Annotated in this window: 51 protein-coding genes (1 of these 51 cut by a window edge); 17 read left to right on the plus strand and 34 right to left on the minus strand. The window is 41.6% G+C overall.

The features are described 5' to 3' along the window. On the minus strand, positions 1–107 hold the 5' end (the start) of the coding sequence (locus RL70_RS12615) for a hypothetical protein (protein ID WP_039043755.1). 160 nt of this gene lie to the left of the window's left edge; the window shows 107 of its 267 coding nt (coding positions 1–107); it begins with the start codon at positions 105–107; its stop codon lies off the left edge, out of view. Between the two features lie 339 nt (positions 108–446). Here RL70_RS12615 and arr point away from each other — a divergent pair, with 339 nt between their 5' ends. From arr to RL70_RS12630, 3 genes are all read left to right on the plus strand, one after another. After that, positions 447–863, plus strand: a complete 417-nt coding sequence (arr, locus tag RL70_RS12620; RefSeq protein ID WP_039043756.1) for an NAD(+)--rifampin ADP-ribosyltransferase — start codon at positions 447–449, stop codon at positions 861–863. Positions 864–959: 96 nt separating this feature from the next. Then, entirely contained in the window at positions 960–1,514 is a 555-nt protein-coding gene (locus RL70_RS12625; RefSeq protein ID WP_039043757.1) for a dihydrofolate reductase family protein, read from the plus strand. Positions 1,515–1,646: 132 nt separating this feature from the next. Continuing rightward, complete coding sequence (locus RL70_RS12630; protein WP_039043758.1) at positions 1,647–2,417, plus strand: sulfite exporter TauE/SafE family protein; 771 nt, start codon at positions 1,647–1,649, stop codon at positions 2,415–2,417. Positions 2,418–2,742: 325 nt separating this feature from the next. Here the strand turns inward: RL70_RS12630 and RL70_RS12640 are convergent, their stop codons facing one another. The 16 genes from RL70_RS12640 to RL70_RS12715 form a co-directional block, all read right to left on the minus strand. Next, positions 2,743–3,561 carry a hypothetical protein gene (locus RL70_RS12640; protein ID WP_039043760.1) on the minus strand — a complete coding sequence of 273 codons (819 nt, stop codon included), beginning with the start codon at positions 3,559–3,561 and terminating at the stop codon, positions 2,743–2,745. A gap of 63 nt (positions 3,562–3,624) precedes the next feature. Then, the gene (locus tag RL70_RS12645) at positions 3,625–4,071 is read right to left on the minus strand and encodes an N-acetyltransferase (RefSeq protein ID WP_039043761.1); all 447 of its coding nucleotides are present in this window, start codon (positions 4,069–4,071) and stop codon (positions 3,625–3,627) included. Positions 4,072–4,392: 321 nt separating this feature from the next. Next, positions 4,393–5,442: a nicotinate-nucleotide--dimethylbenzimidazole phosphoribosyltransferase gene (gene cobT / locus RL70_RS12650; protein WP_039043762.1), complete on the minus strand. Its 1,050-nt coding sequence runs from the start codon at positions 5,440–5,442 to the stop codon at positions 4,393–4,395. A 313-nt stretch (positions 5,443–5,755) separates the two neighbouring features. Next, positions 5,756–6,280 (minus strand): GrpB family protein, encoded by a 525-nt coding sequence (locus RL70_RS12655; RefSeq protein ID WP_039043763.1) that lies wholly within the window; start codon positions 6,278–6,280, stop codon positions 5,756–5,758. A 450-nt stretch (positions 6,281–6,730) separates the two neighbouring features. Then, positions 6,731–7,027 carry a putative quinol monooxygenase gene (locus RL70_RS12660; protein ID WP_039043764.1) on the minus strand — a complete coding sequence of 99 codons (297 nt, stop codon included), beginning with the start codon at positions 7,025–7,027 and terminating at the stop codon, positions 6,731–6,733. Between the two features lie 76 nt (positions 7,028–7,103). Continuing rightward, positions 7,104–7,532 carry a MarR family winged helix-turn-helix transcriptional regulator gene (locus RL70_RS12665; RefSeq protein WP_039043765.1) on the minus strand — a complete coding sequence of 143 codons (429 nt, stop codon included), beginning with the start codon at positions 7,530–7,532 and terminating at the stop codon, positions 7,104–7,106. Positions 7,533–7,722: 190 nt separating this feature from the next. Next, complete coding sequence (locus RL70_RS12670) at positions 7,723–8,361, minus strand: nitroreductase family protein (protein ID WP_039043766.1); 639 nt, start codon at positions 8,359–8,361, stop codon at positions 7,723–7,725. A 323-nt stretch (positions 8,362–8,684) separates the two neighbouring features. Then, on the minus strand, positions 8,685–8,903 hold the full coding sequence (locus tag RL70_RS12675) for a small, acid-soluble spore protein tlp (RefSeq protein ID WP_039043767.1): 219 nt from the start codon (positions 8,901–8,903) through the stop codon (positions 8,685–8,687). A gap of 198 nt (positions 8,904–9,101) precedes the next feature. After that, positions 9,102–9,578 (minus strand): YbaK/EbsC family protein, encoded by a 477-nt coding sequence (locus tag RL70_RS12680; RefSeq protein WP_039043768.1) that lies wholly within the window; start codon positions 9,576–9,578, stop codon positions 9,102–9,104. Positions 9,579–9,742: 164 nt separating this feature from the next. Continuing rightward, positions 9,743–10,096 carry a DUF2200 domain-containing protein gene (locus RL70_RS12685; protein ID WP_039043769.1) on the minus strand — a complete coding sequence of 118 codons (354 nt, stop codon included), beginning with the start codon at positions 10,094–10,096 and terminating at the stop codon, positions 9,743–9,745. A 63-nt stretch (positions 10,097–10,159) separates the two neighbouring features. Next, positions 10,160–11,218 (minus strand): DUF4236 domain-containing protein, encoded by a 1,059-nt coding sequence (locus RL70_RS12690; protein ID WP_039043770.1) that lies wholly within the window; start codon positions 11,216–11,218, stop codon positions 10,160–10,162. Positions 11,219–11,392: 174 nt separating this feature from the next. Further along, entirely contained in the window at positions 11,393–12,064 is a 672-nt protein-coding gene (locus RL70_RS12695) for a DUF3885 domain-containing protein (protein ID WP_039043771.1), read from the minus strand. 628 nt (positions 12,065–12,692) lie between these two features. Next, a complete protein-coding gene (locus RL70_RS12700; protein WP_039043772.1) occupies positions 12,693–13,727 on the minus strand; it encodes a DUF4179 domain-containing protein in 1,035 nt (344 codons plus the stop codon). Beyond that, the gene (locus tag RL70_RS12705) at positions 13,724–14,281 is read right to left on the minus strand and encodes a sigma-70 family RNA polymerase sigma factor (RefSeq protein ID WP_039043773.1); all 558 of its coding nucleotides are present in this window, start codon (positions 14,279–14,281) and stop codon (positions 13,724–13,726) included. The genes RL70_RS12700 and RL70_RS12705 overlap by 4 nt, the downstream gene beginning before the upstream one ends. Positions 14,282–14,448: 167 nt before the next feature. Further along, positions 14,449–17,586: a DEAD/DEAH box helicase gene (locus RL70_RS12710; RefSeq protein WP_039043774.1), complete on the minus strand. Its 3,138-nt coding sequence runs from the start codon at positions 17,584–17,586 to the stop codon at positions 14,449–14,451. Beyond that, positions 17,559–17,975, minus strand: coding sequence for a (deoxy)nucleoside triphosphate pyrophosphohydrolase (locus RL70_RS12715; protein WP_039043775.1), 417 nt, complete (start codon positions 17,973–17,975; stop codon positions 17,559–17,561). Before RL70_RS12715 ends, RL70_RS12710 begins: the two co-directional genes overlap by 28 nt. A gap of 370 nt (positions 17,976–18,345) precedes the next feature. Between RL70_RS12715 and RL70_RS12720 the strand changes: the two genes are divergently transcribed. Next, positions 18,346–18,672 carry a nucleoside triphosphate pyrophosphohydrolase gene (locus RL70_RS12720; protein WP_039043776.1) on the plus strand — a complete coding sequence of 109 codons (327 nt, stop codon included), beginning with the start codon at positions 18,346–18,348 and terminating at the stop codon, positions 18,670–18,672. Positions 18,673–18,989: 317 nt separating this feature from the next. Then, complete coding sequence (locus RL70_RS12725) at positions 18,990–19,976, plus strand: bile acid:sodium symporter family protein (protein ID WP_052245951.1); 987 nt, start codon at positions 18,990–18,992, stop codon at positions 19,974–19,976. Positions 19,977–20,315: 339 nt separating this feature from the next. Here RL70_RS12725 and RL70_RS12730 read toward each other — a convergent pair whose 3' ends face one another. Both RL70_RS12730 and RL70_RS12735 read right to left on the minus strand, forming a co-directional pair. Beyond that, positions 20,316–21,119, minus strand: a complete 804-nt coding sequence (locus tag RL70_RS12730) for an SDR family NAD(P)-dependent oxidoreductase (RefSeq protein ID WP_039043777.1) — start codon at positions 21,117–21,119, stop codon at positions 20,316–20,318. A 484-nt stretch (positions 21,120–21,603) separates the two neighbouring features. Continuing rightward, on the minus strand, positions 21,604–22,098 hold the full coding sequence (locus RL70_RS12735) for an LURP-one-related/scramblase family protein (protein WP_039043778.1): 495 nt from the start codon (positions 22,096–22,098) through the stop codon (positions 21,604–21,606). A gap of 326 nt (positions 22,099–22,424) precedes the next feature. Here RL70_RS12735 and RL70_RS12740 point away from each other — a divergent pair, with 326 nt between their 5' ends. Further along, positions 22,425–23,333, plus strand: coding sequence for a D-alanyl-D-alanine carboxypeptidase family protein (locus tag RL70_RS12740; RefSeq protein ID WP_039043779.1), 909 nt, complete (start codon positions 22,425–22,427; stop codon positions 23,331–23,333). An 87-nt stretch (positions 23,334–23,420) separates the two neighbouring features. Here the strand turns inward: RL70_RS12740 and RL70_RS12745 are convergent, their stop codons facing one another. Continuing rightward, entirely contained in the window at positions 23,421–24,614 is a 1,194-nt protein-coding gene (locus RL70_RS12745; RefSeq protein ID WP_039043780.1) for a chromate transporter, read from the minus strand. Between the two features lie 375 nt (positions 24,615–24,989). Here RL70_RS12745 and RL70_RS12750 point away from each other — a divergent pair, with 375 nt between their 5' ends. Beyond that, entirely contained in the window at positions 24,990–25,385 is a 396-nt protein-coding gene (locus RL70_RS12750; RefSeq protein ID WP_039043781.1) for a VOC family protein, read from the plus strand. A 92-nt stretch (positions 25,386–25,477) separates the two neighbouring features. On the opposite strand, the gene RL70_RS12755 is transcribed toward RL70_RS12750, so the two are convergent. Continuing rightward, positions 25,478–25,855: a MaoC family dehydratase N-terminal domain-containing protein gene (locus RL70_RS12755; protein ID WP_039043782.1), complete on the minus strand. Its 378-nt coding sequence runs from the start codon at positions 25,853–25,855 to the stop codon at positions 25,478–25,480. Beyond that, the gene (locus tag RL70_RS12760) at positions 25,846–26,490 is read right to left on the minus strand and encodes an NUDIX domain-containing protein (protein WP_039043783.1); all 645 of its coding nucleotides are present in this window, start codon (positions 26,488–26,490) and stop codon (positions 25,846–25,848) included. The genes RL70_RS12755 and RL70_RS12760 overlap by 10 nt, the downstream gene beginning before the upstream one ends. 150 nt (positions 26,491–26,640) lie before the next feature. On the opposite strand from RL70_RS12760, the gene RL70_RS12765 reads away from it, so the two are divergent. Continuing rightward, positions 26,641–27,147 carry a MepB family protein gene (locus RL70_RS12765; RefSeq protein WP_039043784.1) on the plus strand — a complete coding sequence of 169 codons (507 nt, stop codon included), beginning with the start codon at positions 26,641–26,643 and terminating at the stop codon, positions 27,145–27,147. Between the two features lie 113 nt (positions 27,148–27,260). On the opposite strand, the gene RL70_RS12770 is transcribed toward RL70_RS12765, so the two are convergent. Then, positions 27,261–27,842: a DJ-1/PfpI family protein gene (locus tag RL70_RS12770; RefSeq protein ID WP_039043785.1), complete on the minus strand. Its 582-nt coding sequence runs from the start codon at positions 27,840–27,842 to the stop codon at positions 27,261–27,263. Between the two features lie 141 nt (positions 27,843–27,983). Between RL70_RS12770 and RL70_RS12775 the strand changes: the two genes are divergently transcribed. Continuing rightward, positions 27,984–28,412 carry an Lrp/AsnC family transcriptional regulator gene (locus RL70_RS12775; protein WP_039043786.1) on the plus strand — a complete coding sequence of 143 codons (429 nt, stop codon included), beginning with the start codon at positions 27,984–27,986 and terminating at the stop codon, positions 28,410–28,412. A gap of 55 nt (positions 28,413–28,467) precedes the next feature. Here the strand turns inward: RL70_RS12775 and RL70_RS12780 are convergent, their stop codons facing one another. Both RL70_RS12780 and RL70_RS12785 read right to left on the minus strand, forming a co-directional pair. Further along, the gene (locus RL70_RS12780; protein ID WP_039043787.1) at positions 28,468–29,121 is read right to left on the minus strand and encodes a M48 family metallopeptidase; all 654 of its coding nucleotides are present in this window, start codon (positions 29,119–29,121) and stop codon (positions 28,468–28,470) included. Positions 29,122–29,280: 159 nt separating this feature from the next. Continuing rightward, positions 29,281–29,841 (minus strand): YdhK family protein, encoded by a 561-nt coding sequence (locus RL70_RS12785; protein ID WP_039043788.1) that lies wholly within the window; start codon positions 29,839–29,841, stop codon positions 29,281–29,283. Positions 29,842–30,035: 194 nt separating this feature from the next. Between RL70_RS12785 and RL70_RS12790 the strand changes: the two genes are divergently transcribed. The 5 genes from RL70_RS12790 (at position 30,036) to RL70_RS12810 (ending at position 36,734) form a co-directional block, all read left to right on the plus strand. Further along, the gene (locus tag RL70_RS12790; protein WP_039043789.1) at positions 30,036–32,072 is read left to right on the plus strand and encodes a heavy metal translocating P-type ATPase; all 2,037 of its coding nucleotides are present in this window, start codon (positions 30,036–30,038) and stop codon (positions 32,070–32,072) included. Between the two features lie 148 nt (positions 32,073–32,220). Then, positions 32,221–33,579, plus strand: coding sequence for a cell wall metabolism sensor histidine kinase WalK (locus RL70_RS12795; RefSeq protein WP_039043790.1), 1,359 nt, complete (start codon positions 32,221–32,223; stop codon positions 33,577–33,579). A 12-nt stretch (positions 33,580–33,591) separates the two neighbouring features. Next, positions 33,592–34,272, plus strand: coding sequence for a response regulator transcription factor (locus RL70_RS12800; RefSeq protein ID WP_369795231.1), 681 nt, complete (start codon positions 33,592–33,594; stop codon positions 34,270–34,272). A gap of 12 nt (positions 34,273–34,284) precedes the next feature. Further along, positions 34,285–35,214, plus strand: coding sequence for a F510_1955 family glycosylhydrolase (locus RL70_RS12805; RefSeq protein ID WP_039043791.1), 930 nt, complete (start codon positions 34,285–34,287; stop codon positions 35,212–35,214). A 26-nt stretch (positions 35,215–35,240) separates the two neighbouring features. After that, positions 35,241–36,734, plus strand: a complete 1,494-nt coding sequence (locus tag RL70_RS12810; protein WP_039043792.1) for a multicopper oxidase family protein — start codon at positions 35,241–35,243, stop codon at positions 36,732–36,734. 123 nt (positions 36,735–36,857) lie between these two features. Here the strand turns inward: RL70_RS12810 and RL70_RS12815 are convergent, their stop codons facing one another. Together RL70_RS12815 and RL70_RS12820 are read right to left on the minus strand one after the other, a co-directional pair. Then, a complete protein-coding gene (locus RL70_RS12815; RefSeq protein ID WP_231567275.1) occupies positions 36,858–37,685 on the minus strand; it encodes an MBL fold metallo-hydrolase in 828 nt (275 codons plus the stop codon). 342 nt (positions 37,686–38,027) lie between these two features. Further along, a complete protein-coding gene (locus RL70_RS12820) occupies positions 38,028–38,609 on the minus strand; it encodes a DUF4256 domain-containing protein (RefSeq protein WP_039043794.1) in 582 nt (193 codons plus the stop codon). A 277-nt stretch (positions 38,610–38,886) separates the two neighbouring features. Between RL70_RS12820 and RL70_RS12825 the strand changes: the two genes are divergently transcribed. Continuing rightward, positions 38,887–39,771 (plus strand): AraC family transcriptional regulator, encoded by an 885-nt coding sequence (locus tag RL70_RS12825; protein ID WP_231567272.1) that lies wholly within the window; start codon positions 38,887–38,889, stop codon positions 39,769–39,771. Between the two features lies 1 nt (position 39,772). On the opposite strand, the gene RL70_RS12830 is transcribed toward RL70_RS12825, so the two are convergent. The 3 genes from RL70_RS12830 to RL70_RS12840 form a co-directional block, all read right to left on the minus strand. After that, positions 39,773–41,023, minus strand: coding sequence for an MFS transporter (locus tag RL70_RS12830; protein ID WP_039043795.1), 1,251 nt, complete (start codon positions 41,021–41,023; stop codon positions 39,773–39,775). A gap of 197 nt (positions 41,024–41,220) precedes the next feature. After that, complete coding sequence (gene nagZ / locus RL70_RS12835; RefSeq protein WP_052245952.1) at positions 41,221–42,498, minus strand: beta-N-acetylhexosaminidase; 1,278 nt, start codon at positions 42,496–42,498, stop codon at positions 41,221–41,223. Positions 42,499–42,779: 281 nt separating this feature from the next. Then, on the minus strand, positions 42,780–43,331 hold the full coding sequence (locus tag RL70_RS12840; RefSeq protein WP_039043796.1) for a hypothetical protein: 552 nt from the start codon (positions 43,329–43,331) through the stop codon (positions 42,780–42,782). Between the two features lie 183 nt (positions 43,332–43,514). Between RL70_RS12840 and RL70_RS12845 the strand changes: the two genes are divergently transcribed. Continuing rightward, positions 43,515–44,102: an aminoglycoside 6-adenylyltransferase gene (locus tag RL70_RS12845; protein WP_039043797.1), complete on the plus strand. Its 588-nt coding sequence runs from the start codon at positions 43,515–43,517 to the stop codon at positions 44,100–44,102. Positions 44,103–44,420: 318 nt separating this feature from the next. Here RL70_RS12845 and RL70_RS12850 read toward each other — a convergent pair whose 3' ends face one another. The 4 genes from RL70_RS12850 to RL70_RS12865 all read right to left on the minus strand — a co-directional run bounded on the left by RL70_RS12850 (position 44,421) and on the right by RL70_RS12865 (position 46,532). Further along, the gene (locus RL70_RS12850) at positions 44,421–45,149 is read right to left on the minus strand and encodes a VCBS repeat-containing protein (RefSeq protein WP_039043798.1); all 729 of its coding nucleotides are present in this window, start codon (positions 45,147–45,149) and stop codon (positions 44,421–44,423) included. 319 nt (positions 45,150–45,468) lie between these two features. Next, positions 45,469–45,756 (minus strand): hypothetical protein, encoded by a 288-nt coding sequence (locus RL70_RS12855; protein ID WP_039043799.1) that lies wholly within the window; start codon positions 45,754–45,756, stop codon positions 45,469–45,471. Positions 45,757–45,761: 5 nt separating this feature from the next. After that, positions 45,762–46,154 (minus strand): hypothetical protein, encoded by a 393-nt coding sequence (locus RL70_RS12860; protein WP_039043812.1) that lies wholly within the window; start codon positions 46,152–46,154, stop codon positions 45,762–45,764. A gap of 15 nt (positions 46,155–46,169) precedes the next feature. Continuing rightward, positions 46,170–46,532 carry a DUF2089 domain-containing protein gene (locus RL70_RS12865; RefSeq protein ID WP_039043800.1) on the minus strand — a complete coding sequence of 121 codons (363 nt, stop codon included), beginning with the start codon at positions 46,530–46,532 and terminating at the stop codon, positions 46,170–46,172. A 614-nt stretch (positions 46,533–47,146) separates the two neighbouring features. Between RL70_RS12865 and RL70_RS12870 the strand changes: the two genes are divergently transcribed. Then, positions 47,147–48,439 (plus strand): Na+/H+ antiporter NhaC family protein, encoded by a 1,293-nt coding sequence (locus RL70_RS12870; protein WP_039043813.1) that lies wholly within the window; start codon positions 47,147–47,149, stop codon positions 48,437–48,439. Positions 48,440–48,468: the final 29 nt, after the last annotated feature.

Consider the following 48,468-nt stretch of genomic DNA (forward strand, 5'->3'; position numbering starts at 1 on the left):
TCTACAGCTTGATAGAGCTTATTTGGAACTACCAATAACACTGGAATTGCAACCAATTCCAGAACACTGAAAATGATCACAGCTCCCCATAAACTTCTTATTGTCATGCTACATCCCCGATCTCTGATAGTTTCTCAAAACGTTTTTCTTCACTTGTTATGCTACTGTCCAATCAACCTGAATAAAATCTTTGTTTGAGAACTATTTCCTTCTTAATCTTATCATCTGATTTCGAATAATGCAGTACCATAAAAAAACACTTTCCAATAAATCGGAAAGTGTCTTAATCATACACGAATATTGCATAGGGAAAGCTCCTTTGCAGTCAGAGAGCCCCCCTTTGCTTCCATTATACCACAACCGAAAAATCACTTATAGACTGTTATTCTAATACCTGCTGCCCTATACTGATACATACAAATCTGCAAGAAAAGGAGTGTAATTGAATGGACAACAAAAATACGTTACAGGAGAGTGGCCCTTTCTTTCATGGTACGAAAGCGGAATTGCAAATAGGAGACTTCCTGGAGCCACAGTACCGCTCGAACTATCAGGACAAAAAATCCAACCATATCTACTTCACCGCAACATTGGATGCCGCCAAATGGGGTGCTGAACTGGCCACGTCCGGATCCCAGGAACGAATTTACATTGTTGAACCAACAGGTGCCTTTGAAGATGACCCAAACGTGACGGACAAACGATTCCCCGGCAATCCAACACGTTCATACCGCTCTAAATCCCCGTTGAAAATAATAGCAGTGCTGGGCAAATGGGAACGCCATTCCGATGAAGAGATCAGCCGGATGCTGACAGCCTTGAACACATTGCGTGAACAAGGGAAAGCAATCATTTATGATTAATCGTAACTAGTCCTACTCTATGTACCATGCGCAGGGAGCGAGCCAAATTTCCTAAGCAAACCACTATTTACGATTATCTTCAAAGGAGAATACACCATGCAAAATTTAAAAAGGCAACGAAAAGTCATTTTGGACTTAGCCGTCACACTAGATGGATTTATTGAAGGAAAGAATGGTGAAACCGATTGGTGCATCATGGATGCTGAAATGGAGTTCAATGATTTTTTGAATCAGATCGACACGATTCTTTACGGCAGGAAAAGCTATGATTTGTGGGGACACTATCAACCTCAAAATCAGGAAGAAAGCGAACTATGGGATTTGATACACGCTAAGAAAAAGTATGTATTTTCCACAACAAAAAACGAAATCGAACAGGGAGTTATTCTTATAAACGACAACATCTCTGAAATAATCACCGATTTAAAAGCACAGCCGGGTAAAGACATCTGGCTGTATGGCGGAGCAGGTCTAATTTCAACATTCATCGACCTGGGGCTCGTTGACGAATTCAGATTATCTATACACCCGATTGCGCTGGGAGAAGGAAAACCATTGTTCGAAGATCTTAAGCAACGATTACCTTTACAACTAATGGATACAAATGTTTTTTCTTCAGGCGTTGTGCAGCTCATATATCGTACTAAGTAGTCTTTATTTTTTAGAGTAGACATTACCTGTGCACCACAAAGATTGAAAATAATTCCCATAAGTGTCTGAGTTGTGCGGTGCACAGGTGCTTTCAGTCCTTCACTAAGGGTAAGAATAATCGAGGTTTAACTTATGTCCATTTTTCTTTTTTGTATCGTCTTACTGGCCAACTTGGTGATTGGCATCTTTTTAGGGATATCCGGGATTGCCGGTTTCCTATTGCCACTAATTTACGTTGGTTTTTTACACATGCCTGTACATGACTCCCTTGCGCTAAGTTTTTTGGCGTTTGCCGTTTCGGGTGTACTCGGAGCCTACTCTTATTGGAAGATGAAACAAATGGATTTGAAACTTGCCCTATTTTTAAGTATCGGTAGCCTTCCTGGAGCTTTTTTAGGTGTTCAAATCAATGTCTTAACTTCCGATTTCCTAGTAAAGCTCTTCCTTTATCTGTTCGTTTTACTGGCGGGATTATCTATTCTGTTAAAGAAAAACAAAGGCGAGGCTGAACAAAAACGTTCATCTCTGTTAGATCATCGCCTTTTCGTAATGCTGCTTGGTTTTTTGACAGCAGTCATTTGTGCTCTGACGGGAGCTGGCGGACCGATATTATTAGTCCCGTTGCTAGCAAGTCTTGGAGTCAATATTAGAGTGGCGGTCGGCGTGGGTCTTCTGAACTCTGTCATTATCGCTATCCCTTCCATGGCTGGATACTTCTCCCGTGCCAACTTGGACTCAACCGCCATACTAATTGTTGCCAGCTTGCTTGGCACCGTTATCGGTATCTTGACAGGCACACGTATTGCAAACAAAGTTCCAATACCACAGTTAAAATTACTGATTGCAATTATCACCATCGTATCATCCGTATATATGTTGGCCACCTTAGTGTTGGGAGCTTAAATCCTAAGTATCACGGGATACCGCACAGTCCCAACACTGTTGAATTAACGAGGTTGATTCATATAAATGGAGCTTTGTGATTCAATTTAGCTACGTTAAGGTGGTTCGTGAAACTTCCTTCTTTCAGAAGTTACTTGAGAACTGCATCCGCCAATCAACAAACTTCAGCTCCTTTCTGTGCATCTTTATGAGAAAAACAAGCAACCTTCCCGCGCCTTTTTCCAGCGTAGGAAGGTTGCTTTTAATTGTGTTTATCCACGGGTGTTTGATGGAGTTCTCCTCCTGAGTTTTGGTGCTTGCATGTAGCGCGCTAGCATGCAAATCATCACTCAAATCCCCCAATGAACACATTCGATCCCATTCCATTTGAATACTTATTGTAGATGGGATCCTCAGACTCATCGAATCGATCAGCCGTAATACGAATGTACAGCGGTCCTTCCCATAAATCTTCAAGACCGCTAAAACGCTCCAAAATTTTTTCGAACTGAGCATTCGTCATTTCACCAGAGTAGTCAAAAGGTAACCACATTTCAGATTCGTCAATATCTGAACGCCCCTTAAACTGTTCCATCCATTCTTTTGCTTCCTCTTCGGATGGATTTTCCAGTCGATTTTCTCCGTACAAACTCAATAGATCAGGAAACATTTCCTGTTCATAACCTACTTGGTTAAAGACAATCTTTTCGCTTTCTTCCCAGCTCAATCCAGGGATTTCCTTCATGACTTTGTCCACTTTAGGCACTGCAGATTTATAAGCTGCGTTTGAGATTCTCTCCATTAAAACATCACCGAGTGTCATAAGACCTTCCGTACGCTCCAAGCCTAAATGATCCACACCGGCAAACCTTCTAGGCTTCGCTTCCTCATCCACATGTAAAAACGCGCGTCCTTTGTAAACGGGATCATGCTTCGTTTCATAATCGACCACAACTCTGCTTGTATCTATAGACTTTCCGATATTGTCATACTGCACTTTTCCTACTGACACGGTCAGCCCCTTATCTCGCATCGCTTCCTCGACTAGTTGCTGCGCTTCTTGCACTGTGCTTTCCTGCTTGATGAATTGCTCTGCTTCTTTTGATTGGCAGGCAGTTAATACGGACACCAAGCCTATGATTACGAGTAGATAGATGGATCTCATAGCTCCCCTTCTCTCTTCGTTCCATTAACGGTTCAGTAAGAAATTCTATCCAAGCTCTCATTACTACCCCTTCCGCATAATCTCTTCACCAGCTGTATCATATTCACCGATGAATACGAAACCGAGTGTTTCATACAAGTGAACTGCACCCCGATTCTCTTTGTAAACACTCAAGTAAATCGGTTGCTCTCCATATTCCTTCAGCACCCGTTCAATTAGCAGCTCCATAAACATACGGCCAAATCCCCTACTTTGAAACTGCTCATCAATTAGCATTCGATCTATCCAAAGATTGTGGCCTCCCTGGCTATCCTTCAAGGAGCCATACATCGCAAAGCCAACAGGCACGTTATCGACATACAAACCGACTGGCCGAAATTCCTTCCATTGCTCGGCCTCCGCTAAGCATTCTTCTATAGTTTCGATAAAGGCCCGCTGATTTTTTGCAACACGTAAGGCTAACATCTCTCTTCTATTTCCTTTACTTACGTGTCGGATGTCATAGTTCATCATTTTTTCTCCTTTTCAATATGACAGGACTGCACCATGTCACAGACATTCAACATAATCTGACTGAAACTCATCTTGAAATTCCCAATAGTCATCCTCATATTCCAGCGCAATCCTTTACTAGCAATAATATAAGATTTGAAATGAAGTCACGTACTGAAGAAAAGTTCGTCAAACTATTAAATAGAAATCGGCTATATAACAATAGAAACTTGACCGTTATGGATTCATCCTAATTCCATTTATTTCCTATCCATTTTCAAATATAGGCTTCTCTACGTCCTAATGTGGACAATATCGGTTATGAACGAAAGATAGAAACTAAATTTCCATTCCCACTTCCGCAAAAGTTGCCATATGTTTCATCATGCTAACAGCCGCCTCAATAATCGGGAAGGCTAAAGCTGCTCCAGAACCTTCCCCCAGACACATATCCATTGTTAACATCGGTTCAATTCCTAATAGCTCGCTTGCCAGTCGCCCACCTGGTTCTGCAGATGCATGGGAGGCTATGAAATATTGCTTGGCGTTAGGTTCAATAGACACTGCAATCAAGGCCGCCACTGTTGAAATATAACCATCTATCACGACAGGTATCCGATTCGCTGCTGCCCCCAGCATCACACCTGCCATGCCACCGATTTCCAACCCGCCAACCTTTGCCAGAACATCGATTCCATCATTCGGATTTGGCTTATTTTTCGTAATGGCTTTCCTAATGACCGCTGCTTTGTGCTCAATTCCTCCTGGTCCCACACCTGCCCCTTTTCCGGTAATTTCTAACGGATCGCAATTTTTTAAAACAGACAAAATAGCCGTACTCGGAGTGGTGTTGCCAATCCCCATCTCGCCTGTTCCAATCAAACGGATTCCATTTCTCGCTTCCTGATTGGCCATCTCTATGCCAACCTCGATCGATTGGATCGCTTCCTCTCTAGTCATTGCAGGACCTTTCACCATATTATCTGTTCCATGTTTAATTTTCCTTTTGACCACGCCTGCAACTTCAGGGAGTTCCCCTTTAATTCCAATATCTACCGCTATAATTTTCGCCCCTGAAACCCTACCTATTGCACACACCCCTGTCAAACCTTTTTGAAAGAGTAGAGTTTGGGCGAACGTGATCTCTTGAGGATTACTTGAAATGCCCTCATCGTATACACCATGATCAGCAGCCATCGTTATAATCGCTTTCTGATCGACTGAAGGGGTAAGTTCTTTAGTGATGCCTGCTAATTGTACGGCAATCTCCTCGAGTCTTCCTAAGCTAGTGGGAGGTTTGATCAAACTGTCTACCCGTTTCCTTGCCCTTTCCATGATCTCCTCATCCAACTTTCCAATTTTTTGTATAGTCTCATCTAACACTCTCATTTTCCATTCCCCTTTTTCCGTAAAAAGTAAAGACTCTCTTTATCTTAAGATAGCAAATATTCCGCTGAAGGAACCATCCAATCTAGTTTCGGTTTAATTTTGTATCGAACTTTCCAGTGAGATACCGCTATCCTAATTGCTTTTTACGTATGTATTATTCACTAGTATTGTTTCAATTAAATTACACTCAAGAATTTTGATACACCACTCGACTCAGTAGAAGGGCATAATCATAATCGTTCTGCGTTACATAATAAACAAGTGCACTTTCTAAATAGAATCTGGCTAATACAACATCCACTTCTAGTAAAACCTAACATTCACGGGACCACTGAGCAGCATCACATTCAATTCGTCGGATTACATCTGATTTCCCTTCTATATACTTCTCGATATCATACGGAAATTGTCCGGCTAATCGGATTTTCAACTCTCCATATTCTATCGCACGAGCAGGATGTACCCTTAAATAATCTCGAAACAAAAGATGACGAGCAATGGCAGGACTTCCTTCTTCAAAGACGTGAACGTGATGACTCCTCGCATTGCCACCCTTTTGAAAGTAACGTCTTCCTTCAATACCATTTCCACCTTTTGCTTCATACCCAATTCCATGCATCGCTCCATTCCATTCATCTACACGTGAAATCGAACGAACAACGAGTAGAAGGTCAATCACTGGCTTAGCAGACAATCCAACCACTGCTGTACTGCCGATATGATGCACTTCTAGTAGCTCCGAACCAAAAATCATTCGTAATGTAGCCGCTTCTTTTTGAAATGCAGTTCGCCATGTTGACGAGTAAGGAAGTACCTCCACTTTCCTTTTGGGCTCCATAACGCTCTTCCTTTCTATTTGAAATTGGCTAGTTATCAATGGATATTAAAATCTACTAAAACGAATAAATTCACCTCATATTATTCTGATAGTTTAGCATAGTTAGCTCCATTCTTGTCAGCACATACAAAAAACCCGCAGCATAGATCGCAACGGGATTAAACTCTGTTCAATTAAACTTGCAGGCTGAAAAAAATTATAACGGACGCCTCGCCACTTTTTTGCCGGATCAACTCTATAATAGAAAGTCAATGTCGATTTCATCAGGACACATTGGAACAACGTGAATAAAACCGATCGCGCGGTACTTGAAACACGAACCAATCTCAAGAGCCTAGTCATTGAGCTCTTTTAGATGTTAATACCTATGTTATTACTTGTGGATGTAAATGTGCATAAGCAAAAACCCAAGAATGAACTCCTTGGGATGTTTGCTATTTATAATAGAAATTATGCTTTTACAGGCTCTCCACTGAATACTTTAAGGTCCATTGGTGCAGCCAAGTAAGTTGGCGCTTTTTGAACAAAAGCAGTGAAATGCTCACTTGTATTATGGGTTGCAGTAGCTTCTAAATCGTTCCAAATTTCAACCATTGTATAATGGCAATCTTGTTCAGTAGATTTCAACAAATCATAGCTACTGTTACCTTCTTCAGCTCTTGATGCGGAAAGAAGTGTTTTGACTTCTGCCAAGAATGCTTGTTCTTGATCCGGTTTTACTTGAAGGTTTGCGTGAATAATAATCATAGTTATCCATCCTTTATATTAGATTTATAGAACTAGAAGCTTATGCATAATAAGAGCCAGTTCTTTTTCAATACTTTTAGTAGTCAACGATATTGTTTTGCATGCGATTAAGCATGTCTGATAGAGATTCTAATTCTTCCGAGTTAAAATCGTGAAGCATTTGTTTCACAAAACTAATCTTTTCTTTTTTGTAACCTACAATTTGTTTACGCCCTTCCTCGGTAAGGCGAACAAATATAACTCGATTATCGCTAGGGTTTCTTCGTCTTGTCACCATGCCATTTGCCTCAAGTTGTTTTAGATGACGAGTAATGGCACCACTATCGATATTAACAGCTTTTTGTAGGGTAGATTGATTAATTTCTTCAGTTTCATAAAGCTGGTGTAACAATTCATAGCGTGATGCGCTAATGCCTGTACATCGTTCAAATTTAGGGCTGATTTGATTATTAAGTCCATTAAGCAGACGTAAGATTTGTTCCTGATTTGATAGTGAACATCTCATAATTGACCTCCAAAATAAGTTATGAGGTCAACCTATAAGAGTGTCCACAATTAATTGACTACTCAATAATTGACCTATCAATAAATATAATACAATACTATCTAACATACAACCAAAATGATCACTAACCCAAATTTAATTGTTATAAAACTCAATAAAACATACCGAGTTAAATTCAATAGATGCTATCTTATCTCCAGTGTGTAGTTGTTTCGACTGGCAGACGATACGATTGAAAACCTTCATTGATGGCTTTACCGATGGTGATTAGCATAACTGGCATATAACGTTCTTTCTCCAGATCAAAGGTCTCAGCAATCTGGTCTTTTTCATAACCACCGATAGGATTCGTATCATATCCGTAAGCACGGGCTACTAGCATAAGTTGCATTGAGACAAGACCAGCATCCAGCATAATAGTATCTTTCATTTCTTCATCGGACATCTTTTCATAAATCGGTTTAAAAGCATTCAATTGAAATTCTTTAACTTCCTGAGGCATATATCCAAGTTCAACAGCTTTGCCGTAAATTTCTTCGGCATAGTCAAAATTATTTAAGTCTGCGAATACAGCGATTACTGCGGATGAGCTCAAGACCTTATCCTTGTTGAATCTGGAAAGAGGGGCTAGTTTTGCTTTTCCTTCCTCACTGTCAATCACAATAAATCTCCAAGGTTGCATATTAATTGACGATGGGGCTTTTGAAGCTTGAGTGATGATTTCACTCATTTCTTCATGACTGATTTTAACCGTAGGATCATATTCCTTAATAGAACGACGTCCGTTTAATATGTCATTGAAATCATTCGATTTCTGATATTTTTGCATGGTGAAAAAGCTCCTCTTCTCATTTTATATTAATTGACGAAACAATGTTTGACGCATCAATGATTGCTTCGACAACTAATATAATATGGATTTGAGAAATATGCAACATCTAAGATTGATTGACCAAAATTTATTGATAAACGTATCAAAGCGAAATTGTGCATTAAACAATCCGGACACTATCTTGAATTGATTTTGAGTTGTGCATTGTATAGGCAACCTACACAGTTCTTGTCAGCACATACAAAAAACCCGCAGCATAGATCGCAACGGGATTAGACTCTGTTCAATTAAACCTATAGGTCACTTGTGTAAATGAAGCGTCAATACTTCTTATACCGGGATTTGTTTTCTGCTGCAATTTCATCCTTCAAATCTCCAATGCTTTCTGCACGTCGTTCATTTTTCTCTTTAATTTGAGCACGCTCTTTGCCTTCCGCAAAATACATCGCTTCCTCGGCTGCTTCCATATTACCAATAGTTTTTTTCAACCGCTCTACATTATCCGCAGGGTCATTCGGTTTCGGATAGTTTTTCGCCATCAGACATCCTCCTTCATTCATAGATCATGATACAGAGGATAGTCTTCCCTAATTGAGTTGAATTATTACTTATGGATTTCGGTAGGAGATATGTGAAGATACTTGTGTGTAAAATGAACGCTTGAAATACAACTGGCCAGACTGGATTCTACCTAAATTCGTGAGATTGAAACCGTCGCATAAGCATCTTCTAGTCAGTCAACAAACTTGAACGACATTTGCACCAGTGAGTTGCGTTAACTCCTCAGGCGTCAGTTCAAAAACAGCTTTTGGATGACCCGCGGCCGCCCAAATCGTCTCATACTGCAAAAGGTCTTCGTCAATCATTGTACGAATTGGCTCGGCATGTCCCATAGGAGGAACTCCGCCGATTACATAGCCTGTGTGCGCACGAACAAATTTTGCATCCGCCTTGCCGGGCGCATCTCCTGCCAGCTGCTCAATTTTCTGCTCGTCAATCCGATTGACACCACTTGCAATCACCAAAAGCGGTTCTCCAGACTGTTGTAATTTAAAAATGATCGATTTTGCAATCTGCGCGATCTCACAGCCAATCGCATCCGCTGCTTCTTGTGCCGTCCTAGCACTGTCCGGCAGCTCTTTTACCTCTCGAACACTTCCCAATTCCATCAGCTTTTCCTGAAAGGCCTCCGCTTGTTTACTTACCTCCGCCATCTCAATTCCCCCTCTGTCCGTTTGTTCTCAGTGATTCAAGCTTACAATAAAAGCTGAACACAGTCGACTGAAAAAACAGATAAAACTGTTAACTTTTTTTATTTCGGAACAGCGACGTGGTTGTGCGTTCATTCACACTACACTGGTACAAAACAAGAGCTTAATTAGACACTCCTCAAAATCTTCTCCATCGCTTTGCCTTTTGCTAATTCATCGATTAGCTTATCCAAATAACGGATTTCCTGCATCAACGGTTCTTCAATGTCTTCCACCCGAATGCCGCAGATTACGCCTTTAATCAGTGTACGTCCAGTATTCATTTGGGGAGCTTCTGAAAAGAATGTTTCAAAATCGACCTTTTTTTCTATTTGGGCTTCCAGCTCTTCCTGTTGATAGCCTGTTAGCCAGCAAATAATTTCATCGACTTCTTCTTTCGTACGTCCTTTTTTTTCCGCCTTCGCAACATAATGAGGATAAACACTTGAGAAACTCGTCGTGAAAATTCTATGCTTAGTCATTCTGCACCTTCCTGTCTTGTAAGTTAGTTGTTAAAACAAGCGAATAGATGACTGTTTCATCTTTCACTCCAATTCTTCCACTAAGCGGAATCCCTTGGTCTTTAAATGATTCATGTTATGGTCAAAGGTTTCTAAGGTTCTTGAGGAGTCCTGCAATTCAAAGAGCATCCCGGACAACTCGTCCCTTCTGAGGCGAACGGATGCAATACAACCTTTCACCGGCGGTTCGTCCGCCTGGCTCCGGTCATAGACATTAATAAGCATCTGCTCAGCTGGCAAAATGGAGAACACGTTGCGTGCCGCGCCTAGGATGCAACTGCAAACGTAATCCTGGTAGAGGGCATAGTAGTTGGTTTTTCCCATCTTCTTTCGGGACAGATTGCCTTTTGCCGTAAGCGACAGCACTTCTTTAGGTACGACTTCCTCTTCGCCAATTTCTACATACACCGTCAACTCGCCGTTTTGGAATTGGGCATGGACCGTATTCCCAAACTGCTCGATGGAATCGAACGCCTGATGAGTGGGCAGCGCTTCCAGCCATGCGGATTCATCCCCCGCAAGCACCCGCGACGCCTGTTCGGACTGCAGCCGTTTTTCAGACAACACTGCCATATCCTGCTCAACCGCTTTGCTCAATTCCTCTCTCAGTTCCCGCCGCTTCGCTTCCTCTCTGCGGAACAACCGGTCAAGCCAAGTCGGTTGGAACACCTCCAACTTGTGGCGCGCCACCTCTGCATTTGGTCCATGTGCTGAAAGCTGGTCCAAGTCTTCATGGAGTATTGTTCCCCAATCCACAGGCTGCACCTTCTCAAAATGAACGGAGAGCAACATATCGACATAGCTTGTGTATGCCTCGACTTCTTTAGCATCCGCAGAAAAAGCGGGTTTAGTCGCTGGAGCAGCTTGAGAAGCCGAACGCTGAGGACGTTTGGATCGCTTGGACGTCAATTGTTCCGAGTACGAGATGCCCGTCCCCGGAATCCCGACATTTGCTCGAACACCCCGTTTTCCTATCGTTACCGACGCACCACGCCGACCAAGGGATGTACTGACTCCACTTTTGCTAATGTTCAACCGAACCCCAGGTGCAATTTTAATACGCTTTTGAAATCGGAATCCCATTGGTAGTCACCTTTCTATTAAAAAAGTATGTCTCCGTGCAACACTGAATTGTAGAATTAATGAGTTAGCCTATTATACCAATAATGAAAATGACAAGAAACACAAATAGACCGTTCTATCCATCATATTGGAGCACAACAAAAAGACCGCTCCTCATACAAGGCGCGATCCCAGTTATCTATCCTTATCATGAAAGGTTTCATCAATTACGTTCCGATCATAATCTAAGATCCAATCGTTATAGGTCTCATACAAAAACCGAATATCATTTTTATCCGCAGCTAAAATATCACAGCCTCGATCGTCGTAAAGGTGATAAATTAGGTTCCGAGTAACATTGATGAAATACTTTTCAACACCGCTCGAGGGATTACTTTTCAATATCGTTGAAGGATGCGCAAAGTCTTCATAACAGATTGCCTGCAACAGCTTCTGATAACGGATGTCCCCCTTTTTACAAAGCAGGGAAAATCGATGAATAACACGTTGCTCCTCTTCCTCTTCAAAGGGATCCGGGATAACTTCATGCCGTAACCGAGTTAACACATCAGGCTGTTTGACATACTTCAAGTAGACATTTAACGGTCTCTTTCGAAGATAGGAATTCGACAAAGTCGTATGGACATCTGTAATCAGCAACATCTCATCCGGTCCATGGAACACTTCGTCAAACAATGTAATGGATCGATGGAATGCTTGCCTCAGCTGTAACACGACCGGCTCATTCAGGGACATCGTAGGATCCGAGATTTCGTAACGGATTGCAGGGGACCATGAATAGAACAGCGAAGGTGCTAGCAAAATCCCTTTGAAATGATGGTCAATATAGGATTGTAAAGATTGCATGATTTTGTTTACTCCTTTCCATGGACACATCTTGGCCGTAGATTGCCGACATCATCTTTAATAGCCCATCTCACAACATTTGTACACCAAACAATAAAAAAACACTTGCCAATGAATTGGAAAGCGTCTATATCATACTCGTAACCTTCACTAGGGTCTGCCCGATTGTCTCTCGGCAGCACCATCCCTTGCTTTCATTATACCATATCCCCTAAATCACTTATAAACTGTTCTTTCTATAGCCACTGACTTATACTAATTCATACAAATTTGGAGTATGAGGAGTACAGTCAAGTGGATAAACAAACAATCATTACAGAGGACGATCCTTTATTTCACGGCACAAAAGCGGTTATTTACGATTGATTGCAATTTTCACCCCCACTGCCTGTGAATCGTACAAATGCACACATAATCTGGATAGAGAGCATAGTAATTAGTATTCCCTATCTTTTTCGTGACAATTCCCTTTGGCTATTGACGATGCCACCTCATCAGGAACTGTTTCTTCGTGAAATTAACTATAGTTGCACCCTACACCTATTCTGCAATACAGAATCGTGCAACGCACAAGCTTCTGCATTCCAAAAGAGACATGTCCTAAAAAACAGACATATCTCTTTTCGTGTTATTTATCCAGCTTAACCTCCATCGGGTCAAGCTTCAATTTTTCATGCCCGTTCCCGCTGCCTTCGCTCAATATAATTTCAGGTGTGAAGATTAACTTAGAAGCCTGTTCATCAATTTTTTTAATTGTCGTGCTCCACTTGTAATCTTGGCCATTCTCACTGAAACCACCATTGCCGTTGGTCAGATATTCATTTCCTAGATCATCTTTAATCAACAAATCGGACGTGACCCACTCCCATTGATCAGTGACGGACTGTTCTACAGTCTGACTGTACTCAATCACAGTTGAAATGTCCGTAAAGCGTATAGAATCGATTGTGACTTCAATCCCTTCCCCTGCAACAGACTGGGTAACATCCTGCCCGTCACCTGTAATTGCCTCCAATGTAAACTGGAAATGCCAATCGCCTTTTAATTCTTCCATCGTGTCCATATTGTCTATGCTTTGGGGAGTCCATGTCACTTTTACTGTGTCCTGTGGCGATTTGAGATGAGGCGTGGAAGTGACCATGCCGACATACTTATGGTCCTCGACCTTCTGTAACCCAGTAGAAGTTCCTCCGGAGCCGGATGCATCTTCAACATCCAGTATCGTATTCACCCCGCTGTTCGGACCAAGTTCTTTCTCTGTTTCAACAGAGTACGTAAGTGTCACGGACTTGCCGTCATACACCGCTCGGTCGATCATGATTGTCACGCCGTTGCTTGTCTGTGCTTGGCTGACGTCTGTCGCGAATTCTTCATACTCTGTATAGAAGCCGTCCTGTTCTTCATTGAAGATGGAAAAGATATTGCTGACAAGCGGTATCTGACTGGCGAGCGTTGGGAATCCGAAGCCAATAGTCATCACAGAAGCAACTCCAATGACAGCTGCAGCCGCTATATTGCGCCAGATTTTCGGCACACGTCGCTGTTGATTAATTTTCTTCCGTATTCGTTGCTTCATCGCTTGCTTTTCTTCATCTGGTACGTCAATTGGCTCGATTTCCTCATCCGTATTCAGCTCGTTTAACCGTTCAAAAAGTGATTTCATACACACTCTTCCTTCCATTCGTTTTTCAGGACAGCAGACAATTTCTTTTTCCCGCGGTACAGCCGGTTATCAACAGATGCTTTCGTGACGTGAAGAGATTCGGCAATTTCTCCGTTGGACATATCCAGAAAATACTTCATCGTGAAAATATCACGGTCCATTTCATTCAGCTGACTCATCGCAAGCAACAATTCTTCTTGCTCCTCTTTTTCAAGCAACTTATCTTGATGATCCTGGATGAAAGACAGGTCCCCCATCTCGTGTTCGCGTCCCTTACGCTTCATCACACGGCGGTATTCGTCAATTGCTTTATACTTCGCTACCATGCAAATCCACTTCTTGAACTCTGCTGGATCTCCCTCGAACTGACCGGCACGTTCCCACACAGCAAGAAATACATCACTGATACATTCATCTTGATCCGCTTCTGTCGGGCCGAGCACTTTGTAGACCACCGCCTTGACTACAGGCATATAAGTGTCAATGACATATTCGATTGCATCTTCTCGATGCCGCTTCAGCCGCCGAATAAAATTTTTCTCCGTAGATTTCATATCGCTGTCTCCCCATAAAAGCTGTTCTCACTTACTACAACGAATAGAACACTCAAGTATTCTCATCTAAAATAAAAATAGCCCCTATACACTTTAGTATAGGAGCTACACTCAAACAGTTTTCACCCTGCTAGGAATTGCGTTCCGCAAAGTAACCGTCACTTATTCTATATCACACTCATATTCGTCGCGGTCATTCTTGCCGGCATAACCTCATGTAAACGCCAAACAAAACTAATGGGTTGATTGCCTTCATGGCTCACATAATCAGCTGTTCCTAAAAATGTAAAAGGTGCCGTATATCCATCCTTCTGCCTATACTCTCTGACAAACAAAGCAATTTTATTTCCTTTTTCTCTCTGTTTGATATAGCGCATACCCGTTGGACTCGTGTCAGTGGTTCTGTTTTGCGATTGCCAATGGAATAAACGGTTGCTAATTGCATAATCTTCATAGAGGGTTGAAGGTGAAAAGTCTTTATCTGTTTTGTTTAATGTAATGAAAAAGATATCTGTTTGCTTGTCCTCAAAGTATTTGACACCTTCACGAAATGCAGGCTTCACCTTTTCACTAAAATAACCAAATGCAGCTAAAACTTGATCGGATGTATACTGTGCATGCACACGAAGTGGTGAAATAAAATTAAACGGTGATGATTTTTCAACTGATTTAATATTGGCTAGACATACCTCAATCACCTGGAGTATTTCTTGCTTCAAGGAATCATTTGCTACTATCTGTTGAATTCCATGATGCATGGATTCAAATCCTAAATTCCCTGGCGGAGCATTGAAGAATGAATAATAAAACATACCAATTATCAGACGCTGTTCTTCTGTCTCAATAAATCCATTTTCTAAATACTTTTTAAAAAACATGATCATTTCAATGGAGTCCATATGAAACAAGGAATGAATGCGCTTAGTAAATAGTTCTTCATATTTGCTTTCAAAATCCTCCGATAATCCAGCATCCACTTGCAACCTTGAAAATGTACGATTTTTTCCTTTGCCATAAAATTCTGCAAGGGATAGATGATAAAAGTGCAAAAAGTTGTATAAAGTTAGTTTTTCTCCGGTGTCCTCTTCAAAATATTTTATCCTTGTAACTAGATTTTGCTTCGTGTTTCTCACTTCTTTTACATTGCGTAATATATATTCTTTCGCTTGTTTCTCCATTTGAATCACGGATCCTTTGGGTAAGTGAAAGAATCCATTTTCAATATAATATCGAACAGAATGTTTTGTCCTCCCGATCAATGCACGGAACTTTTCCTCAAATGGATAATCGGAATGTGCTTGTCCTACAAAATCTAAAACAGTTAAACATTCTTTATCGTCAGCCAAACGTAAACCACGGCCTAACTGCTGCAAGAAAACAGTCAAGCTTTCCGTCGGTCTTAGGAATAAAACGGTATTAACAGCTGGTATATCAATGCCTTCATTATACAAGTCGACGACAAAAATGAATTTAACGTCTCCACTTTCTAACTTTCTCTTTGCGTTACTTCTTTCTTCATCTGTTGATTTTCCATGTAATGCAATCGAGGGAATGCCCTTCTGATTAAAATAGCCGCACATGTACTTTGCGTGTTCTACTGACACACAAAAGCCTATTGCCTTAGTATCGTTTAATGAAGTAACATATTTACGTATACTCTGGATAACTAGATCGCTTCGACGGTCGTTAGAAGTATAAATGGTTGAAAGAGCATCTAGGTCATAGCCTCTTCTAGTCCATTTAACAGCCGTGAGGTCAACGTTATCTGTTACACAGAAATAATGAAATGGACTCAACAATTTTCTATCAATCGCTTCTGTTAATCTCATTTCCGAAGCAATTCGATCATCAAAGTAACTAAGAACATTTTCATTATCCATTCTTTCAGGAGTGGCAGTGAGTCCCAATAATATCGTCGGATTATAATAGCTCAATAGCGTTCGATAACTCAGGGCGGTGGCATGGTGAAACTCATCTATAATGATGAAATCATAGAAATCTTTAGTGGTTTTATTAATCATTTTTCGACTGTTCCAGCTTTGAATACTCATAAACAGATGATCGAAAGTAGAGGGTTCATGTCTACCAACGAACATCTCACCGAAATTAGCATCTTTTAGAACCGCTCGGAAGGTGTACATGCTTTGTCGCAATATTTCTTCACGATGTGCAATGAACAATAATTTGGCATTCGGCTTTTGTTGAAGAAACCTTTTGAAGTCGAACGCTGAAATCACTGTTTTTCCAACACCAGTTGCCGCCACCACCAAGTTTTTCATATTCCCATGAATTGTTCGTTCGGCTTCCAACTCATCTAAAATCTCTTGTTGATAATGATAAGGTCGTATATCTAAAAAGTAGTGCTCGTTTGACTCCACAACTTTATCTTTTATTAGTGATTGGCGAACAAGTGCCCAGTTTTTCTCATCCTCCGGCATCAAACTTTTAAACTCTTCATCATTCCAATAGCTATCAAAAGTAGCTTCAAACTTTCGAATGATGTCGAAAGAATCTTTCTCGGTCACTTTTATGTTCCACTCAAGTCCTGATGTGAGTGCAGGATTCGATAGATTGGACGAGCCTATGTAAGCAGTGCTGAACCCTGTTTTACGTTTGAATAGATAGGCTTTGGCATGTAAACGTGTTCTTTCTTTGTCTAATGAAACACGAATTTCTGTATTTGGTAACTGACTTAATTCTTGAAGTGCTTTGAAATCAGTTGCTTCCATATAAGAAGTTGTAATGATACTTAGCTGGCCACCACGTTCAGTAAAACTACGAAGTTCCTCTATAATAATACGCAACCCTGACCATTTGATAAACGAAACCAGCCATTCAATTTCGTCTGAAGTTGCAATTTCTTTCTTTAGCTCTTCTAACATATTCGGTTCAGCATGAGAACCAGTAAATAACGAGCTCTGAGATAAAGGAGTAACTGGCCTTTGAACCTTTTTGTTGTTAAGTGAGAGCGTGGTATTCATCGTTTTATAAATCGATGTTAGAATTTCTGCATGTTCTTCTATTTTCAGCTTCGCAAAATCTTGATCGTTCAGTTTTTCCTGAAGTACGTCTATGATTTCATTACAGGTTTGTATTTGTTTTAATAGAGCATCGTCTTTATCACTACCCTCTCTAATATGAGAAAGCGCAATACGAGTCACCGACGAGATGTAGCTTGAGAGCAAAGATCTTGCTTCTGCTTCCTCTAGTTTTTCTGTTTCGACCGCAAATAACTCAGGTGAAAGCTCTAGCAGTTCAGATTTTATCTGCTCATTAATTATCTGTTCATATATACCTTCTTGCATTGCTGCATCACCCTTTCAACGGCTGGTATGTCTGCCGGTGCCCATTGTAATGTAAGAAGATCATGCCAGGGAACCCATTTAAGTTCACTATGTTCTTGAGCGGTTACAGTCCCATTCTGAATCTCAGCATAATAAGTTTTTAAACAAATTGACACGGAATCATAGTCATAGATCGTATTTTCAACAAATGAACCTACAGTAATTTCACAACAAAGCTCTTCCTTTATTTCACGAACAAGCGCACCTTGAGGCGTTTCTCCTTTTTCAATCTTTCCTCCCGGAAATTCCCAATATCCAGAGAGCGTCATGTTTTCAGATCGTTGAGCACAGAGTATCTCTCCGTCATCATTATGTATAACAGCACCTGCGACGTGTAAATGGGAATTCATATAGTACACATCCCCTCTCTTTTTTAAATACAATAAAAATATAATTTGTATTTCGTATATACGTCTTTAAGCTTTATATCCGACTCCCAATTCTCTAATGGGTTCAGGTTTGACCCTTTTTTTAATGTAGGGACTTCTTCGTAGGAATTGACTATTTTAAGAATAGTTTATCATACGAAGTAACACTTTAGATATTCCGTGCAAATCAAATCTTATAAGTAGACAACACGACTTTGAAAAGACACTAACAATATACTTTTAAGATCTCTAAAACTATTAAACATAGACAAGATCAAGATTGGTAATGTGGACGTATAAAAAATTCAAGAACTTTGATAGACTAAAGGTAAAATACTGGAAGAGGGGCCTTATGACAACTTACAATAAACTAGTTAGAGACCTTATACCTGAAATCATTCATCAGAACGGCAAGAATCCTCTCGTAAAAATTCTCTCAAATGAGGAATACCTTAAAGAAGTAGAAAGAAAAATGCATGAGGAACTAGCAGAGTACGTTGAGGCGAAAAATAACGATGAGAAATTAGAAGAATTGGCTGATCTGTTAGAACTGTTACACACTGCCGCTAATATTCAAGGAATAAGTTTAGAAAAACTAGAAGAGCTACGCGCAAATAAATCCGAAAAGCACGGGGGATTTGCAAAAAGAATCTATCTAATTGAAGTACTTGATAACTAACACCTATGTAATTCATATAATCATATCAAGCTCTGCAGAGATAATGCCAGAAGTTCTGCAGAGCTTTTTTTCGTCCATCCACTTTTTTCTTCATATATATTCTTCGTGGATGCGATATGAAATATATATTGTATCATTCTGATAATTGTGTATAATTAAACTTATCGTTTTGGTTGATAAAGTATTTGTTTTTGGTATTTGTCGAATCAGTTTCCGCAAAAGAGGATCAGTGCAAGGGAGTAGGTTATCTGTTTCAGCGAGAGCAAGTGCCTGCTTCTTTGAACGATGTCCAGAGGATTTCGAGGGGGTAAACGAAAATGAAAGTTTTGGAGTCAATCAGTTCATTTGCAGGAAAGTATTTTGCAGTATGGGTTATCATCGCTGCACTCATGGCGTTTCTATTTCCCACACCGTTCCTAGGATTAGGGGCATACATTTCCATTTTACTTGGGGTTGTCATGTTTGGAATGGGGCTGACGTTGAAGGCGGTGGACTTCAAGATTATCTTGACTAAGCCGCTGCCGGTAATCGTGGGCGTCGCCGCTCAATTTCTGATCATGCCGCTTGTTGCGTTCGCGATTGCTTATGTGCTTAAGCTTCCGCCAGAATTGGCTGCTGGTTTGGTACTCCTCGGATGTGTTCCAGGTGGGACTTCTTCCAATGTAATGGTCTATTTGGCGAAAGGGAATTTGGCATTGTCTGTTGCGATGACTTCCCTTTCCACACTGCTTGCACCGTTTGTGACACCGCTTTTGCTGTTATGGCTTGCGGGACAGTGGATGCCTGTTGACCCGATGTCGATGTTTAAGTCAATCGTTCAAGTTATCATTGTTCCGATTGTATTGGGTCTGTTGATCAGAAGATTTTTCCCGAAAGCTGTGGAGAAGAGTGTCTCTGTTGTCCCACTTATTTCGGTTCTGGCCATCCTTATCATTGTAGCGGCGGTCACATCAGCCAATGCAGGCAATGTCATTTCTTCCGGCTTTGTCGTATTTGCTGCAGTTTTCCTTCATAACGGTTTTGGCTTATTGCTTGGCTATTTGACTGCTTTAATGCTCGGATTGAATGAGTCCGATCGAAGAGCTATCTCTATTGAAGTCGGCATGCAGAATTCCGGTCTCGGCGTTGCACTCGCTACCGCACACTTTGGTCCTTTGGCTGCTCTTCCAAGCGTATGGGGAGCTATTTGGCACAACATTTCAGGTCCGATTTTGGCAACAATCTGGTCTAAGAAACCTTCAGCAGCGGCAGAACCCGAACAGGATCCGGGCACGATTCCCGTTCAGACGATTGAGTCCCGCTAAATGGACAACGACCAGTAACTTTATATTGTCTGCTAGTAATTGAACAAAATATCAATAATAAGCAACGAGAGCTGGAAATCACTTCGATTTCTTGCTCTCTTTTTAATTTTGTAACAGTATACACTAGAACACCATTCAACTATCTTTGGCTTTGTTCAGTGTCCAATCATTATGCAAATGGAACTCTTCTATGACGCCCCAGACGGATTCTGTCAGTTCTCAGATGATAGGTAACAGAACTACCAATCCTCCGATTTCAGGACACTCTCAACATTAGAAAACAATAAAACTGCCCCAAAAGAGTCATTTCTCATGACCTTTTGGGACAGCTGATATCAGTTATTTGCTTTCTTTTTCACGAATATATCTCATAATCGCCCCTGCACCCGCACGAACAAGAACGCCGCCATCACAGTTGATCTCTTGTCCTGTAATGTAACGTGACTCTTCAGATGCGAGGAATGATACCAACGCAGCTATATCTTCTGGCCCACCTACGTACGGCGTTAAGTTTCCTTCTTCCATGAGCTCCATTAATTCAGTAGAGAACTTTCTGCGAGTTGCTGGTGTTACAATCAGACCTGGTAGGACCGTGTTACAACGGATGCTTTCTTTACCGTGTTGAGTCGCAACCGAACGAGTGAACGACATAAGGCCTGCTTTTGAAGCGGAGTATGCTGTACGCTCGTAATCGCCGACTTTACCGTTTGCAGATGCTGTATTGATGATCGAGCCACCGCCTACTTTTCTCATTTCAGGGATCGCGTATTTGCATCCAAGCATCGGCCCGCGTAGGTTAATGGCCATTACGGCATCCCACATATCGACGTCCATTTCAGGAACACCTTTATCGGCAATTGGTGAATACGCTGCGTTATTGTGTAGAATATCCAGTCTTCCGAACGCTTCGATTGTCTTTTCAACCATTGCTTTGACTTCTTCCTCATTTGAAACATCCACTTTAAACGGTATAGCTTGACCACCGTTTTGAACGATTTCATCAGCAGCCTTTTTTGCTCCTTCTTCGTTTAAATCAGCAACCACAACAGCTGCCCCGTCTTCTGCCAATCGTAGCACAGTTCCTAGTCCAATTCCTGATGCTCCTCCAGTTACAATCGCTACTTTTCCTTCTAATTTCTTCATAGCTATTCTCCCTTTCGTTACTACTTGAATTACGCAGATTTTTCTGCTACTCAATAATTCTAACACTTACTTTAACGTTAAACAATTCGAGTGAACTGTACAATCAATATAATAATTAGACTTCATTAGCAACTGTGGATTGAGATTGCTTTGCTAAATCACAGATCACGATGTAGCGATTGTTATTGATTTTGAATTTCATAGCGATCATCAATTTACGATAGAAATGAGCTGATTGCTAGACTCTTTATTGGACGGTGTTCCTCTCCGAGAATCTTGACGGTCACTCCTCTGTTATACCTTATTTTTTCAATGTATCTAATTTATATACCCTAAGCACTTAACCGTGCAAATGAAGGTTACAAAGTATCTCACTTCTGTTGGTTGAATGTTGTAAATGGCGGATTAAGACCGCCTGTGTTTCACCTACTTGTTTTTTATGGATTTGGTTGCAAACAGTTGGCGGTCTCTTTTTTGATACGCCTTAGAAGGCAGCTGAAGATGAGGCAGCCTGGTCAGCTTTGACACAATCTATCGCGATGACCAGTGCTATGATAAGTGTCTCCATTTCCTCGTTGTAGATTTGCACTTGGTAGCTGTCTCCCCACTGGAACCATTTCTTATCGACCGTGCCCGCCACTTCCCCATTCTTCAGCACGTCAAAACTCATTTCCCACCAAGTTCCTAGCACTTCGATGCCTGCCGCATCGATTGTATACTTAGGTTTCAGGAAAGAGAATTCCTTCTGGATTGTCACGGTTTCCTGTCCCTGTACCTCCACATAGAACGTCGGCAAGAAGCTGAATGACTTTTTGGTGATCCGTGCGACTTCGTTCGCCTCGACGTCCTGGATGGTATATGTTTTCGGGATTTTCAGGAAGCTACCCTCCACTTCGAAGACATCGTTCCCCTCCGCATCTTTCACTTTGAACTGTCCGCTCATGCTCAACATTTTTTGCTTGATGATGAATTCTTTCATCTCTGTTCCCCCCACGTTTTTCTCGTCCTGACAATGCGTTACTATGTTTACGGCTTGAGTGCGAAGAAAGTTTCGTGCACAATGTTGCGGAATCCTTTGTATCGATTTCCTTCAGTTTCATTCAGTGCAGTTGCCCGCCTCGATCGGGCTCCTATGAGGGAACCTTGCTCAGAACATCAGCAGATTCGTGTTTTCATAGCATACTCGATTGTTCTTAAGAAAAACTTCATAATTTGACTGTGCTTTCCTTCATGGTTGTCCCTTATACTTAACATCATAGAGAAAGAAATGTGCGGGATCACCGCGGGATGAAAGGTAGATGCAAGATGAGGAAGTTGTGGACAGTTTTAAAGGGACTGGTTCTTTTCATTATCGTTCTAGTTATCGCTATAAATGTTACAGGTTGGAACGGACTGGTTAATAAAAAGTTACCGGGCAGTTATCAAACCGATGACTATGTGAGTCCGTACATCTATATGGTGGAGCGCGGTTCCGGGAAAGCGGTTTATGAGAAAAATGCAAATGAGAAAGCGTATCCAGCATCACTCACGAAAATGATGACAACGATTGTCGCTCTTGAGCATATTGATGATCTCTCCGCGAGTGCTCCGGTCGATACTGATACGTATCAGGAAATGGTAGCGCAAAATGCTTCAATGGCGGGATTCTATGGCAGAGAGAAGGTCACTTACCGCGATTTGCTGTATGGCACAATTTTACCTTCCGGAGGAGAGGCCTCTAACTCTTTGGCGATCCATGTGGCAGGGAGTACGAAGCAGTTTGTGAAGCTTATGAACGATAAGGCGGCCGAACTCGGAATGAGCCGAACCCGCTTTACGAATCCGGAGGGGCTACATGATACAAAGCAATATACAACTGCTTCTGATATGGCCAAGCTGCTAGATTACGCTCTTGATAACCAAAATTTCAGAGCGATTTTTACAAAAGGGACGTTTCAAACAACATCGACTGCAGATCATCCCCAAGGCATTACTTTATCATCGACTGTCCTTTCTTCCTTAAGTGCAGAAGTACAAGACGGATTTGAGATTCTCGGTGGGAAATCCGGGACTACGTATGAAGCGGGACAATGCTGGGCTACGCTCGGCACTGCTGGAAATGGGGAGTACATTAGTATCGTCATGGGAGCCCCACTAGAAGACATTAGCCATCCCGACCATGCACAGAAAACGGATACGTTGGAGCTATTTGCAAAAATCGGCGCGGGTGAGTAATAGTCGCTTCTACACCTATGTACTACACAACTAACTAAGAACTAAAAAACCGTCCCAAATGCAATGATTGGGACGGTTTTTATGGATTCACACAAATGACAATATCGTACCGCCAAGAGCTCCCGCGACTACAACCATCCAAGGGGGCAGTTTCCAATACGCAAGCATGCTGAACAATACAGCTGCTAAGGCAAAGTCAGTAGCTTGTAAGACTGAACTAGTCCAAATCGGGTAATAGAATGCAGAAATTAGAATTCCTATCACAGCTGCATTAACACCCATGATTGCCCCTTTGACTTTCGGGTTATTTCGTAATTGGTCCCAAAAAGGCAGCGCTCCTAGAATTAATAGGAATGCGGGCATGAACACTGCGAACGTTGCGACGAGCCCGCCTACCCATCCTTTCATGACAGTGCCTAAGTAGGCAGCAAACGTGAAAAGAGGTCCGGGTACGGCTTGGGTTGCTCCGTATCCTGCTAAAAATGACTCTTCGCTGATCCATCCAGTTGGAACAAATTCCTGTTCAAGTAAAGGCAGTACGACATGTCCACCGCCAAAAACGAGTGATCCCGATCGATAGAAACTATCTATCATGGCAATCCAGACAGACCCTGTCAATTCTCGAAGGATAGGTAACAAAACTAACAGTCCACCAAATATGAGTAGACAAATTGCAGAAACGCGTTTCGTGATGGGGAAACTCGATTTTGCTGATTCCGATTCTTTGTGCTTCTTGAACACAAAGAATCCCACGAGTGCAGCAATAAGAATGGCCCCAACTTGAGTCCACGCGGATTGCCACAGCAGTGTACCGATGAGTGCAAAAAGTGCGATGGTCTTCCTTGTAACGTCAGGCGTCAGGTTTTTAGCCATTCCGATGATCGCATGGGCAACGACCGCCACTGCGACCAGTTTCAGCCCGTGGATCCACCCTGTATTTCCAATATCTGTAGTCGCAAGTAATCCTGCAAACAGGATGAGCGCAATTACAGAAGGAAGTGTGAATCCAAGAAACGAGACGATACCGCCAATGACACCTGCTCGCATCACACCGATTCCAATTCCGACTTGGCTGCTCGCTGGCCCTGGAAGGAATTGCGATAACGCTACGAGATCTGCATAACTTTTTTCGTCCATCCACTTTCTTCTTCGGACGTATTCTTCATGGAAATAACCCAAGTGCGCAGTGGGTCCGCCAAATGATGTCAACCCAAGCCGTGTTGACACTACTAAGATTTCCAATAATGTTTTAATACTTCGATTCGAGTTCGCTGGCTTCATAGGAGCCTCCTTTTATTGATTGTTCGTTTCATTAATTCCAATTCCCCGATTTTAGAAGATAGTCTTCTCTATCCTGAAGGTATCATGACTTTTACTAGTTAGATAGCATTCCTACGAAGATTTACAAAGTCTTAATAATGCCAGTTCGCTTATCCAACTCAAAAACGGCAACTCGTAACTTGGGTAGGATGATTTGATGACTAGCGAATGACTTCACTGATAAATCGCTGCGCTTCTAGTATGAAATTTCTTCAAATGTATTGTTTCCTTCAAATGCAATGTACCATCAAGATATGTTATATTATTTGAACAAATAGACTTTTGTAGTCTGGTACTGATTTTGTTTTGCAAATCACAACTTATGAGGAGGCAATTATGGGTAGAGTAATTCATTTTGAAATTCATGTGGATGATATGGATCGTGCCAAGAAGTTTTACGGGGATGTATTTGAATGGAAGTTTGAAGACTGGAGTGACTACGCCGGTTCCCCTTACTTCGGTGTTGTGACTGGAGATGAGGAATGGCCGGGCATCAATGGTGCTCTCATGAAACGTAAAAGTTTACCTCCCGAGCTCAACCAAGCACTAAACGGATATGCGTGTACGATTGGTGTTGGTGATTACGATGCGAGCGAGGAAAAGATACTTCAGAACGGTGGTAAGGTAGCTTTACCCAAGTATGCATTACCAGGTATGGCGTGGCAGGGATATTATTTGGATACGGAAGGGAATATCTTTGGAATTCACCAACCTGATGAAAACGCAAAGTAACATATGAGTCATGAGGGCTATGGGTTTCTGTGTGGAGGACATGAATTTTGACTTGTATGACACACGGGCTTGGTAGAAACATATCTCAGGGGTTACAGGATGACCCCTGAAAAAAGCCCTTGCAAAACTTCTTTTCCATTCTGATTTTCACATGTAAATGATGCCGTGATAGCTGTTCTATCACTCTCTTGTCTTTCGTATTTTTCAATTTTCACTTCACAGCTTATCGTGTCTCCTGTAAATACAGGTCTAAAAAACTCAAAATTCATCGTACGCGCCAATACGTTATGATCTCCCCCTACTTTTGTTGGTAACGTTGCGGTTAATAATCCTTGTATTACACGTCTTCCCTGTTCGTCCGGGCTCACATGATGAATCCCTTCGTCACCTGAAATCTCTATGAATAATTCAACCTCTCTCACTGTAAAAGTCCGCGTGAATGTAATGATGTCTCCTACTTTTAATGACATATCCCTCTTCCTTTCAAAAGTTCCTCATTAATCCCATGAATTACAGCCTCGTAATACGAATCGGGATGCGGCACTAAATCAGATTTGCTTATCATTTTCTCGTGGATGAGCTTCTCGCCATATTCAGTAAGCGTAAACCCTAGGCACGGGATATCTTCGATTTCACTATTCAATAACTTCGCAAAATCTTGAAACGCTATCTTGTAAATCCCCGCCACTTCTTCCGGTTGCACGTGGAAATCATTTAACTTGTGTTCCGTGTGATAAACAAACACATGAGCCAGCTCATTATCAATCATGTCAGGCTTCTTCATGCTGTATGGGATAATGCCGAGTAAATGCAAGTCTTCAAACGCGACCACGATTCCGGTTTCTTCTTGAATCTCTCTCACACCGTCTTCCACACTTTCAGTTGTCAGCAAATGTCCCGCTGCGGTAATGTCTAGTAAGTTGGGATAGTCTTTCTTAATTGGACTACGTAGTTGCAAGTAGAGCATGTCTTGTCCATTTTCTTTCGCAACAAACCAACAATGAAACGTTTCATGCCAGTGACCAAGACGATGAACCTCTTCGCGCGTTGCTGTGCCTATCGGAGTTTGCTGTTCGTTGAAGATAGTGAGGATTTCGGTTTCCATGGGTTCGCTCCTTTACCTGTAAAGTCGTTTGTGGCTTATACCTAGAATGGCGATAACCTCTTTTCATTCCATTGCTAATTTCTTTGACTTATTATATAATAGAACAAACGTTCTTATCCGATAAATATTGGTACTAATGGGGGGATTGTAATGAATAACTTTCAAACAGCTTTTACATATGTTAATAATCTCGTGTATCGGCCTAATCACTTTACTATAGGAGGAGTTCAAGAAGAATGTCAAAACTCGGAGTACGGAGCTGGCGTCTTTCAGTTAGGCGCTAAGTCCGTTCGTTTTAGAGTTGCCAAAATCACTCCTACGAAGAAAGGTCAATTTGTGGCACTCTGGGAGAAAGATGAAAACAATAAAAACCGGCCTTTTTCATACGATGCCTCTCCGGATTTAGTAGTCATCAATGTCTTTACTGAACATCATTTTGGGCAGTTCATCTTTCCGAAAACAATCCTCGCAAGCAAAAACATTCTTAAAACAACTAGGACAAACGGAAAAATGGCATTTAGAGTTTATCCTAGTTGGGATACGCCCACTAGTCAGCAAGCTGTCGCAACACAAAAATGGCAATCGGACTTTTTTATAGACCTGAGCGACTCAAGTGTTGCAACCTCGCAAGAAGTCTTAACCTTGTATTCTAACTAAATCCTTGAATTATAGTAATTGCTTGCGCATCATTAGTTTAAGTACATTTTGCTTACAGTCTTCAAGTATCTTCCCAAGCATTCCTCTAAACCGTTGACTGAGTGAAGACCAATCTAAAATCCCATAAGATCCTTTACATGGTCTGCATTCTCTTTAGACGTTAGGTTTTCGAGTAATAAAAATGCAACATCAAAAGCTGTACCTGGATTTGAAGAGGTAATAATATGACCATCTTGAACTACTAAATCATTTTGTACAACTGCACCGAAATTCTTCAACTGCTCTTTTCGGATACTCGTTGAATGATTGTAAGTCGTGGCTTTTTTACCTTTAAGAATTCCACTTTTGCCTAGAGCTAATGATGCAACACAGATAGTAGCAATTGGCTTCTGTTTGGCATGAAAATGTTGAATTACATTTAAAAATGGCGTACTGAAAGCATCCTCATAAAAGCCAGCTTCTTCAAATCCACCAGGGATAGCGAGTGCATCAAACTCATCTAGTTCAATATCCTCCAACGTTTTTTCTGGGATGACAGTAAAATTCCATGTACACGTTAATTTATTCTTAAGACCCACTGTTACAACTTCAGTGGATCCATCCCCCTCCCATCTATTCCAACCTAGTACATCCGTAAATACACTGGCTTCTACCGCTTCAAATCCATCAGCCAATAATAATAGAATCTTCTTCATATCTCATATCGCCTCCTGATACCTTATTTTATATAAAGATTTAAGAATCATGAATAAGGTATCAAAGGATATTTCATTGTTTACCTTTAAATAACTTGGAATTTAAGCTATTCTATTTTAAAAAAGAAGGTTGGCTATTTCATGGACCAAATAGATAAAAACATCGTGAGTATCTTACAATCGAACGCAAAAATTTCAATGAAGGATTTAGCAGAAGCCGTTCACTTATCTTCCCCATCCGTCACTGAGCGAGTACGAAAATTGGAGGAACAACAAATTATTGAAGGTTACCATGCCCATGTTTCTCTAAAAAAAATGAACCGTCCCATTTCTGCACTGATTTTGTTTGTATCAAGGGATTGCAAAGCATTGGCTGAATTTTGCCATAGCCATCCAGATGTACTTGAGTGTTATCGAGTAGCTGGCGAGATTAGTTATATTGTCAAATTAGCAACGTCTTCTGTGGAAAGTTTAGAACAATTCATTGATGATTCCATGCAATATGGTACACCTTCAACGAATATCGTGTTGTCTTCTTATGAAAAAAAAGTAATTGAACCCTTTTCTTAAATTGGGGATTCCACAGTTCAACTCAATTATCTCTTTTTAAATCATCGAACTTTGCTCAAAGGGTCATCATGTGCTGATTCTTAGCGAGGTAGTCTTCTTTCTCTTTATAATCTGGCATGATGCTTCCGACACGTCGCCAGAAGGAACGATCGTGATTCATGTGCGTGATGTGGCACAATTCGTGAACAATGACATAGTCGATGACATCTACGGGAGCCATGGCGAGACGGTAATTGAATGCGAGTTTTTTGTTCGAATTGCAGCTGCCCCATTTGCCGAACGACTCGATGATTGAAATCTCTTTTGCAGAGACTTTCAGTTCCTTCTGATAGCTTTTGATGCGCGATTCTATCAATGTTTTGCATTGGGTGAAATAGAACTTTTTCAGATTGTGTTTCAGTTGGTCTTCACTGAGTCCTTGCGTTTCAATGAGTTCTTGAAGTTGGCGTTCTTCTCCTAAATAACGAAACGTCCCCTCGGACTCGTACTGTCTGGCGAGTGGATCTACCTTTTTAGACTCCCTCTCCTTCATCCTTTCTATAATCCAGCTTCCCCAATTGTGCAGTTCTTGCTGGATGACCGGTTCGCTCGTGCCATTCGGAGCTTTCACGGTAATGAACCCGAATGAGTCGATGTGTAAGGAAAGCTTCTTCCCTTTCCCATATTGCACGTTGTAATGGAAGACTTCGTTTTCGATTGTAATTTTCATGGAGTCCCTCTTCTACTAGCTGTAGTTGTGTTATTGATCATGTATCATTGCCTAGTAATTTTCTTATCATTTTACCATATGGGGACGATGTTATGAGCAACCTTCCTTCTTCACTCCTACAAAAAAAGAGCTGCACTAGGCAGCTCTTTCATTTGATGCTTATTTTTCCGATAATTCATCTTCCACGACCCATTTGTGGTTCTTCACTTCATCTCCACCCGTTGTCGGCACGTAGTCGATCATGTAAACGGTTGTTTGCTTAGCAGATTCAATTTCAGCTTTTGCTCCTTCCATTCCTTTCATATGATCAGCAAGAACTGTCACTTCAGTTCCTTTTGCAAGTGGAGCCGGTGCTGGATCTTCGATTTCTTCATGAATGACCCATTTGTGATCCGTTACTTTCTCTCCGCCATCCGTTGGTGTGTAGGTAATGGAGTACACCGTCGTGTCATAGGCTCCGCTAATTGTTGCAGTCGCCCCCTTCATGCCTTCCATGTGATCCGTTTCAATGATTGCTTCAGATCCGACAGGGAATGTTGGATTTTCCGCTTCTTTTAAGCCTTCAGGTATGCTGCCGTCACTTGAATGATCCATACCTTCCATATCATCGTGGGAAACTTCTTCACTTGTAGCTGGTTTGTCTTCCTTTGTTGTTGTCGCTCCACAGCCTGCCAGAACGACAGCGAATGCAGCACTCACTGCGAGTAGTTGTTTCTTCATAAATAAATCGCTCCTTTTTTTCATTTCTGTAAAGGTGTTCCCGATAATCATCACGAGATAACAAAAATGAAGAAACTCCTTAGAATCTCCTTATTCCGCGTACGATTCAATTGTTTGTGAGAACTGCACACATTTTGCACAATTGGCGGGTATAGCTACCGTATAGTAACAAAATTTGCGAGAGGAGTTTTACAATGAATACTCATGACAATCATATAAATCAGCATGCGAACCACTCGGACGCGCAGCATACCGAAGGAGGTCATTCAGGACAAGGTCATGACAACCACCATGCCCACATGGTACAAGACTTCAAGAAAAGGTTTTATGTGTCGCTTATTTTTACAATTCCTATTCTGATACTATCCCCTATGATTCAACAGTTTCTGAACGTCGACTGGAGATTTACAGGAGATTTGTATATCCTGTTCGCGCTTTCTACTTTTGTCTTCTTTTACGGAGGACTTCCGTTTCTGAAAGGTGCTAAAGACGAACTTAAAGACCGTACACCGGCGATGATGACGCTCATTTCTCTCGCAATTACCGTTGCGTATGTGTACAGTACGGCTTCTGTCTTTGGATTGGCAGAAGATAATTTCTTTTGGGAATTGGCTACGCTCGTCGATATCATGTTGCTTGGCCATTGGATTGAAATGCGATCCATCATGGGAGCATCGAAGGCACTTGAAGAACTTGCTAAACTAATGCCATCTGAAGCTCACCTACTGAACGAGGATGGTTCGACAACGGAAGTAGAAGTATCGGATTTGCAGCATGGTCAACGCGTACTCGTCAAACCTGGCGAGAAAGTTCCAGTAGATGGACGTATTGTGGAAGGTAAATCTTCTGTGGATGAATCTATGTTAACAGGTGAATCGCTACCAGTTGACAAATCAGTGGATGAAGAAGCCATTGGCGGATCCATCAATGGAGAGGGCTCCCTTGTGCTATCCGTTACAAAAACAGGTGAAGATACATATCTTTCACAAGTGATTACACTCGTAAAAGAAGCACAAGAATCAAAATCTCGTGCACAAGACCTTGCGAATCGTGCGGCTAAATGGTTATTCTATGGTGCACTTGCTGCCGGACTTATCACTTTCGTCGTTTGGCTGATGCTTGGTTATCCTGTATCGTTTGCAATGGAGCGCATGGTAACGGTTCTCATTATTGCTTGTCCACACGCTCTAGGACTAGCGGCACCATTAGTCGTCGCCGTTTCCACTTCCATCGCAGCAAAAAATGGGTTGCTCATTCGTAATCGTCCTGCGTTTGAAGAAGCACGGAAAATCGAAGCGGTAGTTTTCGACAAAACAGGTACCCTTACAAAAGGTGAGTTTGGAGTGACGGATATCCTTCCTTCGGATGGCTACAAGGAAGAAGACGTGATTTCATACGCAGCGGCAGTCGAGTCCCAATCACAACACCCTCTAGCTAAAGGAATCGCAAGAAAAGCAGAGCAATCTGACATCAAAGTACCGAAAGTCCACGATTTCCAATCACTTACAGGAAAAGGATTGCAAGGAATGGTCAATGACAAGCATGTGCTAGTCGTCAGTCCCGGGTATATGAAAGAAGCAAATCTCTCTTATAGTGAAAACTCCTTCAGCAAATGGTCAGCAGAAGGGAAAACTGTTGTCTTCCTACTCGTTAACGATCAGCTCGCTGGAATGATCGCCCTTGCAGATATTGTTCGTGAAACGGCTGTTGAAGCGGTAAGCGAGCTAAAAAAATTGAACGTGAAATCGATTATGTTGACGGGCGATCAGACACAAGTCGCTGAATACGTGGGCAAACAGCTTGGACTTGAAGAAATTTTTGCTGAAGTACTCCCTCATGAGAAATCAGAAAAAATTGTCCACATTCAAGAAAAAGAAGGACTTCGAACCGCGATGACGGGAGATGGTGTTAACGATGCCCCTGCACTTGCAAAAGCAGACCTTGGTATTGCGGTTGGTGCCGGAACTGATGTCGCGATAGAAACTGCAGATGTCGTACTTGTAAAAAGCAATCCACAAGACGTCGTCACCATCATTAAGCTTTCTTCTGCTACGTACCGTAAGATGAAGCAAAACTTATGGTGGGCTGCTGGATACAATATTGCAGCGATACCGCTTGCAGCAGGTATCCTCTATCCAATTGGGATTGTGATGAGTCCTGCAGTCGGTGCGATATTGATGTCTCTCAGTACTGTAATCGTGGCAATCAATGCCCGCTTACTAAAAATTTAATGTGAATTACATTAAAGACTATCCAGAAATTCAGTACATACTGATTTCTGGATAGTCTTTTTAATAGCGTACATAATCCGTGCTTTCTGCATAAATTTTCGATACGTTTAACTTATACTGCTCATTAGAGTGAAAAGGAGCGCGTTCTGTGAACAAAATTTCAACGAAGTTAGCGGCTTCATTTATCATTTCATTTCTTATCATGGATACGTTGCTCATGGTGTATTTGCATCAGACCATCACGCATGCACGGGTGGACGAAGAACTCGATCGTCTTTGGAAAACCGGTAGCAATCACCGCAATGTATTAGAAGATAATTACACCGAAACGACGTTACAGCATATCATCCTCATGGAAAGGGATGGTGAACGGGACGTCGCGATCCTCGATGCTGCGGGAAATGTATTACAGCATTCATTGGAAAACGAGGAGATTCTTGTCCCTTATTTGACGAAAATCAAAGAAGAACGACCGACGGAAGATATGATTATGCCCGTCGATTGGGAAAAGTCCCCTTATCTCGTTAGCGTCCATCCATATGAGGTTCAAGGCAATTCAGGTTCACTCGTTATGCTGCAGAGCACAGCGCCCATTCATCAGCTCGTGAGTCAGCTCAATGTCCACTTCATCCTTGCAGGTGGCGGAAGTATCATCATCTTGTTTGTAGTTTATATGTTGTTATCCAAATGGTTGACACGTCCGCTTATTCGGATGAAAGAAGCGACAGAACAGATTAGCGAAGGATTCTTCGATGTAGACTTGCCTAACCTTTCGAATGATGAGCTAGGTGAACTGGCAACTTCAATCCGCAAATTATCGAACGACTTAAGTCGCGTTAAACGCGAGCGCAACGAATTCTTAGCATCGGTTTCTCACGAAATGGGGACACCTCTCACGTACTTAATCGGTTATGCGAAAGTTGCTCAACGGACAGAACTGGATGATTCAGAGCGCTTCAAGTACTTATCCATTATCGAAGAAGAGGCCGAGCGTTTGAAAACACTCGTAAAAAACTTGATGGATCTCGCTCAGATGGATGAAATGACGTTCTCTGTAATGAAAACCGAGTTTTCTTCCGCTCGGTTCATCCATGATATTGTACAGCTCGTACAACCAGCGTTCGATATGAAAGGAATTGTGCTCCTACATGAAGCTGGCGATAATTTCCCTTTAGTGGCAGATCGAATGCGTCTGGAGCAAATTATCCTTAACCTACTGGACAACGCCCTTCACTATTCAGATAGTGGTACGTCTGTAACCGTTCGTGCCTTTCAAGATAAGAAGCAAGCCGTTTTGCAAGTCGAAGACAATGGGTGTGGGATTCCTGTTGAAAATCAGCAACACATCTTCGAAAAACTGTATCGTGTCGAAAAATCCCGTTCGCGTTCGTTTGGCGGTGCCGGCCTAGGTCTTGCGATTGTGAAGGAATTGACAGAAGCACACGGTGGCACGATTGAGGTTCAAAGTGAATTAGGTAAAGGTAGCACATTCACGATACGACTATGACAGGAAGTGACGATGGATATGAAAACGATCTTACTGATTGATGACGAACAGCGCATGCTCGATTTGCTCGAACTGTTCCTCGCTCCGCACGGGTATCGCTGTTTGCAAGCGACAAACGGTCAAGCAGCTCTCGATCTGTTCGAAGAAGAGAATGTACATCTCGTATTGCTAGATGTCATGATGCCGGGGATGGACGGCTGGGAAGTTTGTCGACGCATTCGTGAAACATCGGACGTCCCTGTTATTTTATTAACCGCCCGTTCCGACAAGTCCGATGTTGTCAAAGGACTCGAGCAAGGTGCGGATGATTATATTACAAAACCGTTTGATGAGCGTGAACTCATGGCGCGGGTACGGGTCGCACTACGCCGTGCTCCTGAAAAAGACCAGGTTAAGCAGCTCCGCGAAGGTCTCTTTACACTGGACTTGGAGTCGTATTCAATTTCGTATGACACCTATGAAGTCCGTCTTACTTTAAAAGAATTTTATATCATCGAAGCGATGATGGCTCGACCGAACCGGACATTCACACGAGAAGACTTGCTTCAAGTGGCATGGGAATACGACACGTATACCGAAGTTCGGACAGTCGATTCCCATATCCGAAACCTGCGGGATAAGTTACGAAAATCGAATTTCCCGATTGACGACATCCTCCAAACGGTTTGGGGAATCGGCTACAAATGGAAGTGAGGAGATTTTAAGATGAAGAAACCATTGGTGGGTGTGGTGCTTGGTGGGCTTCTAATTTTAAGCGCATGCTCAAACAAAGAAGCATCATTTGCGTATGAAGATGTAACAAATCCCGAGGTTAATCATATTCATGGGACGGGTTATAGCAATGGAGGTCCTGATTTTTTCATTGCATCACATGCCGGCTTATATGCCTTTGGAAAAGATGGCTGGAAAGAAGCCAATCTTGAGAAAAACGACTATATGGGCTTCCAACCTACAGAGGACGGCTTTTTTGCAAGTGGTCATCCTGCAGTGAATTCCGATTTAAAGAATCCATTCGGGCTTATGAAAAGCGCAGATAAAGGCGCGACGTTCAAGCAACTGGCATTTTACGGAGAAATCGATTTTCACTACCTGGGCGCGGGATACAATTCAAATGCAGTCTATGTATTCAATGAAACCCCTACCGCTGAACTAAAGGCAGGGTTAAACTATACACTCGATGAAGGACAATCGTGGACGGCTTCAAAAATGGAAGGATACTCAGCAACTACGCTCTCTAACTTAGCGGTACATCCTTCAAGTGAAGAAATAATTGCGATTGGCAGTCAAGAAGGTCTGTTTTTGTCCATAGATTATGGAGCAACGTTCAATAAATTGAACGACGCAACGAGTGTTACATATGTCACGCTAACTGAAGATGGCGGCTATTATTCGTCTATCAAGGAACAGGAACAGGAACAGCCGATGTTACAGAAATTCACAATTGGTGAAACTAAAGAGTCCGACATTCCACTACCTGAAGAAATACGAAGCCCTGTACAATTCATCGCAACGAGTCCAGAGAATTCAGAAGAACTAGTCGTGACGACATTCGATAACTCAATTTACAAGACGAGTGATGCTGGCGCAACTTGGAATCAGCTAGCGAATGCCGGAAAGTTGATTTCCTCTAACTGAGAGTATTAACAAAGGAGTGGAATATGATGAAAGCAATGATGAAATGGCTTACATTAGCCCTCATCAGCTCACTGATTGCAGGCTGTTCAATGGGTGGTGCCATGGAAGATTCCAAAGGGTCATCTCCAGGGGATGACATGAATCATGACATGAGTGGGATGGAAGGCATGATGGACGGTCATATGGATCACAACAATCCTTTGCCATTGAAAGATTCAAAAGGGGTAAAAGAGTTGGCCATCCCTCCCTTGCTCAAAAAGAGTACGTCTGAAAACGTCGACTACACACTCACCGCTCAGAAGGGTGAACGTATGCTGTTGGAAGGACAGGAAACGGAAACCTATGGCTACAATGGTGACTTCCTCGGTCCTGTTCTAAAGTTGCGAAAAGGAGAGTCCGTTCGGATTAAAACCGTGAATGAACTGGACGAGGATACGACGTTCCACTGGCATGGTTTGGATGTACCTGGTGATGTCGATGGCGGACCCCATAACCCCTTGAAACCTGGAGAAGAACGGATTATTCAATTCAAAGTTACTCAGGAAGCCGCCACTCTTTGGTTCCATCCACATCATCATGGAAAAACGGCTGAGCAAGTGTATAAGGGGCTAGCTGGTCTGCTTTATATCGAAGACGAACATTCGGACAAGTTAAACTTGCCTGATGACTATGGTGTCAACGACTTCCCGGTTCTCCTGCAAGATCGCGCATTCAACCAAATTGGCGAACTTGACTACGAGGCGGCCTATAATTCAGACGGAACGCTTGGTGATCACTTGCTTGTTAACGGCACGCTCGATCCGAAGCTATCCGTCCCTCAAGGTAAAGTTCGGCTGCGATTGCTGAACGGTTCGAATGCTCGTAATTATACTGTATCTCTTAGTTCCGGAGATTCGTTCCAGCAAATCGCCACAGATGGTGGGTTACTAAATGATCCGTTAGAAATGGATTCACTTCTGTTGACTCCTGCAGAACGTGCGGAGATCATCATCGACTTTGACCAGTTGCAAAATGTTAAAGACCTTGCGCTAGTGGATGATCAAGGAACGATTCTTCTGCCATTTGAAGTCAATCAAAAGAAGACTTCCAATGAACTACCTACTGATTTGAATTCGTTTACCGTGACGGAGGAAGAAAGAAATTTGCCTGTGACGAAGCGATTAGAATTGTTCGGCATGATGGACATGGTGACGATCAACGGAAAGAAATACGATAAAGACCGCATTGACATGACCCAAAAAGTCGGCGAAACAGAAGTCTGGGAACTGTCCAACAAGCCAGATCCTATGGGTGGTATGATCCATCCTTTCCACATTCACGGCACGCAGTTTAAAGTATTATCGGTGAATGGAGACGAGCCGGACGACAATCTGAAAGGCTGGAAAGATACGATTGCGTTACATCCTGGAGATCGTGTGAAGATCGCGATTTCATTTGCAAACAAAGGGGTGTATATGTACCACTGCCACATTTTGGAGCACGAAGATAATGGCATGATGGGACAGATTGAAGTGAACTAGCAAATCGAAAAATCCGCCATGCTCTTTTTGAGTGTGGCGGATTTTTTGGTTGCTGTAATAAGCTTTATTGGTTGCAACTTACAATTTGAGGACAGTTCTATTTCTACTTGCTGTTCGGGGATGTCAGTATTTATCCCACTTGGAAGAGTGCAAAGAGTGGTGTTCACTTTCCACTTTGAACTCCTTAACAATAGACGTCACTATATGTATCGAATCCCATTCCCCTTCGGATATGGGCGAGATCGGGTATTCCTTCGGGAACAGTTTTTGATCGATTTCGTTGGGTGACATTCCTCGCCTATATAGCTTTTCTACTTCGGCGAACAGATCCTCCAAGTACTCCAATTTCTGTGTCAGCTTGGCTTTTCCATCGGAAACATAGCCGGCATGGCAACAAAACATCGAACCTACATCATATGTAAGGATATTCCGGATGGAAGTCATGATCTGGGGAACCGATTCACTTGTTATGATGACCTTCGTTCTCCGTGATACAAACAAATCTCCTGAAAACAGCGTTCCTGTTTCGCTATCGAACAGCGCAATATGGTCATCCGCATGTCCAGGCGTGTGGATTACTTCCCATTGCTTCGTCTTGGAACGGATAGTTTCATTTAACGGCAGTGCGCTGAATGCGTTACGTAGCCCCCACGTTTTCTTACGGTAAGCTGGATACGGAGAATCCTGGGAGCACCTACCTATTCCCAAAGGATGGATATAGATTGGGACTCTCCGGTTTTCCATGATCCATGGAGCCATCCCGGTATGGTCTTCATGATGATGCGTCAGCACTACCCGATCGAACGAAGCATTTTCGTAGAAAGGGGCTAGATCTTCCTCCAAGTTGGACGGCCCTGTATCAACCAACATGCCATCTATTATGAAGGCATATACTTTTCCAACAAGAGAATTCCTCATTTCGACGCACGTCACGCCTTCTCTTTCATACACTTGAAGCAAGTCCGTCCACTTCCTTTCACGTAATCAGCCTTTTTTTGTTCCTGCCATTCAATTAATACTTTCCGCGCTTATCTCGCATCGCGACCTTACTCCTTTATTACTTCAATTGCCGTTATGATAAATCCTCCCAATGATCTTATGTTTGTGTCTGTGCACCACATAGCTGCAACCACAGAAGAACACCTTGCTTCAATGGATGAAATCACGACATCATCTAAAACTTTTTCTCATATGACTGAGGAGCTACAACAAATGGTTATGAGTTATGACCATTAAATATAAAACCGTCTCAACCCAGTATAGGATTGAGACGGTTTTAGTGTGCTTTGTTGGTTATACGTAAAGAACTCCACGGAATCCTCTAGCTGCATAATAAGACTCAACGCCGTTGTGATAAACGAAAACGGTGTCGAAGCGGAAATCGCAGAAAAGTCCGCCTCCAAGTTTACGGATATTTGAAGGTGTTTGGATCCATGTTGAAGTTTTCTTATCGAAATTTTCGAGCTGTTGTAACGCTCGGTATTGTTCTTCATCCAACAATTCGATTCCCATTTCTGTTGCCATCCCGACAGCGCTATGTGCTGGTTTGTTCTTTTTCCGTGCTTCGAGTGCTTCCGGGTCGAAGCAAACACTTCTGCGACCTGAAGGGCTTTCTGCTGAACAATCGCAGAACGTAAAGGTATCCTTCTCATTGTCATACTCGATGACATCAGGCTCTCCACCAGTTCTCTCCATCTCGTTCAGTGACCACAGTTTTTCCGTATTTACATCGAGCTTTGCTTGAACCGTTGCCCATTCCAGTTCTGGATGACGGTGCATATTGTCTTCAAAACGAGATTTTAAAATGCTGAGTAGTTCTTCACACTGTTCAACTGGCAACTCTTTCTTTGCAATGCTTTCACTTGAATTTGTCATAGTTGCTCCCCCTTAATCAGTTCTCTTTTGTTAGTTCAAATGATACCACGACTTATACTTCTACGTTGGATTTCTTCATTGATCTAATGAATGTTTACGTTTAGTACCAGGGCGTTGTCTAAGATTTTCTTCACTTCATCCCCAATAAAGTCTAACCTCTACAGTATGCTATAATCAGCATACATTTTGAAATCCGGTTGATAGTGAACTAGATTTCTTACCGTATTTACGATAAAAAGAGGTGATTGGTATTCTAAAATTAGGAAGGGTTCAACAAGTGATTGATTACATTGAAGAGCATATTCAAGATGAACTAACACCTGATCTTTTAGCTGATATCGCTGGGTACTCTCCGTATCACTTTAACCGGATTTTCGAAAAACAAACGGGCTATACGTTGATGGATTACGTAGTGAAACGGAAATTACAATATGCTTTGTACGATTTAGCTCAAGGGAAAAAGGTCATTGAGATTGCGTTAACGTATGGATTTGAGACGCATGCTGGATTTACGAAGGCGTTTAAGAAGTGTTTTGGAAGTCCCCCGCGATTATATCGACAGCATTGTCCTAGCTCACTCCCTCAAAAAATCGATTTGAGTCGCCTTGAACAGAATCAGGTAGGCGGCATTGTCATGCAGCCCAAGCTAGTGCGTAGAAGTCCTTTTACCATTGCGGGGAAAACTGTTGAACGATCCATTCGCAATATTTCTTATACACGTGACTCGCCTGCCCTTTGGAACCAAAAACTTTTTCCTGATGAATCCATTGAGCGAATTTTGTACGAGACATTGACTCCTGAAACACACGGGGAATATTGCCTCAATTTGAAAAGCGAAGAACTGGAGGATGGTTTCACCTACTTGTTTGCAGTGAATTATGATAGTGGAACTTCCCTTCCAGACAGGTGGACTAAATTGACAATCCCTTCCACGACTTATGCCATTTTCCGGACTCCACTAGTTAACGTAGATGACTTTGCCGTTTCCATAACGGGTACATGGCAGTATATTTTAGACGATTGGCTTCCTCAATCCTCTTATGAAGTGGATGAAACCTGTTATGACTTTGAGTACTACGATGAACACTGTCATGACTGGGAATATGAAAAAGTCTATATGGAAATTTATCTTCCAATTAAAGAAAGAAAGCAAGGAAGTTAAACTATTCCTGCTTTCTTTTTAACATAATCCGATACAAAAACAATACAGGGGTTAATAGGATTGCACTAACAATCAGTGCTGTTCTGATAGTATAGCGGGTAGCGACCATTCCGATAATAGGTGCACCGCCTATTTGACCGATGGCATCAGCTTGGCCCTTTACAGAAAAGAATGTCGCTCGAGTTGAAGAATCCGGAATAATTTTGTTTAGCCAAATGTCTTCCAACGGGTACATAATGGTCCGTGTAACTTGAATAATTACAAAAAACCCTAATAAGGCAATCACAGAAGTGGAAGTAGCAAATCCGATTAATGACAGGATGATCAATAAACTGGCCATGAAAAGAACGAGGTAGATTTGAGTGAGTTTTTGGTAGACAGAACTGCGATTTACTACGTGCAATGCAGCAAAGGAAACAAGAACGACAACAAATTGAATCCCTCCTGTTAGGATCACCAATTTTTCTGGAGTCACCGAAGACCAATTCACCACTTCTGAAAGGTGTGATAACCATAAGCGATCAAATCCTTCGCTATAGAAACCGACAAACAAGGCGATTAAGAAAAGAATTCTCATGACCACACTTACTTTCACTTGAACTATGAGTTGTCTTAAACTCTTCTTCATACTTCCCCAAGCTGTTAGGTGTTTCTCTCTCTTTAGCAGTTTGAAATTCTCTTCAGTCATGTTTTTCATCAAATATATAGCTAGCCCCACCGTGCAAATCCCACCGATAATTATCGGTAGTCTAACCATGAAATAGCCAATTGCTATACTTAAAGGAATCGCAATAACTTGCGCCAGATTTTCAATTTTCGCGCCACGAACGAATGCTTCTGAAGCACGTTCTTCTCCTATCTCATCTGCAATCCAAGCTTGACGTGCTCCGCTAGTGAATGTATATCCAATCCCCCAAACGATTTGTGCCAATAAAATTGCTGAGAAATAAGGAAATAATCCTTCTATTAAAAAGCCAACGCCAATAAGGACATAACCAATGACAATCGAGAGTTTACGGCTCTTTAAATCTGAAACGACGCCTGTCGGAATTTCAAAAAGAAAGACGGTCAGTTCCAAGACTGTACCGACAAGCACCAGTTGCAGCGGATCGAGCTTGACTGTATACACTTGGTACAGCAAATTCACCGTCACGATTAAGGTGAAAAATAATTGCGATAGAAATGCTGTGTTGAGATAGACTTTATATGGATCTTTTGTTAGTTGTTTTATAATGCTTCCCTCCCTACTCACTATTATAGAAAGGGAGGGAACTCATTTCTTATCCAAATTTGCGATGATTTTTAATAGTAGTTCATTTTTCTAGTTTGCAATAGAACTTTGTCCATTATTTCTTAACAGGCATCCAAATTTCACTGTAGTACTGATCTGAATATGGATCTGCATCACTAAGGTATACTTCCATTTCAGATCCACCTGAATGCTCGAACTCAGTTGTGACTGCTCTTTTTAGTTACTTCTTTGATTTCTTTATTGATCTTTTGGATGTTTACTTTCGGTGTCGCTTCATCGTCCAACTTATACTTCTCTTTCAGTTTGATAATCCGCATGACACTTTCGTCAATCCGTTGTTCGCTGATTTCGTTGGCGGCCACCGCTGCTTTCAGTGCCTCTATCACCGCGATTACTTTCACTGGATCATGTGCGACGAGAATGACATCGCTTCCGGCTTTGACGGATTGAACGGCAGCTTGGGCAATGCCATAGTGATTCGTGATTGCTTTCATTGTCATATCATCGGTCATGACAAGCCCGTTGAAACCGATCTGTTCGCGAAGCAAGTCAGTGATGATTGCTGCTGACATCGAGGCTGGATAGGTTGTATCCAACTGTGGCAATAAGATATGAGCGACCATGACGACATCTGCGTCTGCTTCAATCGCTTTTTTGAATGGAATCAGTTCGAGTTGTTCGAGCTGCTGTAGGGTTTTGTTCACCTTGGGCAGTTCCAAATGGGAGTCGACGGATGTGTCCCCGTGTCCCGGGAAGTGTTTGACGACAGGGATGACGTGTTCTTCCTCGATACCTTTCATGGTTTGGATACCGATTGTGCTTACGATTTTGGGATCTGCGCTAAACGACCGATCCCCTATGACAGGGTTATTCGGGTTACTGTTGACATCTAGTACAGGTGCAAAGTTCATGTTGAAACCGAATTGGGTCAGCTGCTTCCCAAGTATTCGTCCGACATTGAAGGCATAATCAGGATTGTTCGTTTTGCCGATAGTTGCACTCGTTGGCAACTTTGCGACTTGTTTCGGCAGACGAGCGACGCGGCCACCCTCTTGGTCGATGCTCGTAAACAGTGGAAGCGGATTGTTTTGGTTGGCTACTTTCAGGTTGTTCACGAATTGTACGGTTTGGTCAGGAGTGTTGACGTTGTTTGCATAGAAAATGACGCCACCAATCTGGTAGTGTTCGATAAGCTGTTGGGACGCTTTGTTGATGGCCGTACCGTCGATTCCTGCAAGGACGAGCTGGCCAATCTTTTCATCCAGTGTCATGTTAGGCAGCACCTTTTCCTCCTTCGTTTCAACTTTTGTCCAGATTGCGATATGGTCCACGGTTGGATTTGGTTTGCCGTCTATCGGTTTCAAGGTCAGCTCAATTGAAGTAGACTTCCTTCCTGAATTGTTTTTGAGTGTAAATCCCAGTATAACGATAGCGGCAATCACTAGTACCGACACTATATAAAGCACTTTTTTCATGAGGAATACCTTCTTTTCTAAAGGCTGTATTGGATTAGCTATGAGACTCCATCTAGTATGGACAAACACATTGCTTGCTAATACGGTTCATGGTTGACACTTTATGTTTCATCGACGAATAGTAAAAGCAACCTACCTGTATGGAGAAATCAGCAGGAGGTTGCTTCGTTTAAGTATAGATATTCATGTAAGATTGCAAGTGTGCAACTGTTCCTTATTACTGAATCTCCCCCACTGCGGAAGAACGTTTTGAATATCCATAGAAAACCGTGACTGCAAATTTAGGGATTCACGTCAATTTTCCTTTTATATTCTATATAGAGTAAAAAGATTAAAATGACTAACAGAATAGCTACAGAAAACGGTATGAGCCACAAATTTTTCCCATTCAAATATAGCCCCAAAAGCATTACTGCAACTGAAATGACTGGTGCCATTATATAGTAAGGTTTGGAATTATACAGCCATCCAAAAGGGAATAAGTGAGCACCTGTTATAATTGCAAATAACATAACAGCATCGTTTGGACTTTTTATAATTCCCCAAAAAAGGATGGGGAAATAGATAATCTGTGCAATGTTTAAATACAAACCTAGACCGCCCAATGGGTTATTTTCAAACTTCCAATCAGCCTTTATCAAAGTTGAAATAGCAACGGAAATTGGGAACATTAATCCTGTTGAAAACAGCATAAATATGTTTTTCTGATATGTACCTGTTGACTGTAAAAATATTATTGTAATAATAGACCAAATTATGAAAGCGGATGCTATGAATCCCATCCCATTTTTCCCTCTTACTGATAGTTCATTTCTAGTTTCGTATAATTCCAAAGTTATTTTCCACCTCTCTCAATAATACTCCTTGGAAATCAAGGACATACATCCCAATCCTTCCTTTTCATAAAATCCATCTTGCTATGCAAGTGAAATCATACCATAATAAAACTGTGTTTACAGAAGATATTGACATTAGCGCGAAACGCTACTTACGATACTACGAAGATGAGGTGAATCATGTACAGCACTGTGGAAAGAGAGGATTATTTTAGAAATACCATTAGTACAATAGAAGCGGTGGAATTGGTGGAAGGAATCGTTCAACTGGGATCTGGGGTGATTGGCTATAAGGATGTGTATTCTGATATTGATTTAATGGTATGCACATCAAAAGAAGAGAATGCACAAGCAACCAAAGAACAAATACACCAAGCGCTCTCTGAATACACTCCTATGTATATAAAACAGAAAAAGTTCAGCGATACTATTTTTCTCCTAATTTTACTCTTGGAAAACGGGTTGGAGTTTAATATTTCAATTGCTCCACGAAACTTATTACCTGTACGTTCTCCTTTATGGAAAGTAGTCGTGGATAAAACCGGTGACGTATTGAAGAAAATGAATGAGGAGAACGAAAAGTTTGAAAGTAATCCTGTAAAATATGATATCTATAGTGATATTGCTTTTGAGTTTTTCTACTGCACAATCGGACTAGACAAGGAATTAAAACGCAACAATTTTATCTACTCATTGAAATTATTAGATACGATGCGCGAATATATTTTACATGTTCAAGCTATGAACGAAGGCAAAAAGTGTCACTAATTTAAAGCGTATGATACTTTGAATCCGGATTTCATTGAAGGATACCTATCTACTTTTCCAAAGGAGATAACGAAAGACGCAATCGCTGACTCTGCCCTGCAGCTAAAAGAAATGTTTATGGTGGTTATGGGAGACAGTTCTGTGTATGACATGGATGATTCTCTACGACACCTTTTGCGGTAAAGCAAGTGAGTATGTGTCACTTGCGAATCAGAAGATTATCTCAGAAAAAAGAGTTGTACAAAGTTAAAACCGCCTGGATCCTGGATGGATCACTGGCGGTTTGTACTAGAGTGTACGGATCGATCACTATTTAAATTATTGACCGTAGAGAGCGAACCACTGTTGCCAAATTGAAAATTTTTGCCCATCCCACTTCAGGGTATTGATGATATATCCAAACGAATCAGCATGGTAAAGCCCACTAATTTGTTGATACGCCTGGATTTCATATACGCCATCCCGATCCAAGTCTACTGGATAAAATCCGCTAACCCCATCTGCCATCCCTGTAACCGGCTGTTTCAACTTCCCATTTTGATAGTAGATTTGCGATAGATACTCTGCACCACGACCACTTATATCTAACAAATAAGATTTACCTGTTGCAGGGCTATGAACGTTAACTTTAAAGAAGTCCATATAGGTGACGGTGTACTGGTTCTCCTTATTATATTGGTCAAAATCAAATAATTTCTTAGCTTCATTGTTCATGAACGAATATACATAGTCGAATGTAAAAGCGCCAGACCCACCTGAATCTATGCTAATTAAAATGTCCATAATGCCATCGCCCGTAAAGTCCCCTAGAAACACAGTGGGATTGTACCCGGAATGTCCGTTTTCGTTCAACTCAATCGTGTGCACTTTGTTCGTTGCCCCGTCTTGAATGTGTAACGTAATCTGCTGCATATAAGGACTGGATGGGTCCACGGACTTGACTCCCGTCAAATACACGACATCTACAATTCCATCTCCATTGACATCTCCGTATGAACTCGTAATGATTTCCGGCTGTCTGTGCTGGTTAACATGATTCAAATTCATTTTCTCCATCACTCCTACTTAGACGTTTGCCACAGTATATTCATGTGCCTACAAAAGTTTCCAGAGTTTGCTGGGTATAATGGATTTGAATAGTTTTAGATGACACTCACAGTGGGCAGCCACCATCCGTCACCAATAAGATTTGGCGCAGTTATTGATAGGAGGAACGACTTTAAGCGGCGCAGAAGAATTACCCATAGGTATTTCATTGCTAAACAAAAAAAGTAACCGCCCGCAGATGAAGGTGGATACTTTCCTTAACGTATAGGATTCAGAATCATAATTAGGCGATAAACTCTTGGACACAAGTGTCGCCCTTTTATAACTTTACAACAACTTCTGCCCCGTCTCTATCTTTCACTTCAACGATTGTTAATCCACGATACCGTTTGATTTCTCTTACTATTTTCCTAACATCTTTACGATCAATTGAGGTAGGAATAAACGACTTTGCCTCTTTGTCGATGTTCTTTTGGATAAACGAACTGTGTACAAATTTCCATAGTAAAGAGGAAGTAGCAAACCAACCACCGACTTGTATTAGGAAATATGGCAAAGGAACCGTGAATTCAGCTTTCCCTTTTTGTTTCACTTTAACTTTTAACATAGGGATTACTCAATCACGACAGAAATTTTATCGCCATTTTGACTTTCTACTTCGACGATTGGACCCGACAATTCCTCGTCAATTGCTTTGAGGATCAAGTCCACGTCTAACGTGTTGATATCTTTTACGTACTTAGCGGATTCAGGGATGGCTGAAGCAATGTTAATACCCGATTTCAACGCAACTTTGATGAGTCTCAGCGGCAAGTTTACGTTTACTTTGTCGCCTGCTTCTGATGTAACACGAACTTTCAACATACGATCCATGTAGTCCGAACCACTAGCCGATACTGAAGAAGATTCTTTTTCCTTTAACGCTTGAATGAGTTCACTGGCTTCCTCTGCTCCCAGTTTTCCGTCTTGAACCATTGTAAGCACCTTCGCAATCTCTTCTTTCATCATCCATATCCCCCTTTAGTTTCTCTTTATTGTTTTAATTGCTTCGTCAAGAGATATATCCCCATCACCAAGCATGTCAATTACGCTCTTATCCTCTTGATCGGTTTTCTTTTCAGTAATCCCAAGAGCAGAAACAATTTCGTTCAATTTCCCTCGTACAGTTGGATAGGAAACCCCTAATTCTTTTTCAACTTCTTTAATATTCCCACGGCTTTTAAGGAAGATTTCGATAAAAGCTAGCTGTTCTTGACTAAGCGTTGCAAATTTGGAGAGTTCAAATTCATTTTCAATCGTGGTATGGCAATGCGTACACTGTAACTTTGTAATCTTCAGCACTTCGCTGCAAACAGGACAATTCGTAATAATTGGGTAAGCCATATTTATCTCCCTCCCACATATTATTAACATCATACTACACATATACAATAAATCAACTAACTTTCATTAACATAATCAATTATACAATTAATATAATTAATCCCCTTCAACGTATCCATTAGAAAAGAAAACACTTTCGGATGAATAGTTAAAGCAACCACAATCGGTTGGATACCCATCTCACAAAAAATTACTATCTGAATGAATTTATTTACTCTCAACCCATATACACCAAGGGTTTACAGACATCAAAAAGAAGTACCTCCCCAAGTCTCACATATTGGTAGTCGACTATAACACCCCAAAAGACTGGCATTTCAGTCACGAAGAACTACTCTTTTATATTTTTCATAAATAACAAACAAATTGACTTGTGGCCAATTTTCTTATATTCTAAGGTTTATTTCATAAGATGAATTTGTTGTTATCATGATTATTGTATGTTGGGTATAATGATTGCTACGCAATGAAGAAGTAGATATCATTATTATCCATATAACAATTTTCTCGAAAAATAAAATGCACTCTAGCATATGCGGTGCCTCTTCTTATTAATTTTAGAAGAGGCCTTTATTTGTATGTTAACTGATGCGCACTACTTAAAGGAGAGAGAAATGCGAAAAGGAAATCCATGGGCATTAATTCCGTTTGTTGTATTTTTAATTTTGTTTATAGGCTCAGGAATTGTATTAAATGATTTTTATGCATTTCCTGTAATGGTTGCCATTTCAATTGCAAGCGCTGTTGCCCTTTTCATGAACCGTAAAGAAACGATCACAAAAAAAATTGAAACCTTTACGACCGGCGCTGGGAATTCGAACGTAATGTTAATGGTGATTATTTTCTTACTTGCCGGCGCATTCTCAGAAACCGCAAAAGGAATGGGCGCTATTGAAGCAACAGTAAACTTCGCACTTTCCATTTTGCCACAAAACTTATTAGTGATTGGCTTGTTCATAATTGCATGTTTTATATCTTTAGCAATGGGGACTTCAGTTGGAACGATTGTTGCCCTCGCTCCAATAGGTTTAGCTATCGGGGAGCAAACAGGACTTTCAATATCGCTATTAATGGCAACTGTTATTGGTGGAGCTATGTTTGGCGATAATTTATCATTTATTTCGGATACAACCATAGCATCGGTACGCTCACAAGGGGCCGAGATGAAAGACAAATTTAAAGTTAACTTTTTCATCGTGTTACCAGCAGCAATTGTCACATGTGTTATTTTAGCCTTTTTGACGTTGAATTCCACAGCCCAAGTGACACATGCAAGCTTTGATTGGTACAAATTGATTCCTTATCTATTCGTCATTGTTTTTTCTTTGATTGGGATAAATGTCTTTACAGTATTAGCAAGTGGAATCATCCTCGCTGGAACTATCGGCTTCATTGATGGTAGTTATGAGGTGATGACATTTATCAATGCAATTGGTGTCGGTATGAGCAATATGTTTGAAATGGCGTTTTTAGCGATGTTAATTGCCGGTATGGTCGAGGTCATTAAGCATAATGGTGGCATTGATTTTATCGTGCATATTGCAACGCGTAAAATTAAGTCGCAAAAGGATGCCAAATTTGCAATAGCAGGTTTAGTTGGATTAACTGACCTTTCAACCGCCAATAATACGATTGCGATTATGATTGCTGGTCCAATATCCAAAAAAATTGCCGATCAATACGATATCGAGCCACGTAATTCAGCAAGCATCATCGATATTTTTTCATGTGTCGTTCAAGGTATAATTCCGTACGGTGCACAATTTTTAGCAGCTGCCAGTATCGCCGGCATTTCCCCTATTTTAATCATGCAATATTCGTATTACTCCATTTTAGTGGGCGTCTGCGGAGTCATTGCCATCCTCATCGGTTATCCGAAAACTAAAAATAAACCTATTCAAAAATAACTTCAATTTAAAAAGCAGTGCCGAAAATC

The organism is Sporosarcina sp. ZBG7A, from assembly GCF_000813425.1.
Taxonomy (GTDB): Bacteria; Bacillota; Bacilli; order Bacillales_A; family Planococcaceae; genus Sporosarcina.

Bases quoted from the DNA above. Each gene is read 5' to 3' on its own strand.
- RL70_RS12645 (WP_039043761.1), bottom strand. From the start codon at position 4,071: ATGAACTATGACATCCGACACGTAAGTAAAGGAAATAGAAGAGAGATG.
- RL70_RS12810 (WP_039043792.1), top strand. From the start codon at position 35,241: ATGAAAGCAATGATGAAATGGCTTACATTAGCCCTCATCAGCTCACTG.
- RL70_RS12735 (WP_039043778.1), bottom strand. From the start codon at position 22,098: ATGAAAGAATTCATCATCAAGCAAAAAATGTTGAGCATGAGCGGACAG.
- RL70_RS12730 (WP_039043777.1), bottom strand. From the start codon at position 21,119: ATGAAGAAATTAGAAGGAAAAGTAGCGATTGTAACTGGAGGAGCATCA.
- RL70_RS12765 (WP_039043784.1), top strand. From the start codon at position 26,641: ATGAATAACTTTCAAACAGCTTTTACATATGTTAATAATCTCGTGTAT.
- RL70_RS12760 (WP_039043783.1), bottom strand. From the start codon at position 26,490: ATGGAAACCGAAATCCTCACTATCTTCAACGAACAGCAAACTCCGATA.
- RL70_RS12670 (WP_039043766.1), bottom strand. From the start codon at position 8,361: ATGCAAAAATATCAGAAATCGAATGATTTCAATGACATATTAAACGGA.
- RL70_RS12870 (WP_039043813.1), top strand. From the start codon at position 47,147: ATGCGAAAAGGAAATCCATGGGCATTAATTCCGTTTGTTGTATTTTTA.
- RL70_RS12860 (WP_039043812.1), bottom strand. From the start codon at position 46,154: ATGAAAGAAGAGATTGCGAAGGTGCTTACAATGGTTCAAGACGGAAAA.
- RL70_RS12755 (WP_039043782.1), bottom strand. From the start codon at position 25,855: ATGTCATTAAAAGTAGGAGACATCATTACATTCACGCGGACTTTTACA.
- RL70_RS12710 (WP_039043774.1), bottom strand. From the start codon at position 17,586: ATGCAAGAAGGTATATATGAACAGATAATTAATGAGCAGATAAAATCT.
- RL70_RS12805 (WP_039043791.1), top strand. From the start codon at position 34,285: ATGAAGAAACCATTGGTGGGTGTGGTGCTTGGTGGGCTTCTAATTTTA.
- RL70_RS12680 (WP_039043768.1), bottom strand. From the start codon at position 9,578: ATGGCGGAGGTAAGTAAACAAGCGGAGGCCTTTCAGGAAAAGCTGATG.
- RL70_RS12850 (WP_039043798.1), bottom strand. From the start codon at position 45,149: ATGAATTTGAATCATGTTAACCAGCACAGACAGCCGGAAATCATTACG.
- RL70_RS12625 (WP_039043757.1), top strand. From the start codon at position 960: ATGCAAAATTTAAAAAGGCAACGAAAAGTCATTTTGGACTTAGCCGTC.
- RL70_RS12690 (WP_039043770.1), bottom strand. From the start codon at position 11,218: ATGGGATTCCGATTTCAAAAGCGTATTAAAATTGCACCTGGGGTTCGG.
- RL70_RS12675 (WP_039043767.1), bottom strand. From the start codon at position 8,903: ATGGCGAAAAACTATCCGAAACCGAATGACCCTGCGGATAATGTAGAG.
- RL70_RS12685 (WP_039043769.1), bottom strand. From the start codon at position 10,096: ATGACTAAGCATAGAATTTTCACGACGAGTTTCTCAAGTGTTTATCCT.
- RL70_RS12800 (WP_369795231.1), top strand. From the start codon at position 33,592: ATGGATATGAAAACGATCTTACTGATTGATGACGAACAGCGCATGCTC.
- RL70_RS12820 (WP_039043794.1), bottom strand. From the start codon at position 38,609: ATGACAAATTCAAGTGAAAGCATTGCAAAGAAAGAGTTGCCAGTTGAA.
- RL70_RS12665 (WP_039043765.1), bottom strand. From the start codon at position 7,532: ATGAGATGTTCACTATCAAATCAGGAACAAATCTTACGTCTGCTTAAT.
- cobT (WP_039043762.1), bottom strand. From the start codon at position 5,442: ATGAGAGTGTTAGATGAGACTATACAAAAAATTGGAAAGTTGGATGAG.
- RL70_RS12715 (WP_039043775.1), bottom strand. From the start codon at position 17,975: ATGAATTCCCATTTACACGTCGCAGGTGCTGTTATACATAATGATGAC.
- RL70_RS12845 (WP_039043797.1), top strand. From the start codon at position 43,515: ATGTACAGCACTGTGGAAAGAGAGGATTATTTTAGAAATACCATTAGT.
- RL70_RS12775 (WP_039043786.1), top strand. From the start codon at position 27,984: ATGGACCAAATAGATAAAAACATCGTGAGTATCTTACAATCGAACGCA.
- RL70_RS12640 (WP_039043760.1), bottom strand. From the start codon at position 3,561: ATGAGATCCATCTATCTACTCGTAATCATAGGCTTGGTGTCCGTATTA.
- RL70_RS12655 (WP_039043763.1), bottom strand. From the start codon at position 6,280: ATGGAGCCCAAAAGGAAAGTGGAGGTACTTCCTTACTCGTCAACATGG.
- RL70_RS12700 (WP_039043772.1), bottom strand. From the start codon at position 13,727: ATGAAATCACTTTTTGAACGGTTAAACGAGCTGAATACGGATGAGGAA.
- arr (WP_039043756.1), top strand. From the start codon at position 447: ATGGACAACAAAAATACGTTACAGGAGAGTGGCCCTTTCTTTCATGGT.
- RL70_RS12750 (WP_039043781.1), top strand. From the start codon at position 24,990: ATGGGTAGAGTAATTCATTTTGAAATTCATGTGGATGATATGGATCGT.
- RL70_RS12630 (WP_039043758.1), top strand. From the start codon at position 1,647: ATGTCCATTTTTCTTTTTTGTATCGTCTTACTGGCCAACTTGGTGATT.
- RL70_RS12740 (WP_039043779.1), top strand. From the start codon at position 22,425: ATGAGGAAGTTGTGGACAGTTTTAAAGGGACTGGTTCTTTTCATTATC.
- RL70_RS12725 (WP_052245951.1), top strand. From the start codon at position 18,990: ATGAAAGTTTTGGAGTCAATCAGTTCATTTGCAGGAAAGTATTTTGCA.
- RL70_RS12785 (WP_039043788.1), bottom strand. From the start codon at position 29,841: ATGAAGAAACAACTACTCGCAGTGAGTGCTGCATTCGCTGTCGTTCTG.
- RL70_RS12780 (WP_039043787.1), bottom strand. From the start codon at position 29,121: ATGAAAATTACAATCGAAAACGAAGTCTTCCATTACAACGTGCAATAT.
- RL70_RS12695 (WP_039043771.1), bottom strand. From the start codon at position 12,064: ATGCAATCTTTACAATCCTATATTGACCATCATTTCAAAGGGATTTTG.
- RL70_RS12855 (WP_039043799.1), bottom strand. From the start codon at position 45,756: ATGTTAAAAGTTAAAGTGAAACAAAAAGGGAAAGCTGAATTCACGGTT.
- RL70_RS12745 (WP_039043780.1), bottom strand. From the start codon at position 24,614: ATGAAGCCAGCGAACTCGAATCGAAGTATTAAAACATTATTGGAAATC.
- RL70_RS12660 (WP_039043764.1), bottom strand. From the start codon at position 7,027: ATGATTATTATTCACGCAAACCTTCAAGTAAAACCGGATCAAGAACAA.
- RL70_RS12720 (WP_039043776.1), top strand. From the start codon at position 18,346: ATGACAACTTACAATAAACTAGTTAGAGACCTTATACCTGAAATCATT.
- RL70_RS12790 (WP_039043789.1), top strand. From the start codon at position 30,036: ATGAATACTCATGACAATCATATAAATCAGCATGCGAACCACTCGGAC.
- RL70_RS12865 (WP_039043800.1), bottom strand. From the start codon at position 46,532: ATGGCTTACCCAATTATTACGAATTGTCCTGTTTGCAGCGAAGTGCTG.
- nagZ (WP_052245952.1), bottom strand. From the start codon at position 42,498: ATGAAAAAAGTGCTTTATATAGTGTCGGTACTAGTGATTGCCGCTATC.
- RL70_RS12770 (WP_039043785.1), bottom strand. From the start codon at position 27,842: ATGAAGAAGATTCTATTATTATTGGCTGATGGATTTGAAGCGGTAGAA.
- RL70_RS12705 (WP_039043773.1), bottom strand. From the start codon at position 14,281: ATGAAATCTACGGAGAAAAATTTTATTCGGCGGCTGAAGCGGCATCGA.